The 46901-nt window shown below is 71.2% G+C and carries 42 protein-coding genes, 1 tRNA gene and 1 pseudogene; 21 read left to right on the plus strand and 23 right to left on the minus strand.

Annotated elements, in window-relative coordinates; genetic code table 11:
* The 3 genes from ACXYMW_RS13265 to ACXYMW_RS13275 all read left to right on the plus strand — a co-directional run.
* Positions 1–697, plus strand: a 697-nt coding sequence (locus ACXYMW_RS13265) for an efflux RND transporter periplasmic adaptor subunit (protein WP_459035806.1), incomplete at its 5' end; no start/stop codon positions are given.
* Positions 694–4530, plus strand: a complete 3837-nt coding sequence (locus tag ACXYMW_RS13270; protein ID WP_459035807.1) for an efflux RND transporter permease subunit — start codon at positions 694–696, stop codon at positions 4528–4530. The genes ACXYMW_RS13265 and ACXYMW_RS13270, both read left to right, overlap by 4 nt.
* Positions 4531–4659: 129 nt before the next feature.
* Positions 4660–4902 carry a hypothetical protein gene (locus tag ACXYMW_RS13275; RefSeq protein WP_459035808.1) on the plus strand — a complete coding sequence of 81 codons (243 nt, stop codon included), beginning with the start codon at positions 4660–4662 and terminating at the stop codon, positions 4900–4902.
* 19 nt (positions 4903–4921) lie between these two features.
* Here the strand turns inward: ACXYMW_RS13275 and ACXYMW_RS13280 are convergent, their stop codons facing one another.
* Genes ACXYMW_RS13280 through ACXYMW_RS13290 form a run of 3 tightly spaced genes read right to left on the minus strand, consistent with a single transcriptional unit; the run spans position 4922 to position 7520 of the window.
* Positions 4922–5260, minus strand: a complete 339-nt coding sequence (locus tag ACXYMW_RS13280) for a hypothetical protein (RefSeq protein WP_459035809.1) — start codon at positions 5258–5260, stop codon at positions 4922–4924.
* On the minus strand, positions 5260–7113 hold the full coding sequence (locus ACXYMW_RS13285) for an ABCB family ABC transporter ATP-binding protein/permease (protein ID WP_459035810.1): 1854 nt from the start codon (positions 7111–7113) through the stop codon (positions 5260–5262). The genes ACXYMW_RS13280 and ACXYMW_RS13285 overlap by 1 nt, the downstream gene beginning before the upstream one ends.
* Complete coding sequence (locus tag ACXYMW_RS13290) at positions 7110–7520, minus strand: SufE family protein (protein WP_459035811.1); 411 nt, start codon at positions 7518–7520, stop codon at positions 7110–7112. Before ACXYMW_RS13290 ends, ACXYMW_RS13285 begins: the two co-directional genes overlap by 4 nt.
* Before the next feature lie 135 nt (positions 7521–7655).
* On the opposite strand from ACXYMW_RS13290, the gene ACXYMW_RS13295 reads away from it, so the two are divergent.
* Entirely contained in the window at positions 7656–8171 is a 516-nt protein-coding gene (locus ACXYMW_RS13295) for a hypothetical protein (RefSeq protein WP_459035812.1), read from the plus strand.
* A gap of 51 nt (positions 8172–8222) precedes the next feature.
* On the opposite strand, the gene rnd is transcribed toward ACXYMW_RS13295, so the two are convergent.
* Positions 8223–9383, minus strand: coding sequence for a ribonuclease D (gene rnd, locus ACXYMW_RS13300; protein WP_459035813.1), 1161 nt, complete (start codon positions 9381–9383; stop codon positions 8223–8225).
* A gap of 196 nt (positions 9384–9579) precedes the next feature.
* On the opposite strand from rnd, the gene ACXYMW_RS13305 reads away from it, so the two are divergent.
* Positions 9580–9774, plus strand: a complete 195-nt coding sequence (locus ACXYMW_RS13305) for a hypothetical protein (protein WP_459035814.1) — start codon at positions 9580–9582, stop codon at positions 9772–9774.
* On the opposite strand, the gene purN is transcribed toward ACXYMW_RS13305, so the two are convergent.
* Positions 9771–10364: a phosphoribosylglycinamide formyltransferase gene (gene purN, locus ACXYMW_RS13310; protein WP_459035815.1), complete on the minus strand. Its 594-nt coding sequence runs from the start codon at positions 10362–10364 to the stop codon at positions 9771–9773. The genes ACXYMW_RS13305 and purN overlap by 4 nt on opposite strands.
* Positions 10365–11408 (minus strand): phosphoribosylformylglycinamidine cyclo-ligase, encoded by a 1044-nt coding sequence (purM, locus tag ACXYMW_RS13315; protein ID WP_459035816.1) that lies wholly within the window; start codon positions 11406–11408, stop codon positions 10365–10367.
* A gap of 115 nt (positions 11409–11523) precedes the next feature.
* On the opposite strand from purM, the gene ACXYMW_RS13320 reads away from it, so the two are divergent.
* Positions 11524–11597 (plus strand) — tRNA-Ile (locus ACXYMW_RS13320).
* A 495-nt stretch (positions 11598–12092) separates the two neighbouring features.
* On the opposite strand, the gene ACXYMW_RS13325 is transcribed toward ACXYMW_RS13320, so the two are convergent.
* A complete protein-coding gene (locus ACXYMW_RS13325) occupies positions 12093–12329 on the minus strand; it encodes a hypothetical protein (RefSeq protein WP_459035817.1) in 237 nt (78 codons plus the stop codon).
* A 119-nt stretch (positions 12330–12448) separates the two neighbouring features.
* Here ACXYMW_RS13325 and ACXYMW_RS13330 point away from each other — a divergent pair, with 119 nt between their 5' ends.
* Positions 12449–12673 carry a hypothetical protein gene (locus tag ACXYMW_RS13330; RefSeq protein ID WP_459035818.1) on the plus strand — a complete coding sequence of 75 codons (225 nt, stop codon included), beginning with the start codon at positions 12449–12451 and terminating at the stop codon, positions 12671–12673.
* Positions 12674–12687: 14 nt separating this feature from the next.
* Here the strand turns inward: ACXYMW_RS13330 and ACXYMW_RS13335 are convergent, their stop codons facing one another.
* The 6 genes from ACXYMW_RS13335 to ACXYMW_RS13360 form a co-directional block, all read right to left on the minus strand.
* Complete coding sequence (locus ACXYMW_RS13335; RefSeq protein ID WP_459035819.1) at positions 12688–12912, minus strand: hypothetical protein; 225 nt, start codon at positions 12910–12912, stop codon at positions 12688–12690.
* A 279-nt stretch (positions 12913–13191) separates the two neighbouring features.
* On the minus strand, positions 13192–13872 hold the full coding sequence (locus tag ACXYMW_RS13340; RefSeq protein WP_459035820.1) for a fumarylacetoacetate hydrolase family protein: 681 nt from the start codon (positions 13870–13872) through the stop codon (positions 13192–13194).
* Positions 13873–14027: 155 nt separating this feature from the next.
* Positions 14028–14819 (minus strand): FAD binding domain-containing protein, encoded by a 792-nt coding sequence (locus ACXYMW_RS13345; protein WP_459035821.1) that lies wholly within the window; start codon positions 14817–14819, stop codon positions 14028–14030.
* A gap of 97 nt (positions 14820–14916) precedes the next feature.
* Complete coding sequence (locus ACXYMW_RS13350; RefSeq protein ID WP_459035822.1) at positions 14917–17286, minus strand: xanthine dehydrogenase family protein molybdopterin-binding subunit; 2370 nt, start codon at positions 17284–17286, stop codon at positions 14917–14919.
* Positions 17287–17399: 113 nt separating this feature from the next.
* Positions 17400–17885, minus strand: a complete 486-nt coding sequence (locus ACXYMW_RS13355; protein WP_459035823.1) for a (2Fe-2S)-binding protein — start codon at positions 17883–17885, stop codon at positions 17400–17402.
* A 94-nt stretch (positions 17886–17979) separates the two neighbouring features.
* Entirely contained in the window at positions 17980–18504 is a 525-nt protein-coding gene (locus ACXYMW_RS13360) for a CoxG family protein (RefSeq protein ID WP_459035824.1), read from the minus strand.
* Positions 18505–18678: 174 nt separating this feature from the next.
* On the opposite strand from ACXYMW_RS13360, the gene ACXYMW_RS13365 reads away from it, so the two are divergent.
* Entirely contained in the window at positions 18679–19401 is a 723-nt protein-coding gene (locus tag ACXYMW_RS13365) for an ABC transporter ATP-binding protein (protein ID WP_459035825.1), read from the plus strand.
* Positions 19398–20189 carry an ABC transporter permease gene (locus ACXYMW_RS13370; RefSeq protein WP_459035826.1) on the plus strand — a complete coding sequence of 264 codons (792 nt, stop codon included), beginning with the start codon at positions 19398–19400 and terminating at the stop codon, positions 20187–20189. The genes ACXYMW_RS13365 and ACXYMW_RS13370 overlap by 4 nt, the downstream gene beginning before the upstream one ends.
* A gap of 147 nt (positions 20190–20336) precedes the next feature.
* On the opposite strand, the gene ACXYMW_RS13375 is transcribed toward ACXYMW_RS13370, so the two are convergent.
* The 3 genes from ACXYMW_RS13375 to ACXYMW_RS13385 all read right to left on the minus strand — a co-directional run bounded on the left by ACXYMW_RS13375 (position 20337) and on the right by ACXYMW_RS13385 (position 23024).
* Positions 20337–21461, minus strand: coding sequence for an aminotransferase class V-fold PLP-dependent enzyme (locus ACXYMW_RS13375; RefSeq protein ID WP_459035827.1), 1125 nt, complete (start codon positions 21459–21461; stop codon positions 20337–20339).
* 86 nt (positions 21462–21547) lie between these two features.
* On the minus strand, positions 21548–22003 hold the full coding sequence (locus ACXYMW_RS13380; protein WP_459035828.1) for an Lrp/AsnC family transcriptional regulator: 456 nt from the start codon (positions 22001–22003) through the stop codon (positions 21548–21550).
* Positions 22004–22568: 565 nt separating this feature from the next.
* A complete protein-coding gene (locus ACXYMW_RS13385) occupies positions 22569–23024 on the minus strand; it encodes an Lrp/AsnC family transcriptional regulator (protein WP_459035829.1) in 456 nt (151 codons plus the stop codon).
* A 96-nt stretch (positions 23025–23120) separates the two neighbouring features.
* Between ACXYMW_RS13385 and ilvC the strand changes: the two genes are divergently transcribed.
* Complete coding sequence (ilvC, locus tag ACXYMW_RS13390; RefSeq protein ID WP_459035830.1) at positions 23121–24191, plus strand: ketol-acid reductoisomerase; 1071 nt, start codon at positions 23121–23123, stop codon at positions 24189–24191.
* A 109-nt stretch (positions 24192–24300) separates the two neighbouring features.
* On the opposite strand, the gene ACXYMW_RS13395 is transcribed toward ilvC, so the two are convergent.
* The gene (locus tag ACXYMW_RS13395; RefSeq protein ID WP_459035831.1) at positions 24301–26088 is read right to left on the minus strand and encodes a trypsin-like peptidase domain-containing protein; all 1788 of its coding nucleotides are present in this window, start codon (positions 26086–26088) and stop codon (positions 24301–24303) included.
* 181 nt (positions 26089–26269) lie between these two features.
* On the opposite strand from ACXYMW_RS13395, the gene ACXYMW_RS13400 reads away from it, so the two are divergent.
* The 10 genes from ACXYMW_RS13400 (at position 26270) to glmM (ending at position 38628) form a co-directional block, all read left to right on the plus strand.
* Positions 26270–27211, plus strand: a complete 942-nt coding sequence (locus tag ACXYMW_RS13400) for a glycine--tRNA ligase subunit alpha (protein ID WP_459035832.1) — start codon at positions 26270–26272, stop codon at positions 27209–27211.
* Positions 27211–27906: an FkbM family methyltransferase gene (locus ACXYMW_RS13405; RefSeq protein WP_459035833.1), complete on the plus strand. Its 696-nt coding sequence runs from the start codon at positions 27211–27213 to the stop codon at positions 27904–27906. The genes ACXYMW_RS13400 and ACXYMW_RS13405 overlap by 1 nt, the downstream gene beginning before the upstream one ends.
* A complete protein-coding gene (locus ACXYMW_RS13410) occupies positions 27903–28421 on the plus strand; it encodes a DUF6446 family protein (RefSeq protein WP_459035834.1) in 519 nt (172 codons plus the stop codon). Before ACXYMW_RS13405 ends, ACXYMW_RS13410 begins: the two co-directional genes overlap by 4 nt.
* Positions 28422–28524: 103 nt before the next feature.
* Entirely contained in the window at positions 28525–29385 is an 861-nt protein-coding gene (locus ACXYMW_RS13415; protein ID WP_459035835.1) for a DUF1206 domain-containing protein, read from the plus strand.
* Between the two features lie 201 nt (positions 29386–29586).
* A complete protein-coding gene (gene glyS, locus ACXYMW_RS13420; RefSeq protein ID WP_459035847.1) occupies positions 29587–31650 on the plus strand; it encodes a glycine--tRNA ligase subunit beta in 2064 nt (687 codons plus the stop codon).
* A 67-nt stretch (positions 31651–31717) separates the two neighbouring features.
* A complete protein-coding gene (locus ACXYMW_RS13425; protein ID WP_459035836.1) occupies positions 31718–34291 on the plus strand; it encodes a putative PEP-binding protein in 2574 nt (857 codons plus the stop codon).
* A 190-nt stretch (positions 34292–34481) separates the two neighbouring features.
* Complete coding sequence (locus tag ACXYMW_RS13430) at positions 34482–35108, plus strand: cell wall hydrolase (RefSeq protein ID WP_459035837.1); 627 nt, start codon at positions 34482–34484, stop codon at positions 35106–35108.
* Positions 35109–35263: 155 nt separating this feature from the next.
* The gene (locus tag ACXYMW_RS13435) at positions 35264–36196 is read left to right on the plus strand and encodes a dihydroneopterin aldolase (RefSeq protein WP_459035838.1); all 933 of its coding nucleotides are present in this window, start codon (positions 35264–35266) and stop codon (positions 36194–36196) included.
* 82 nt (positions 36197–36278) lie between these two features.
* A complete protein-coding gene (gene folP, locus ACXYMW_RS13440; protein WP_459035839.1) occupies positions 36279–37295 on the plus strand; it encodes a dihydropteroate synthase in 1017 nt (338 codons plus the stop codon).
* On the plus strand, positions 37285–38628 hold the full coding sequence (gene glmM / locus ACXYMW_RS13445) for a phosphoglucosamine mutase (protein ID WP_459035840.1): 1344 nt from the start codon (positions 37285–37287) through the stop codon (positions 38626–38628). Before folP ends, glmM begins: the two co-directional genes overlap by 11 nt.
* A gap of 23 nt (positions 38629–38651) precedes the next feature.
* On the opposite strand, the gene ACXYMW_RS13450 is transcribed toward glmM, so the two are convergent.
* The 4 genes from ACXYMW_RS13450 to ACXYMW_RS13465 form a co-directional block, all read right to left on the minus strand.
* Positions 38652–39380 (minus strand): peptidase, encoded by a 729-nt coding sequence (locus tag ACXYMW_RS13450; RefSeq protein WP_459035841.1) that lies wholly within the window; start codon positions 39378–39380, stop codon positions 38652–38654.
* Positions 39381–39504: 124 nt separating this feature from the next.
* Positions 39505–40368, minus strand: a complete 864-nt coding sequence (locus ACXYMW_RS13455; RefSeq protein ID WP_459035842.1) for a transglutaminase family protein — start codon at positions 40366–40368, stop codon at positions 39505–39507.
* Positions 40365–41318 carry an alpha-E domain-containing protein gene (locus ACXYMW_RS13460; RefSeq protein WP_459035843.1) on the minus strand — a complete coding sequence of 318 codons (954 nt, stop codon included), beginning with the start codon at positions 41316–41318 and terminating at the stop codon, positions 40365–40367. The genes ACXYMW_RS13455 and ACXYMW_RS13460 overlap by 4 nt, the downstream gene beginning before the upstream one ends.
* Before the next feature lie 7 nt (positions 41319–41325).
* Positions 41326–42738, minus strand: coding sequence for a circularly permuted type 2 ATP-grasp protein (locus ACXYMW_RS13465; RefSeq protein WP_459035844.1), 1413 nt, complete (start codon positions 42736–42738; stop codon positions 41326–41328).
* Positions 42739–42933: 195 nt separating this feature from the next.
* Between ACXYMW_RS13465 and selD the strand changes: the two genes are divergently transcribed.
* Complete coding sequence (gene selD / locus ACXYMW_RS13470) at positions 42934–45084, plus strand: selenide, water dikinase SelD (RefSeq protein ID WP_459035845.1); 2151 nt, start codon at positions 42934–42936, stop codon at positions 45082–45084.
* On the opposite strand, the gene mnmH is transcribed toward selD, so the two are convergent.
* Together mnmH and ACXYMW_RS13480 are read right to left on the minus strand one after the other, a co-directional pair.
* A complete protein-coding gene (gene mnmH, locus ACXYMW_RS13475) occupies positions 45066–46124 on the minus strand; it encodes a tRNA 2-selenouridine(34) synthase MnmH (RefSeq protein ID WP_459035846.1) in 1059 nt (352 codons plus the stop codon). The genes selD and mnmH overlap by 19 nt on opposite strands.
* Positions 46125–46217: 93 nt before the next feature.
* A pseudogene (locus ACXYMW_RS13480) lies at positions 46218–46901 on the minus strand (hypothetical protein); the annotation flags it as partial.

Consider the following 46901-nt stretch of genomic DNA (forward strand, 5'->3'; position numbering starts at 1 on the left):
TCCCCCCCCCCCCCCCCCCCCCCCCCCCCGCGCCGGCATCCAGGGCATCGAGGCGCGGATCAGCTCGGCCGAGGCCGCGGTGGCGCGGGCCCGCGACGAGATCGAGAAGCTGACCCTGCGGGCGCCCTTCGCCGGGGTGCTGGAAAGCGACACCGCCGAGCTCGGCACGCTGATGCAGTCGGGCGGCATGGGCGGCGCCGCCTGCGCCACGATCCTGGCGCTCGACCCGATCCGGCTGGTGGGTTTCGTGCCCGAGACCATGCTGCACCGCGTGGCGACCGGCGCCGAGGCGCGCGCCGAACTGGCCGAGGGCGGCGAGGTCGCGGGCCAGGTGGTCTTCGTCTCGCGGCGCGCCGATACGGTCACCCGCACCTTCCGGGTCGAGATCGAGGCGCCCAACCCCGATCTTGCGATCCGCGCCGGCCAGACCGCCGAGATCTCCATCGCCGCGCCCGGCGCGCTGGCGCATCTGCTGCCGCAATCGACGCTGACGCTCGACGATGCCGGGCGGCTCGGCCTGCGCGCCGTGGCCGAGGATGGCAGCGCCCGCTTCCACGCCGTGGAGATCCTCCGCGACACCGTCGACGGGGTCTGGCTGACCGGATTGCCCGAAACGCTCGACGTGATCACCGTCGGCCAGGAATACGTCACCGACGGCGTCAGCGTGGAGCCGGTCTTCGAGCCGGTGCTGCCATGACCGGGCTGGTCGACTGGGCCGCCGAACGCGCCCGCATGGTGGTCGCCTTCATCGTGCTGTCGCTGATCATCGGCACCGTGGCCTATGTCGCCCTGCCCAAGGAGGGCGAGCCCGACATCGAAATCCCGGCGCTCTTCGTCTCGGTGCCCTTCCCGGGCATCTCGGCGGAGGATTCCGAGACCCTGCTGGTCAAGCCGATGGAGACCGAACTTTCCGAGCTCGACGGGCTCAAGACGCTCGGAGCGACCGCGGCAGAGGGCTATGCCGGGGTGTCGATGGAGTTCGAATTCGGCTGGGACAAGACCAAGATCATGGCCGATGTGCGCGACGCCATGACCCGCGCCCAGGCCAAGTTCCCCGAAGGGGCAGAGCAATATTCCATCAACGAGATCAACTTCTCGGAATTCCCCATCGTCATCGTCAACCTGACCGGCCCGGTGCCGGAACGCACCATGGCGCGGCTGGCCAAGGAATTGCAGGACCGGGTGGAGGGGCTCGAGGCGGTGCTAGAGGCCGGCATCGCCGGCAACCGCGACGAGATGCTCGAGGTGGTGATCGACCCGCTGCGGCTGGAGAGCTACAACGTCACCGCGGGCGAGCTGATCGACGTGGTGCGCAACAACAACCAGCTGATCGCCGCCGGCGAGGTGGAGACCGCCACCGGCGCCTTCTCGGTCAAGATTCCCTCGTCCTTCGACGAGGCGCGCGACGTCTACGACCTGCCGGTGAAGGTCAACGGCGACCGCGTGGTGACCCTGGGCGATCTCGCCCGCATCTCGCTGACCTTCGAGGACCGCGAGGGCACGTCGCGCTTCAACGGCGATGCCAGCGTCGCCCTGCAGGTGGTCAAGCGCAAGGGCTTCAACCTGATCGACACCGTCGCCGAGGTCGAGCGCACGGTCGAGGCGGCGCGCGCCGACTGGCCGCCGGAGCTGCGCGCGGTGGTCAATATCGGCACCTCGAACGACCAGTCGCGTCAGGTCGAGAGCATGGTGCGCCAGCTCGAGGGGTCGGTGCTGACCGCCATCGCGCTGGTCATGCTGGTGACGCTGGCGGCGCTCGGGCTGCGCCCGGCGCTGCTGGTGGGCTTCGCCATCCCGACCTCGTTCCTACTCTGCTTCGCGCTGCTCGCGGTGATGGGGGTGTCGATCTCCAACATCGTGATGTTCGGCCTGATCCTCGCCGTCGGCATGCTGGTCGACGGCGCCATCGTGGTGGTGGAATACGCCGACAAGCGCATCGCCGAGGGCACCGGCCCGATGCACGCCTATGTCGAGGCCGCCAAGCGCATGTTCTGGCCGGTGGTCTCGTCCACCGCCACCACGCTCTGCGCCTTCCTGCCGATGCTGTTCTGGCCCGGCGTGCCGGGCGAGTTCATGGGCATGCTGCCGGTGACGCTGATCTTCGTGCTGTCGGCGAGCCTCGTCGTGGCGCTGGTCTACCTGCCGGTGATGGGCGGCGTGGTCGGCCGGGTGGAGCGCAACCTGCGTCACAAGACCGACGGCATCGCGGGGCTGCCGGTCTGGGCGCATCTGGCGCTGCTGCCGGCGGCGGTGCTGGTCATCGGGGTCGCGGTCACCGTGGTTCCGCTCGGCGCGGGGCTCGCCGGCAGTCTCTTCGGCGGCATGGAGACCGGCGACATCGTCGGATCGGTGGTGCCGGTGCTGCTGGCGCTCTTCGGGCTGGCACTGGCCGGGGCCGCGCTGCTGGCGCTCGCCGCGGTGGCCGCGGGGGCGCTGGTGCTGGGGCTTGCCGCGCTCTTTGCCCGCAGCGGGCGCGGCCTGCGCGGCCTCGTCGACCGCCTGCGCGGCGGCGGCCGCGCGCCGCGGGTGACCAGCGGCTACCGGCGCAGCCTGTTCGGGCATTTCATCGCCCTGATCGCCACCAACCCGATCGGTCCGCTGGTGGCGATCGGCGCGGTCTTCGTCTTCGTCGGCTCGACCTTCTTCTATTACGGCGAGAACCAGAACGGCGTGGAGTTCTTCGTCGAGAGCGAGCCGGAATTCGCCCTGGTCTATGTCCGCGCCCGCGGCAATCTCAGCCTCGCCGAGAAGGACGCGCTGGTGCAGCGCGCCGAGGCCATCGTGCTGGCCCATCCCGGCATCAAGTCGGCCTTCGCCTTCGCCGGCGATGGCGGGCTGTCGAACAATACCGGCGGCGCCGAGGCGCCCAAGGACACGATCGGCCAGGTGCAGTTCGAGACCATCCCCTGGGAGGACCGCGCCGACCGCCCCGAGCTCGACGGCGACCGGGTGATCGAGGAGCTGACCGCCGAGCTCGAACGCCTGCCGGGGATCGAGACCGAGATCCTCAACCTCGCCGCCGGTCCGGCCTCCGCCAAGCCGGTGCATCTGCGCCTGAAGGGCGACGATTGGGACGCGCTGCTCGCCGCCACCGCCGCCGCCCGCGCCCGCTTCGAGGCGCTGCCCGGGCTGCGGCTGATCGAGGATACCCGGCCGCTTCCCGGCATCGACTGGGAGATCGACGTCGATGTCGAGAAGGCCGGGCGCTACGGCGCCGACGTGGCCACCGTGGGCGCCATGGTGCAGCTCGTCACCCGCGGCCTGCTGCTCGACACCATGCGGGTCGAGAGCTCCGACGAGGAAATCGACATCCGCGTCCGCCTGCCCGAGGCCGACCGGGTCTTCTCGACCCTCGATTCGCTCAAGGTGCGGACCGCCGACGGGCTGGTGCCGCTGGCCAATTTCGTGACCCGCCGCCCGGTCGAGAAGCTGGCCGAGATCACCCGGGTCGACCAGAAGCGCTATTTCGACGTCAAGGCCGACGTGGCGCCGAACCTCGCCAAGCTCGCCCCCGGGCCCGAGGCCCCCGCCCAGGCGATCGTGCGGGTTCTGGGCGACGGCGTGGTGGCCGGCGGCGGCCGTGTGCTGGAGGCCCCGGATGCGCGCTACGAGCTGCTGTCGCTGGAGGAGGCGGGCTCCGCCGACGCCGTCGCGACGGCGCTGGCGGCGGGCGATCTGCAGGCCGTGCCGGTCACCCCGACCGAGCGCATCGGCGCGCTGACGGGCTGGCTCGAGACCGCCGAGCTGCCGGCCGGAGTGAGCTGGGAATGGACCGGCGACCAGGAGGACCAGGCGGAAAGCCAGGCCTTCCTCGGTCAGGCCTTCGGGGCGGCGCTGGGGCTGATGTTCATCATCCTGCTGGCGCAGTTCAACTCGGTCTACAACGCCGTGCTGGTGCTGCTCGCGGTGGTGCTCTCGACCACCGGCGTGCTGATCGGGATGCTGGTGATGGACCAGACCTTCTCGATCATCATGACCGGCACCGGCATCGTGGCGCTGGCCGGCATCGTGGTGAACAACAACATCGTGCTGATCGACACCTACCAGGATTATGCCCGCTACATGCCGCGCCGCGAGGCCATCGTGCGCACCGCCGAGCACCGCATCCGGCCGGTGCTGCTGACCACGGTGACCACCATGGCGGGCCTCGCGCCGATGATGTTCGGGCTCAGCCTCGACTTCTGGAACGGCGGCTATTCCATCGACAGCCCCACCGCGCTCTGGTGGAAGCAGCTGGCCACCGCGGTGGTGTTCGGGCTGGGCATCGCCACCGGCCTGACGCTGATCTTCACCCCGGCGATGCTGTCGCTGCGGGTCTGGGCCTCGCTCTACGCCGCCTGGCTGGCACAGGCGCTGGCGGCGCTGTCGCTGGGCCGCGCCAGCCGTGCCGCGCGCGACTGGTCGGTGGCCCGGGCGGCGGGCCGCGTGCGGTCGCCCACCATCCTCTGGGAGGAGCTGCCCGAGGCGGTTCCGGCGGTGCCGGCGGAGACCGGCAAACAGGGGGAATTGCCGCTGCGCGCGGCAGAGTGAGCCGAGTGATGCAGCAAACGCACAGCGCGCGGGCATATCGACCCCGGGCAGGGTTGGCACCCCCTGCGGGCTTCGCTAACCCTGATGCGGGAAAGTGCGGGAGCCCCGATGAAACTGTCGTCGCCGAAAATGACCTCTGCCCTCCTGATCATCGGAGGCCTCGCGGTCTCGACGGCGGCCCTGCCCGGGCGCTCCATGGCCGCGAGCGGCCTTGACGACCTGGCCGCGGCGCTGCGCGGCGATGCCGACCTGCAGACCGCCTTGGCCGGCATCCTGGTCCGGATCGACACCGCCACCGGCCTGTTGGCGCTGGCCGCGGCGGCCGCGGCGCTGCTGCTGATCTGGGAAGCCCGGCGCCAGAATCACCTCTGACCGGCCCGGCGCCGGAGGCTCAGCCTCCAGCCTGCCGCTGGCTCTCGGAAAGCTCCGCCCACCATTGCGCGTAGGACGTGTTGCGCGGCGCCTTGCCGCCCTCGTCCGGAGCGCCGTCCTGCCACCAGACCGGACCGCGCTCGCCGAGCGCCCGTTTGGCCGCATCCACGGCGTCCCGCGCCGCCCGTTCGGCATCGGCGTCCGTCGCTTGACCGACCGCGCGGCGGGCCTGCATCAGCGCCTTCACCGCGGCCCGGCGGGCGCTGTCCGTGAGCCGCGGATCGGTCTTGCGCCAGAGCCGCCCCTTGGCCACGAAATAGCGCCCGTCCGGCGTTTCCGGATACTCCTTGCGCGGCATCAGGCGGCGCTTTCGCGCTCGGCGGCCTGGCGCGCCCAGAGCGCCGCGTAGCGCCCGTTCCGCGCCAGCAGGTCGCGGTGGGTGCCCTCCTCGACCACCTGGCCGGCCTCCAGCACCACGATCCGGTCGGCATCCGCGATGGTCGAGAGCCGGTGCGCGATGGTCAGCACGCTGCGGCCCTCGGCCGCGCGGGCCAGCGCCTCCTGGATGCCCTGCTCGGTCTCGGTGTCGAGGGCGCTGGTGGCCTCGTCGAGCAGCAGGATCGGCGGGTCCTTGACCAGCGTGCGGGCGATCCCCACGCGCTGCTTCTCGCCGCCCGAGAGCTTCAGCCCGCGCTCGCCCACCTGGGTGTCGTAGCCCTCGGGCAGGCTCTCGATGAAGTCGTGGATCTGCGCCGCCCGGGCCGCCGCGATGATGTCGTCCTGACTGGCATCGGCGCGGCCATAGGCGATGTTATAGCGGATCGTGTCGTTGAACAGCACGGTGTCCTGCGGCACCACGCCGATGGCGGCATGCAGGCTGGCCTGGGTCACGTCGCGGATGTCCTGGCCGTCGATCCGGATCGCCCCGCCGGCGACATCGTAGAAGCGGAACAGCAGCCGGCCGATGGTCGACTTGCCCGACCCCGAGGGCCCGACCAGCGCCACGCTCTCGCCCGCCGCCACCTTAAGGGAGATGCCGCGCAGGATCGGCCGGTCGCGTTCGTAGCCGAAGCGCACGTCGTCGAAGGCGACCTCGCCCTGCCGCACCGCCAGCGGCGGCGCCCCGGGGCGGTCGGAGACCTCGGCGGGCTGCTCCAGCAGGTCGAACATCTCGCCCATATCGGTCAGGCTCTGGCGGATCTCGCGGTAGACCGTGCCGAGGAAGTTCAGCGGCATGGTGATCTGGATCATGTAGGCGTTGACCATGACGAAATCGCCCACCGTCAGCGCCCCGGACTGGACCCCGCGCGCCGCCATCACCATCACCGCCACCAGCCCCGCGGTGATCAGGAAGGCCTGGCCGAAATTCAGGAAGGCGAGCGAGGTCTGGGTCTTCACCGCGGCGCGCTCATAGCCCTGCATGGCCGCGTCGTAGCGCGCCGCCTCGCGGCCCTCGGCGCCGAAATACTTCACCGTCTCGAAGTTGAGCAGCGAATCGATGGCCTTCTGGTTGGCGTCGGTGTCCTGCTCGTTCATCTGCCGGCGCAGCTTCACCCGCCATTCGGTGACCCGGAAGGTGAACCAGACATAGGCCACGATGGTCGCCGCCACGACGGCCATGTACCAGACGTCGAACAGCACCAGCAGCACGCCGAGGACCAGCAGCAACTCGAGGATCAGCGGCCCGATTGAGAACAGCAGGAAGCGCAGCAGGAAATCGACGCCCTTCACGCCGCGCTCGATGATCCGGCTCAGCCCCCCGGTGCGCCGCGTCAGGTGGTAGCGCAGCGACAGGTGGTGGATGTGGCGGAAGGTCTCGAGCGCGAGGGTGCGCAGGGCGCGCTGGCCGACCCGCACGAAGACCGCGTCGCGGAGCTGCTGGAAGCCGCTGTTCATCAGCCGGGCCATGCCGTAGGCCACGGTGAGCCCGATGGCGCCGGCGCCCAGCATCCAAGCCGGGTTGACGCCCTCGCCCGACAGCGTGTCCACCGCCGCCTTGTAGAAGAGCGGCGTGGTCACCGCGACGATCTTGGCCAGCACCAGGAGCGCCAGCGCGCCGGCGACGCGGCGCTTCACCCAGGCCTGGCCGGCGGGCCAGAGATAGGGGGCGACGCGACGGATCGTGCGCAGGCCGGATTGCCGCTCGGCGCGGGCGACCTCGCGGGCGCTGTCGGCCGGCGCGGCGGCGGCCTGTCCCCGGGCTGGGCTCATGCCGCCTCGGAGGCGAGGCTCCGGATGCGCCCGATCATCGCGCGCAGCCCGTTCGAGCGCTGCGCCGACAGGTTCTCCTCGAGCCCCAGCCGGCCGAGCTCGGCGCGGGCGTCGACCTTCGGCACCTCGGCCACCGGCAATCCGTCATAGAGCCGGTGCAGCACGGCGATCAGGCCGCGCACGATCATCGCGTCGCTGTCGCCCTCGAAATGGAAATGTCCGCCCTCGAAGCGGGGATGCAGCCAGACCTGGCTGGCGCAGCCCTCGACCTTGGTGGCGGGCACCTTCAGCGCCTCGGGCAACGGCTCCATCGCCTTGCCCATCTCGATCACCATGCGGTAGCGGTCTTCCCAATCCTCGAGGAACTCGAAATCCTCGACCACCGCCTCGAATGCCGCCTGTGCCATTGGTTGCAAGCCCCCTGTCGCGTGTCATGCGACCTATGCAGAACGGGCGCCGAGATCCAGCCCGGCGGACGCTTTTCAAGCCTTAAGCTTTCGGATAACCCGAACAGACAGGGACAGGATCGGGCGAGATCGGCGATGAAACGAGTGACGGCAGCGGTGTTGGCCGCGACGCTTGCGACCACGGGCTGTGCGACCATCCGCAACTCCGCGGTCAATCCGCTGAACTGGTTCGGGCCGGGCCAGCCCTCGGCGTCGGTCCCGGCCGAGGGCGCCGCCGGCAACCCGCTGCTGCCGCGCCGCAGCCCGGCGGCCTCGCTGTTCCGGCAGAATCGGCCCGCCGCCTATGCCGGCCAGCCGGTGGCGCAGATCTCCGAGCTGCTGATCGAACGGCGCCCCGGCGGCGCGATCATCCGTGCCACCGCCATCGCCGACCGCATCGGACCGTTCGAGGCGCGCCTGGTGCGCGACGAAAGCGCCCCCGCGGGCAGCCTCGCCTACACCTTCCGGGCGCTGCAGCGGCCCGGGCCGCGCAATGCCGGCCCAGATGCCCGCAAGGTCACCGCGGCGACCTACCTGTCCGACAACGAGCTGGCCGGGATCGCCAGCATCGCCGTGCGCGGCCGCGACAACGCGCTGGTCAGCCAGCGCTGATCCCGCCCGCCCCGCGCGCCCCGCCCGGCCGGCTGGGCTCAGCGGCAGGGCTCAGAGGTCGATCAGGCGCACCGCCTTGCCCTTGACGGCGAGCCCAACCTGCCCCTCGCAGAGCCGCAGCGCGTCGGCGCCGAAGACCTCGTTCCGCCAGCCCTTGAGCGCCGGCACGTCCCGGTCGCCCGAGGCCAGCGCGTCGAGATCGGCGGCCGAGGCGATGAGCTTGGGCGCCACGCCGGTGCTTTCGGTCTTGGCCTTCAGCAGCACCCGCAAAAGGTCGGCCAGCGCCGGGTTGACCTGCGACCGGTCGCGGTCCGCCTCGGGCTCGGGCAGCGCCTCCTTTGGCGCCTCCATCCCGCGCTGAACGGCGGCCAGGATGCCCTCGGCGATGTCGCCCTTGCGGGCCTCGCGCAGAAGCAGGCGCGAGCGGCTCAGATCCTGCATGTTCTGCGGCTTGGTGGAGGCCAGCTCGCTCAGCGCGTCGTCCTTGAAGACGCGGTTGCGGGGAATGTTGCGGGCCTGCGCGTAGGTCTCGCGGAAGGTGGCAAGCTCGCGCACCAGCGCCAGGAAGCGCGGGCTCGAGGAGCGCGTCTTGATCCGCTTCCAGGCATCCTCGGGGTGGAAGGTGTAGGTCGCCGGGTCGGTCAGCGTCGAGATCTCCTCGCCCACCCAGCGGTGGCGGCCGCTGTCGCGCAGGCGCTTGTCGAGATATTCGTAGATCACCCGCAGATGCGTGACGTCGGCCAGCGCGTAGGTCTTCTGCGCCTCGGTCAGCGGCCGCCGCGACCAGTCGGTGAAGCGCGACGACTTGTCGAGCGACGCCTTGGCGATGCGCTTGACCAGGGTTTCGTAGCCCGCCTGTTCGCCGAAGCCGCAGACCATCGCCGCCACCTGGGTGTCGAAAAGCGGGTCGGGGATCACGCCGTGATCGATGTGGAAGATCTCAAGGTCCTGCCGCGCGGCGTGGAAGACCTTGACCACCGCGGTGTCGCGGAAGAGCTCGACCAGCGGCTCCAGCGACATCTCGGCGCCCTCGATCGGATCGACCAGCACCGCCTCGCCGTCCTCCTTGGGCGGCAGCGCCAGCTGGATCAGGCAAAGCTTTGAATAATACGTCCGTTCCCGGAGGAATTCGGTGTCGACGGTGACGTAGGGGTGGCGTCTCGCCCGCGCGCAGAAGGCGGCGAGCTCTTCGGTCGTGGTGATGGTCTGCATCGAGGCCTTCGAGGCTGCGCCAGGCGTGGCGGGGTTCCGGTGGCGGCAACCTAGCGGATTGCCGGGGCGGGTGCAAAGCACCAGCGGCCGGCGGAAAATCCATTCCGTCCGGTGATGGGGGTACCCACAAACATGCGTTTCCGGAATTCGTCCCGGGGGTCTAATCTGGGCCCACTTCCCCAGCGGAGTCGCCCCCATGACCCTGACAGATCACAGCTTTTCCCGCGCCCCGAAGCGCCGGACCGGGATGCCGGACAGCGCCCCCTCGATGGTGGCCGCGACCTTCCTGCTGCTCGGCACGCTGGCGCTGGCATGGTCCGCGCCGGAGCCGCCGCGGGCCTCCGAGCTCGACTGGCACGGCAACTCGGCCAGCCGTCACCGCGCGCCCTAGGGCAGCCAGACCGGGCGGCGGTCGCCGGAGGCGAAGCGCCGCAGCACCGCCGGGTAGAGCCGGTGCTCCTGCTCCAGCACCCGCGCGGCCAGCGCCTCGGGCGTGTCGCCCGGGGCCACCGGCACCCGCGCCTGGCCGAGGATCGGCCCGTCATCGAGCGCCGGCGTGACCTCGTGGACGGTGCAGCCATGTTCCGTCTCGCCCGCCTCGAGCGCCCGGGCATGGGTGTGGAGGCCGCGGTACTTGGGCAAAAGCGAGGGATGGATGTTGAGCATCCTTCCCTGCCAGCGCGCCACGAAGCCCTCGGTCAGGACCCGCATGAAGCCGGCCAGGCAGACGATGTCGGGCGCCGCCCGGTCCAGCCGCTCGGAAAGCGCCGCCTCGAAGGCCGGGCGGTCGCCGCGGAACGGGCGGTGGTCGATCGCCGCGGTCTCGACGCCGCGCGCCGCGGCCTTGGCCAGCCCGCCCGCCTCCGGGTCGTTGGCCAGCACCAGCACCGGCCGCGCCGGATGGTCGCCGGTCATCGACTCGAGCAGCGACACCATGTTGGAGCCGCCGCCGGAGATCAGGATCGCGACGCGTCCGGGCACTCAGAGCGTCCCGGAATAGCGCATCCCCGCGCCGTCCCGCACCCGGCCCAGCCGGGTCACGGTCTCGCCCGCCTCGGCGAGGAGCGCGGCCAGCGCCTCGGCCCGGTCCTCCGCCACCACCAGCACCATGCCGATGCCGCAATTGAAGGTCTTGAGCATCTCGGCGGCCTCCATGCCGCCCTGCTCGCGCAGCCAGGCGAAGACCGGCGGCAGGTCCCAGGCGTCGAGGTCGATCTCCGCCCCCAGCCCCTCGGGCAGGACCCGCGGCAGGTTCTCGGTCAGGCCGCCGCCGGTGATGTGGGCCAGCGCGTGCACGCCGCCCGCCTGCACCGCGGCGAGCGCCGGCTTGACGTAGAGCCGGGTCGGCGCCAGCAGCGCCGCGCCGAGGCTGCCGGCACCCCAGGGGCAGGCATCGTCCCAGCTCTTGCCCGACATCTCGACGACGCGGCGGACCAGCGAATAGCCGTTGGAATGCACGCCGTCCGAGGCGAGGCCCAGAAGCACGTCGCCCGCGGCCACGCCGTCGGGCAGCGCCGCGCCGCGCTCCATGGCGCCCACGGCAAAGCCCGCGAGGTCGAAATCGCCGGCCGGATACATGCCCGGCATCTCCGCCGTCTCGCCGCCGATCAGGGCGCAGCCCGAGGCTGCGCAGCCCGCCGCGATGCCCTCGATGACCCGCGCCGCGCTGTCGGTGTCGAGCTTTCCGGTGGCGAAATAGTCGAGGAAGAACAGCGGCTCGGCGCCCTGGCAGACGAGGTCGTTGACGCACATGGCGACGAGGTCGATGCCGACGCCGTCGACCTCGCCGGTGTCGATGGCGATGCGCAGCTTGGTGCCCACCCCGTCGGTGGCGGCGACGAGGATCGGGTCGTCATAGCCCGCGGCCTTCAGGTCGAAGAGCGCGCCGAAGCCGCCCAGCCCCGACATCGTGCCGGGCCGGTCGGTGCGCTTGGCGGCGGGCTTGATGCGCTCCACCAGCGCGTTGCCCGCGTCGATGTCGACCCCCGCCTCGGCATAGGTGACGCCCTGTCCGGCCTTGCTCATCCGCTCGTCTCCGCTGGTTTCGCGCGCGGCATAGCGCAGGTGCCCCGGCCTGTCCATGCGCCGCGCCGGACGCGGGCTTGACCGCGCCGGCGGGCTTGCTATGCAAGCAGACGGCGGGCCTGTAGCTCAATTGGTTAGAGCAGAGCGCTCATAACGCTTTGGTTGCGGGTTCAAGTCCTGCCGGGCCTACCGCCAATTCCGCAAAATCAATCGCTTGCCCCGCAAAAGTGTCCACCGAATACGTCGGATGGGGCCACTGCGGATCAATGGGTTACAGCGAAGGTGTCCACTACTTTCGGAACCGCTGGCCGCTTCCTCATGAACGAAGCGCCGCCCGGCCAAGCCGCTGGCGCCTCGCCCACAACCCGCTTTTTAAGGGGCGCGGATTCCGCGTCTCGCCAAGGAAACCCGGTTCCCGCGGGTTCGCGGAACCGCAATGCACTTCGTAGAATGGGGGGAGACGATGCCTGTGCGCTCCGGAGACCCTATGTCCTGGTGGGATAAAGACCTTACGCCGATGAAGCTGGGAACGGTCCCGGCTACGGTGCTGATCCACGGCACCGACAAGCGGTGATTGTACCGCGGCCCGGGGTGACCGCCCCGCGCCCCTGCCGCGCGCAGCGGCAATTTGGCGTCTTTCCAACGAATTACCCGGCAATGTGTGTCCGCGGGCGCCCGCGCCGGTCAGGAATATTTGCGGCTGCCGACGGGGCGCAATTCGGTGACCGGGGCGTCCCGCAGCACGTGTTCGGTGGGAATGACCCCCGCCATTTCCAGCCAATCCCTGATCTTGTCCCAGACATCGTGCTGGCTGCAATCGGCATGGCTGAGCGCATCCAGCAGCCGCAGCTCCAGATGGCGCGGCAACCTGTCCGGCCAGCCGCAACCGGCTTGCGGAAACTCGACGACCCGGCTTGCCATGACGGTCCCCTTCCAGACTTCCTCGTCCGATAGATAGCGCAACCCCGTCATTGGTCAACCCTAGGTTGATTTTGCCGAATGGTCCGGTATGGTTGGCGTCATTCGGGAGGAATTCCGCAATGGCGATACTCTATCTGTTGGCGGCATTGGCGGGCGGGCTGATCGGAGCCCTCACCATCTTCATTCTGGGGATGCCGCTCTGGATGATGTTTCTGGCCTATATCGGCGCGGGCAGCCTGGCGCTTCTCCTGGCGGTGCTCGCCCTTCTCATTCTCGACGCCCGAAAGGGCTGGTCCGGCGGCGCGGCCCTGCCGGAGGATCTGACCTCGATCGAGCAGATCTAGACAGCGCCCGCCGCTCACGCCTTCCCGGAGGCCTCGCCGATGAGCAGCGCCAGGGAGCGAGCCTGAGCGCGGCGCGCCTGCAGGAGCAGCCGGCGGACCTTTCTGGCCTGATTGCCGCGGACCCTGGTTTCGCCGGTCTCATCGCCGTCGGTGAGGGTGAGGATTTCCGCCTCCGCCGTGTCGAGGGCGTGCAGCGTTTCGGCGGTCAGGGACAGAAGCTGTGCAGACTTGGTTGGCATGGCCGGGCCCTTCTTTTCGCCAGTAAAAGGTATGACGTGGCGTCACCTTTAAACACCCTAAGGGGGTTAACACTCTGTTTCTCGCTGCCTCAAGTTGATTCGTGCACATATTCATATGTTTGGCGGGAAGTTGGGTCCGCATTTTTGCAGCGTGACGGGCGCGCACGGGCGCGGACACGCGGTACGGCCGCGCGTCAAATCTGCCGCAGCGCCGCCCGCAAGACGCCCCGCCGCCCGTCGTGAAGTGCCCCGCCGGGCCCTCGCGCCCGGCCGGCAGGTTCACCCCGCCGCGATCTGCAATTCCACCGGGGCCAGGCCGTCGATGCGTCCGTCGAGCCGGTCGCCGCGCGCCACCGGACCGACGCCGGAGGGCGTCCCCGTCATCACCAGGTCGCCGGGCGCCAGGTGGTAGAGCGTCGAGAGATGGGCCAGAAGCTCGGGCACCGACCAGATCATCTCGTCCAGCCGGCCCCGCTGCCGCACCTCCCCGTTCACCGCCAGCGCGATCTCGCCCTCGGGCACCGGGCCGCGGGTCAGCGGGCCGATCACCGCCGAGCCCTCCGCGTCCTTGGCCGCGTCCCACGGATAGCGCCGCTCCTTGGCGCGGGCCTGCAGGTCGCGCCGGGTCATGTCGAGCCCGGCAGCGCAGCCGAAGATGGACGCCTCCGCCTGTTCCGGCCCGGCCTCGTGCAGCTCCGCCCCGAGCGCCACCACCAGCTCGACCTCGTGGTGGTAGTCCTTGGTGCCCGGCGGATAGGGCAGGACGGCGCCGCTCTGGACAAGGTGGTGCGGCGTCTTGGTGAAGAAGAACGGCGCCTCGCGGTCCACCGCGTTGCCCATCTCGGCGGCATGGGCGGCGTAGTTGCGGCCGATGCAGAAGAGGCGGCCGACCGGGTAGGACAGGTCCTCTCCGAGGATCGGCAGGACGGGTTGGGGGCGGGGGGCAAAGATCGTGTTCATGGCGCGCAGAGTACCGCCGCGCCCGGCAAAGGAAAGCCCCCGGCGCGCAGGCCGGGGGCCGATCCGTGCAGGGGCGCCGCGGGCCGGGACGCCCGGGGCCAGGGCGCCGCGGGCCGGGGCACCGGCATCGGCAGTCCCGGTCCGAAGCCCGCCGGTCAGTGCGCCTTGGCGACCGCCCGCTTGGTCATCACCTTGACGAGATGCGCGCGATACGCGCCGGTGCCGTGCATGTCGGAGATCATGTTCGACCCGTCCGGCACCGCCAGCGCCTCGACCGCCTCGGCGGAGAAGTTGCCCGACAGCGCCTCCTCGGCCTCGGTCCAGCGGAACACGCCGTCATTCGACGCGCCGGTGACGCCGACGCCGACTCGGTCGGCGAACTTCGCCACGAAGACGCCGCAGAGCGGGAAGCGCGAGGCCGGCTGCTCGAACTTCATGTAGCAGGACGCCTCGGGGATCGGGAAGCGCACCGCGGTGATGATCTCGCCCTCCTCCAGCGCCGTGGTGAACATGCCCTGGAAGAAGTCGTCGGCGGCGATCTCGCGGGTATTGGTCACCACGGTGCCGCCGGTGGCCATGATCGCCGAAGGGTAGCAGGCCGAGGGGTCGTTGTTGGCCACCGAGCCGCCGATCGTGCCGCGGTTGCGCACCGACGGGTCGCCGATCAGACCGGCCAGCTCGGCCAGGCCGGGGAAGTCGTCCCTGGCCTGCTTCGACACCGTGCCGTGGGTGGTGCCGCCGCCGATCTTCAGCGCGTCGCCCTCGCGGGTGACGTATTTCAGCTCCTGGATGCCGGCCAGGCAGACCAGCTTGGACGGCATGGCGAGCCGCTGCTTCAGCGTGGGAATCAGCGTCTGGCCGCCGCCCAGCGCCTGCGCCTCCTCGGTGCCCAGCGCCTTCACGGCGTCGTCGAGGGTGGTCGGGCGCTCGATCTCGAACGAATACATTCTCGTCTCTCCTCCGAATGTCGGAGACGGGGCGCGTGTCACCTGCCCCGCCCGTTCAGACTGCTTCGGGGCGCGGCCGCGCCGCGCCCCGCCCGTCTCAGCCGTGGATCGCCTGCCAGACCTTCGAGGGCGTGGCCGGCATGTCGATATGGGTCACATGGGTGTGGCCGCCCGATTGCAGCGCGTCGACGATGGCGTTGATGATCGTCGGCGGCGACCCGATCGCCCCGGCCTCGCCGCAGCCCTTCACCCCGAGCGGGTTGTGGGTGCAGGGCGTCTGGCAGGAATGGTTGACCATGTAGAACGGCACGTCCGCGGCCCGCGGCATGGCGTAGTCCATGTAGGTCGCCGACAGCAGCTGCCCGGTCTCCTGGTCGTAGACGCAGCCTTCGAGCAGCGCCTGGCCGATGCCCTGGGCGAGCCCGCCATGGACCTGGCCCTCGACGATCATCGGGTTGATGACGTTGCCGAAATCGTCGGCCGCGGCGAACCGCTCCACCGTCACCTGCCCGGTCTCGGGGTCGACCTCGACCTCGCAGGCATAGGCGCCCGAGGGATAGGTGAAGTTCGACGGGTCGTAGAACGCGGTCTCCTCGAGCCCCGGCTCGATATCCTCGAGCGGGTAATTGTGCGGCACGTAGGCGGCGAGGCAGACATCGCCCCAGGCCACCGCCTTGTCGGTGCCCGCGACCGAGAACTTGCCGTCCTTGAGCTCGATATCGGCCTCCGCGGCCTCCATCAGGTGGGCGGCGATCTTCTTGGCCTTGTTGATGATCTTCTCGGTCGCCCGGACCATCGCCGAGCCGCCCACCGCGATCGAGCGCGAGCCGTAGGTGCCCATGCCCATCGGGGTGTTGGCGGTGTCGCCATGAACGATGTCGATCTGGTCCTCGGGGATGCCCAGCATCTCGGCCACCACCTGCGGGAAGGCCGTCTCGTGGCCCTGGCCGTGGCTGTGGCTGCCGGTCATCACCGAGATCGAGCCGGTGGCGTTGACCCGCACGGTGGCCGATTCATAGAGGCCGGCGCGGGCGCCGAGCTGCCCCACCAGGTTCGACGGCGCGATGCCGCAGGCCTCGATGTAGGAGTTCACCCCGAAGCCGCGCAGCTTGCCCTTGGCCTCGCTCTCCTTGCGGCGCGCGGCAAAGCCGTCGCGGTCCATCAGCGAGATCAGCTTGTCCATCGTCGCGTGGTAGTCGCCGGTGTCGTATTCCACCGCCACCGGGGTGGCATAGGGAAACTCGGTGACGAAGTTCTTGCGGCGCAGCTCCACCGGGTCGATGCCGCGCTCCCGCGCCGCCTTGTCGATGACGCGCTCGAGCTGGTAGGTCGCCTCGGGCCGGCCAGCGCCGCGATAGGCATCCACCGGCACGGTGTTGGTGAACACCGCCTTCACGTTCACGTAGATCAGCGGCGTCTTGTAATTGCCCGCCATCAGCGTGCCGTGCAGCCAGGTCGGCACCGAGGGCGCGAAGGTCGACAGATACGCCCCCATATTGGCGTAGGTCTCGGTGCGGATCGCGGTGAAGTTGTTGTCGGCGTCGAGCGCCAGCTCGATCTTGGTGACATGGTCGCGGCCATGGGCGTCCGACATGAAGGCCTCGGACCGGGTCGAGGTCCATTTCACCGGGCGCCGCAGCTGGCGCGCCGCGAAGGTGCAGAACGCCTCCTCGGCATAGTGGAAGATCTTCGAGCCGAAGCCGCCGCCCACATCGGGCGCCACCACCCGCAGCTTGTGCTCCGGGATGCCGAGCACGAAGGCGCCCATCAGCAGCCGGATCACATGCGGGTTCTGGCTGGTCGTGTAGAGCGTCGATTCGTCGTTGGCGGCGTTGTATTCGCCGACCGCGACGCGCGGCTCCATCGGGTTGGCGACCAGCCGGTTGTTGACCAGCTCCAGCGTGGTGACGTGGTCGGCCTCGCGGATCGCCTTGTCCACGGCCTCGCGGTTGTCCTCGACGAAGCCCCAGTCGTAGCAGAGGTTGGTGCCGATATCGTCATGCACCAGCGTGCCGCTCCCGGCGACCGCCTTCTTCATGTCGATGACCGCCGGCAGCTCCTCGATGTCGACGACGATGGCCTCGGCGGCGTCGCGCGCCTCGCTCAGGCTCTCGGCGACGACGGCGGCGATCGGATCGCCGACATGGCGCACCTTGCCCTGGGCCAGGACCGGGTGGCCCGGCTCCTTCATCGGGTTGCCCTCGCGGTCGGTCACCTGCCAGCCGCAGGGCAGCCCGCCCACGCCCTCGAAATCCTTGCCGGTGAAGATCCGCACGACGCCCGGCATGGCCTCGGCCTGCGCGGTGTCGATGCCGGTGATCTTGCCATGCGCCACGTCGGAGCGCAGGAAATGCACGTAGAGCTGTCCGTAGACGTTGATGTCGTCGGTGTAGCGGCCGGTGCCGGTCAGAAAGCGCACGTCCTCGCGGCGCTTGGTGCTGGCGCCTATGCCATGATCCTTCGGCATGTCGTTCCTCCCTCGGGTGGCAGGGCCCTGCCCCGCCGGATGTAGCTTGAATCGGCGGGAGCCCCGCCGGCTGGCCTCCGGCGCCGCGGGCGGCGCCGCCTCCTCCTACGCCGTCACTCCGCCGCCACGGCGTCGACGTCCTGGCCCGACGCCGCCATGATCGCCTTGACGATGTTGTGGTAGCCGGTGCAGCGGCAGATATTGCCCTGCAGCCAGTGCCGGATCTCCTGTTCGCTGGGCTTCGGGTTCTCCTTCAGGAGCGCCGTGCCGGCCATCACCATGCCCGGGGTGCAATAGCCGCATTGCAGGCCGTGATGATCCTGGAAGGCCTGCTGCATGGTGCTGAGCGAGCCGTCGGCATTGGCGATGCCCTCGATCGTGGTGATCTCGCAGCCCTCCGCCTCGGCCGCGAAGACCGAGCAGGATTTCACCACCTCGCCGTTCAGATGCACGCAGCAGGCGCCGCATTGCGTGGTGTCGCAGCCCACATGGGTGCCGGTCAGGCGCAGCTGTTCGCGCAGGAACTCCACCAGCAGCTCGTTGCCCCGGACCTCGCGGCTCACGGACTTGCCGTTCACCGTCATCGTCACCTTCGTCATTTCCGTCCTCCCGTGAATTCTCTGATCCCTGCCCCGCATCGGGCCCGTCCGACCCGGCCGCTGTCAAGCGGCGGGGCCGGCCGCGCCGCGCCGCTCACGAGGTCAGGCGCTTGAACCAGCCCTTCTTCTCCGCCCCGGGCGTGGCCTCGGCGGGCTCGGCCTCGGCCGGGTCGGCCGGGCCCTCCACCGCCTCCTGCAGGCGGGTGAAGAACTGGTCCGCCATCTTCTTGGCGAAGCCGTCGATGATCCGGCTGCCGAGCTGCGCCAGCTTGCCGCCGACATTGGCCTCGACGTCGTAGCTGAGCTTGGTGACGCCCGGCCCGACCTCCTCGAGATGCACCACCGCGCCGCCCTTGGCGAAGCCCGCGGCGCCGCCCTTGCCCTCGCCAGAGAGCCGGACGCGCTCCGGCTCCTGCATCTCCGAGACCGTCACCTGGCCCTTGAAGGTCGCCTTCACCGGGCCGACCTTCTGCACCACCGTGGCTTCGAACCCCTCCTCCGGCGAGCCGGTCATCTCCTGGCAGCCGGGCACGCATTGCTTCAGCACGTCGGGGTTCAGGATCGCGGCCCAGACGGTCTCCCTGTCGGCCTGGACCTCGCGGGAATCGCTCATCTGCATCGCTGCTGTCCCTCCATCTTTCGCGGTGACGTTACGGAGAAGGCCCGGACCGCGATATAGGACCATTCTCCTAGCCCGGATGCCGGGCCTCCCCCTCCGATGGTGGCATTTGCCGGAACCCTCCGCCACCGCTAAGGTCCCGCTCGACAGGGCGAAACCGCCGCGGGAGGGGGCATGGACGAAGGGCTGGACGTCGCGGGCGTGACCTTCCGCTACGGGGCGCGCACGGCGCTCGACGATGTGGGCTTCCGGGTGGCGCCGGGGCGCTTCGCGGCGCTGCTCGGGCCCAACGGCGCCGGCAAGTCGACGCTCTTCGCGCTGCTCACCCGGCTCTTCACCACGCCCCGGGGGCGGATCTCGGTCGCGGGCCACGACCTCGCCCGGGCGCCGCGCCGGGCGCTGGCGCGGATGGGCGTGGTGTTCCAGTCCCAGACCCTCGATCTCGACCTGACGATTCGCCAGAACCTGGTCTATTTCGCCGCCCTGCACGGGCTCTCGGGCGCCGCCGCGGCGCGCCGCATCGACGCCGCGCTGGAGCGGCTGGCGATCGCCGAACGGGCCGGCGAGCGCGCCCGCGACCTCAATGGCGGCCACCGCCGCCGCACCGAAATCGCCCGGGCCCTGATCCACGCGCCGCAGGTGCTGCTCCTCGACGAGCCGACCGTGGGCCTCGACGCCGCGGCGCGCCAGGCGATCACCGACCACGTCCACCGGCTCTGCGCCGAGGACGGGCTGACGGTGCTCTGGGCCACCCACCTGACCGACGAGGTGCGCGACGGCGACCGGCTGGTGGTGCTGCACCGGGGCCGGGTCCTGGCCGACGGCGAATGCGGCGCGCTGCGCGGCGGCATGCCACTCAACGACTACTTCCTGCAGCGCACCGGAGAGCCCGCGTGAGGCCCCACCTCGTCGCCCTGCGCGCCATCGTCCTGCGCGAGGCGCTGCGCTTCGTGCATCAGCGCGAACGCTTCCTCGCCGCGCTGGTCCGCCCGCTGGTCTGGCTGGTGGTCTTCGCCGCCGGCTTCCGCGCCGCGCTCGGCCTGTCGATCATCCCGCCCTACCAGACCTACATCACCTACGAGACCTACATCGTGCCCGGGCTGTGCGGCATGATCCTGCTGTTCAATGGCATGCAGAGCTCGCTGAGCCTGGTCTACGACCGCGAGACCGGCTCGATGCGGCTGCTGCTGACCGCGCCGCTGCCGCGCGGCTGGCTGCTGTTCTGCAAGCTTCTGGGCGCAACGCTGATCGGCGTGCTGCAATGCTACGCCTTCCTCGCCATCGCCGCCCTGTTCGGCATCGACATGGCGCCCCTGGGCTATCTCGCAGCGCTGCCGGCGCTGCTTCTGGCCGGGCTGATGCTGGGCGCGCTCGGCCTCGCGATCTCGTCCTTCATCCGCCAGCTCGAGAACTTCGCCGGGGTGATGAACTTCGTGATCTTCCCGATGTTCTTCCTCTCGACCGCGCTCTACCCGCTGTGGAAGATGGCCGAGAGCTCGGCGCTCCTGCGCGACATCTGCGCCGCCAACCCCTTCACCCACGCCGTTGAGCTGATCCGCTTCGCGCTCTACCTGCAATGGAACGGCTGGGCGCTGCTCTGGACCGCGCTGGCGCTGCTCGCTTTCCTGGCGCTGGCGCTCTGGGGCTACGATCCGGCGCGCGGCCTGGTGCGGCGCAAGCGCTGACCCCCTGGCGGCGGCGCCCGGCCCCGGACGGGGATGCCTCCGGCGGGGATACTTTCGCTCAGAAGAAGCCCAAGCGCCTCCGCTCCTTCTTCTGAGCGGAAATATCCTCGGGGGGTGCGGGGGGCAGACAGCCCCCCGCAGCGAGCCTCAGAGAACGCGGTCCAGGACCCGGCGCAGCCGCGCCACCGTGCCGTCCACGTCATAGAGCTTGTCGAGCCCGAAGAGCCCGAGCCGGAAGGTCGAGAACCCCGCCCCCTCGTCGCATTGCAGCGCCACCCCGGCGGCGATCTGCATGCCCGCCTTGGCGAAGGCCCGGCCGGACTGGATCTCGGGATCGTCGGTATAGCTCACCACCACGCCGGGCGCGCCGAAGCCTTCGGCGGCGACCGACCGCACGCCGCGCTCGGCCAGCAGCGCGCGCACCTGCTCGCCCAGCGCGAACTGCGCGTCGCGCAGCGCGCCGAAGCCGTGGTCCTGGGTCTCGCGCATGGTGTCGCGGAAGGCGCGCAGCCCGTCCGTCGGCATGGTAGCGTGGTAGGCGTGCCCGCCGCCCTCGTAGGCTGCCATGATCGCCCGCCACTTCTTCAGGTCGGCCGCGAAGCTGTCCGAGGTGCTGCTCTCGAGCTTCGCCGCGGCGCGCTCCGACAGCATCACCAGCCCCGCCGAGGGGGTCGAGGACCAGCCCTTCTGCGGCGCCGAGATCAGCACGTCGACGCCGGTCGCGCCCATGTCGACCCAGGCGGCGCCGGAGGCGATGCAGTCGAGCACCATCAGCGCGCCGACCTCGTGCGCCGCCGCCGCCAGCCGGGTGACGTAATCGTCGGGCAGGATGATGCCGGCCGAGGTCTCCACATGCGGCGCGAAGACGAGGGCCGGCCGGGCCTCGCGGATCTTCGCCTCGACCTCCTCGATCGGCGCCGGCGCGAAGGGGGCCTGAGCGTCGTTGCCGGTCCGCCGCGCCTTCATCACGTGGGTCGCGCCGCCGAAACCGCCGGCCTCGAAGATCTGCGACCACCGGAACGAGAACCAGCCGTTGCGCACCACCACCGCATCGGCGCCCTGCCCGAACTGCCGCGCCACCGCCTCCATCGCGAAGGTGCCGCCGCCCGGCACCAGCGCCACCGCATGGGCGTTGTAGACCTCGCGCAGCATCCCGGAAATGTCGCGCATGACCTCCTGGAAGGCCTGGCTCATGTGGTTCAGCGAGCGGTCGGTGAAGACCACCGAGAATTCCTCGAGCCCCTCGGGATCGACGGTGTCGAGCAGTGCCATGTCTCGTCTCCTGTGCCTTTGGCCGGCATGGCTAGCGCGGATCGCCGTCGCGCCCAAGCGCTTTCCCGCGGGCGGATCGCCGCGCCTCAGAGCGGCCCGGGCCGGCGCTCCTCCGAGAGCAGCACGTTGGCGTCGAGGCTGCCGACCCCGGGCAGGGTCATGATCCGCCGCCGCAGCACGCGTTCGAAATCGGCGATGTCGCGGGCCACCACGCGCAGGCGGTAATCGTAGGCGCCGAGGATGTGCTCCACGGTCTGGACCTCCGGGATCGCCTGCACCGCACGCTCGAAATCGCCCAGGCTGGCGCGGCCCTTGCCGGCGAGCTTGACGCCGAGGAACACGGTGACGCCGAAGCCCAGCGCCTCGCGGTCGAGGTCGAGCCGCTGGCCGCGGAACACCCCGGCCTCGCGCAGGCGCTTCACCCGGCGCCAGGCGGCGGGCTGGCTGAGCCCGAGACGCCGGCCGAGCTCCCCGGCCGAGAGCGTGGCATCCTCGGCCAGCGCCCGGATCAGCGCGCGGTCGGTGGCGTCGAGGTCGATCATCGCGGCGCGTCTCCGAGGCGTCCCGGACGGGCGCCGAGGGCGGATGGCCGCGCCCGAGCCTGGGAGGGCGCGTGCGCCGCGCCGGTGGCGGGCGCTTTATCGCAGAAGCCCCGGACGACGGCATCGCGGCGCGCGGCATCGCCAAAGCGCCCTCCAGGGGGGAGGGTCGGGCGCGGCCCGGGCGGGTCGCCCGGGCCCGTCGGATGGCCAACAGGAAGCGCCTGCCTTCGGGGCAGGAACGGCTTCCGTGGGATCGGGGCATGCGGCGAAGCTACCGTGTCACCCAGCGCCGAGGGTCGCGCCCGTCCCTGGGAGGGTGCAGGCGCCGCGCTGGAGCGGGGCGGTTTATCCCGAAAGCCCAAAACGACGGCATCGCGGTGCGCGGCATCGTCAAGGCGCCCTCCCGGGGGGAGGGTCGGGCGCGGTCCGGGGCTGGACGCCCCGCGCCCGTAAGTGCCCAATCGCAGCGCCCTCTCCTGCTGCCTCCGGCACGCGTGACGCGTAGAGGAAAGCGTCAGCCCGCCACCACGGTCCAAGCCCGCCAGAGTGCGTCGCGCGGCACCGGTCACAGCGGCAGGGTCTCCTCGCCCTTCAGCCGGGCCACGTGCATCAGCGCCTCGAGGTCGGTCATGTGCGGCAGCGCCAGCAGCTGGTCGCGGTAGAGCGTCTGGTAATGCCCGAGATCCCGGGCGATCACCGAGAGCCGCACGTCGACCTGGCCCAGGAAGGTCTGGATCTCCAGCACCTCGGGCACGGCCCGGGCCGCTGCCAGGAAATCCTCGAAGGCGCGCGGCACGCTCTTGTCGAGCGTCACCCGCAGCGAGACCTCGACGGCATAGCCCAGCGCCGCCCAGTCGATCACCCCGCGCACCCCGCGCAGCACCCCGGCGGCGCGCATGCGCTCCAGCCGTCGGCCCAGCGTGGTGGCGGTCACGCCGGCGCGCTCTGCCAGATCCTGCAGCGGCAGGTCGGGCGCGGCCTGGTACTGGCGCAGGATGCGGCGGTCGGTGTCGTCGAGCATGATCCCTGCATATCACCCGGGTTCTGGGAATGGAAATCCCATGCGTGAGGCAAAACCCGCGAAGAATGCAGGCTGTCGTTCCGCCCTGCCCCTATTATGCCGGTCATCGAGACATACCGACACACCGAAGAGGGACGGCAAAACATGCGCGTGTATTACGACCGCGACTGCGACATCAACCTGATCAAGGACAAGAAGGTCGCCATCCTCGGCTACGGCTCCCAGGGCCATGCCCACGCGCTGAACCTGCGCGACAGCGGCGCCAAGAACGTCGTCGTGGCCCTGCGCGAGGGCTCGCCCTCGGCGAAGAAGGCCGAAGGCGAGGGCCTGCAGGTCATGGGCATCGCCGAGGCCGCCGCCTGGTGCGACCTGATCATGTTCACCATGCCCGACGAATTGCAGGCCGAGACCTACAAGAAATACGTCCACGACAACCTGAAGGACGGCGCCGCCATCGCCTTCGCGCACGGCCTCAACGTGCATTTCGGCCTGATCGAGCCGAAGCCCGGCGTCGACGTCATCATGATGGCGCCCAAGGGCCCGGGCCACACCGTGCGCGGCGAGTACAGCAAGGGCGGCGGCGTGCCCTGCCTCGTGGCGGTGCACCAGGACGCCACCGGCCGGGCGCTGGAGCTGGGCCTCAGCTACTGCTCGGCGATCGGCGGTGGCCGCTCGGGCATCATCGAGACCAACTTCCGGCAGGAATGCGAGACCGACCTCTTCGGCGAGCAGGCAGTGCTCTGCGGCGGCCTGGTCGAGCTCATCCGGATGGGCTTCGAGACCCTGGTCGAGGCCGGCTACGAGCCCGAGATGGCCTATTTCGAGTGCCTGCACGAGGTGAAGCTGATCGTCGACCTGATCTACGAGGGCGGCATCGCGAACATGAACTACTCGATCTCCAACACCGCCGAATACGGCGAATATGTCAGCGGCCCGCGCATCCTGCCCTATGACGAGACCAAGGCCCGGATGAAGGCGGTGCTGCGCGACATCCAGACCGGCAAGTTCGTGCGCGACTTCATGCAGGAGAACGCCGTCGGCCAGCCGATGTTCAAGGCCACCCGCCGGCTCAACGACGAGCACCAGATCGAGCAGGTCGGCGAAAAGCTGCGCGGCATGATGCCGTGGATCTCGGCCGGCCGCATGGTCGACAAGGACAAGAACTGATCACGGGGCCCGGGTCGGGCGGCGTCTAATCGCGCCCGGCCCCGGCCTCAGCGCGCGCCCGGCCGGTCCGGGCGCGTTTGCGTTTCAGGCAGTGGCGCGGCCCGCCGCGTCATTCCCAGCAGCTCACCAGCACCGTCATCTCGGTCGCCGCGCGGGCCAGGTCCTCGGGCGCCAGCGGCGTGCCGCCCTCGGCCCCCGCGACGTCGATCCCGGCCCGGTCGAGCATCGCGGCCAGCGCTTCGGCATCGAGCGCGAAGCTCACGCCCTCGGGCAGTTGCCGGTTGCCCTCGGCGCGCGGCAGCAGCATGCCCGAGACGCCGCCGGCGGCGTCGAGCACCGGGCCGCCGGCATCGCCCGCCCGGGTCGCCAGCGCCAGGCGGTGGACATGCGCCTCGCCGTCGAGCCCGCTGAGATCGGCGACGCTGCCATAAGTCAGGGTGGGCGCGTTCAGCAGACCGCCGAAGGAGAAGCCCGCGACCGCCACCTCGGCGTCGCGCGACGGTGCGCTGCGGCGCAGGCCGGCGACCCGGCGCGGCGCCAGGTCGGCCTCGCTGCGCAGCAGGGCCGCGCCAAGCTCGGCATCGCGTTCGGCCACGCGGGCCTCGTGGGTCTCGTCCAGCGTGATGCGCCCGCATTCGGCGACGTTGCCGGCGGCCGTCGCCACGGTGCCGCTGCGATCGACATAGAAGCCCGTCGCGGTGACCAGCGGCCGGCGGATCTGCAGGCCCGCCACGAGATCGATCTGCGGCCCGGCATCGCTGAGCGGCGCCGCCTCCAGCACGGTGCCCGGCAGCGGCGCGAAGCTCTCCTGCATGCGCGCCAGCACCCGCTCGCGCCGCTTCTCGTCGCCGGCCGGCCAGACCAGCGTGAAGCCCTTGATGGCGCCGTCGACGAGCCGCGCCTCGGTGTGGCTGACGATACGGTCATTGGCGCCGGTCAGGGTGAAGCCGTCGCCGCGGCGGGCGCGCTCGCCCTCGGGCGGGACGATCTCCAGCGTCTGCATGATCTCGTAGAGCGCCGCCAGCGCGCCGCGGTCGCCGGGCTGGCTGATCAGCAGCACCCGGGCGCCCAGGGCCTCGCCCTCGGCGCCCTCCGGCTCGTAGCGCACGAAGGGCGCCTCGGCCGCCTCGAAGCCCACCACGCCCCGCGGCAGGTCGATGCGGATGCCGGCGCGGTCGTCGGTGACCGTCTCGAGCCCCAGCCCCTCCAGCGGCGCGTTGTACTGGCGGATCAGCTCGGCGCGCTGGCGGGTGGTCAGCACGCCGGTGGGCTCCACGTTGTTGGCGGATTGCCAGGATTGCATGGCGCCGCGGGTGCCGGCGCCGAAGGCGGCGTCGATGGGCCCGTCGTAATGCCCCGCCCAGGCCAGCGCGACCTGCAGCTCGGCGCGCTCCTCACGGCTGAGGCGGGATTCGCTGGCGCGCGCCTCGGCGGGGCTTTCCTGCGCCAGGTCCTCGGGCCGTGCCTCGGGATCCTCGCGCGGCCGGGCCGGCGCCTCGCTCGACGCCCCGTCGGTCGCCGCCTCGGCGGTCTCGACGGGCTCCGGCGCGGGCGCAGGCGCGGCCTCCTGAGTGCCGTCGGGATAGATGCGCTGGCGGTAGCGCCCCTCCTCCTCGAGGTAGGAATCGCGCGGGATCTGCCCTTCGGCGCGCAGCTGCCGCAGCCGGGCCTCGGCGGCGCGGCGGTCCGAGAACGGCCCCAGCGCGATGCCGTACCAGCCGCCGCCCAGCGCGAAGCCGTTCACGTTCTCGAGGTAGCTGTCGTAATCGCGCACCCGGTCCTCGGCGCGCGATAGAGAGGGCTGCGCCTCGATCTGGATATAGGTGGCGTCCTGCGCCCATGCCGCCTGCGCGGTGATGCAAGCCGTGATGCCGATTCCGATCAGGGACGCTCTCATGCCTGGGGGGCCCTCGCTGCCGTTGTTGGGATTGTCAGGTCCGAATCTCTCTAACAAAGCCCGCTTCGGGCGCACGTCAAATTGTGGCGAGCCGGTCGATTGACCCGGCCCGGGTGTCCCCTTAATCCAACACCCATCTTGGCGCGCCTGCGGGCGCGTCCGAATGCAGGGGGCATGCCGCATGGCCGGAACCGACACGCCGCGATCCTTCCAGGAGATCATTCTCAGGCTGCAAAGCTACTGGGCGGCCAAGGGCTGCGCGGTGCTGCAGCCCTACGACATGGAGGTCGGCGCCGGCACCTTTCACCCGGCCACCACCCTGCGGGCGCTGGGCTCGAAGCCCTGGGCCGCGGCCTATGTGCAGCCCTCGCGCCGCCCGACCGACGGGCGCTACGGCGAGAACCCGAACCGGCTGCAGCACTATTACCAGTTCCAGGTGCTGATCAAACCGTCGCCGCCGGACCTGCAGGCGCTCTATCTGGGATCGCTCGAGGCCATCGGCATCGACATGGACCTGCACGACGTGCGCTTCGTCGAGGACGATTGGGAAAGCCCGACGCTGGGCGCCTGGGGCCTGGGCTGGGAGGTCTGGTGCGACGGCATGGAAGTGTCGCAGTTCACCTATTTCCAGCAGGTCGGCGGGCATGACTGCCACCCGGTCTCGGGCGAGCTGACCTACGGGCTGGAACGGCTGGCGATGTACGTACTCGGCATCGACCACGTCATGGACATGCCGTTCAACGCTCCCGACGCGCCCCAGCCGCTGACCTATGGCGACGTGTTCCGCCAGACCGAGCGGGAATATTCCCGCTGGAACTTCGACGTGGCCGACACCGACACGCTGCTGCGCCATTTCGAGGATGCCGAGGCCGAGTGCCGGCGCATCCTCGACGCGCCCGCCACCGATCCCAAGACCGGGCAGGACATCGTCATGGCGCATCCGGCCTACGACCAGGCGATCAAGGCGTCGCACCTGTTCAACCTGCTCGATGCCCGCGGGGTGATCTCGGTCACCGAGCGGCAGGCCTATATCGGCCGGGTCCGCACGCTCGCCAAGGCCTGCGCCGATGCCTTCGTGACCACCGAGGCGGGCGGCGGCACGGGCGGGCAGGCAGCGGCCTGATGGCCCGCCGTCCCTCCGCCCTGCGGCGGACCAAATATGCCCTCTTCGCCCGCCTGCCGGGGGCGTTCGGCCTGCGCTACCAGCGCAAACTGCGCAAGCTCGGCGCGCCGGCGGCCGAGGCTGCCTTCCGCGCCGCGCTGGAGCGCGCTGCCGGCGCGGTCTGCATCGATCTCGGCGCCAATCTCGGCCAACACACTCGCACCATGGCGGCCCGGGCCGGGCGGGTCTACGCCTTCGAGCCCGACCCCTGGACCGCGGAGCGGCTGCGCGCCGGGACCGGCGATCTGGCGAATGTCGAGGTGATCGAGGCCGCCGCCGGCACCGCCGAGGGCCGCCTCACGCTCTACCGCGCCGCCGATTTCGACAGCGACCCCGACACGCTGTCGCAATCCTCGTCGCTGGTGGCCGAGAAGCGCAACATCGACACGACCAGCGGGATCGAGGTGCGGGTGGTCGACTTCCCGGCCTTTCTCGAGCGGATCGAGGGCGAGATCGCGGTCATCAAGATGGACATCGAGGGCGCCGAGGTGGACCTGCTCGAATCCCTGCTCGACCATCCGGTGGCGCGCCGCATCGGCCACATCTTCGTCGAAACGCACGAATCGCGCATCCCCGAACTGGCGCCCCGCACCGAGGCGCTGCGCCGCCGCTGCGCCGGGCTGGACGCGCCCGTGGTGAACATGGACTGGAAATGACCGGACGGCTCCTTGTCATCGTGATCGGCGTGGCGGCGCTGCTGGCGGCCGCGGGGATGTATTACCTGCAGGTCTACGCCTATTATCGCGAGATCCCCGCCGCCGCGCCCGAAAACGTGGCGCTGATGCCGCGCGAGGGCGCGGCGCCCCGGCCCCTGCCCTTCGCCGAGTTCCGCGGCATCGACGCCGACAGCTCGCCGATCCGCTACCGGGCGTGCTTCACCACCGAGGTGCCGCTGGCCGAGCTCGCCGGGACCTACCGGCCCTATCCCGACGCCGCGCCGCGCGTCGCCCCGGGCTGGTTCGACTGCTTCGACGCCGAGGCGCTGGGCGCCGAGATCGCCGCCGGCCGGGCCGAGGTGTTTCTCGCCGCGCGCAACATCGAATACGGCATCGACCGGGTGATCGCGGTCACCGAGGCGGGCCGCGGCTATATCTGGCACGAGGTCAACGATTGCGGCGACAAGGCCTATGACGGCTCGCCGCTCGACCCGGACTGCCCGCCCCGTCCCTGACCGCCCCCGACCTTACCGCACCGTCCCTGACCGCAGCCCGGGTGGAACCCGCGGCGGCGCTTGCGCGCTGAGCCTGTGACGGCGGAACAGGGAGATCCCGGATATGTCACAGCAGCACGCACCGGCCTGGGTGGTGCCGGTCATGCAGGCGGGCTACGGCGCCCGCGCCATCGTCTATGCCGTGGTGGGCTTCCTGGCCCTGATGGCCGCGATCCGCGGCGGCCGGGCCGAGGGCACGACCAACGCCCTGGCGCAGCTGCGCGACAATACCGGCGGGGTGATCCTGCTCTGGGTCATCGCCATCGGCCTGGTCTGCTACGCGGTCTGGCGCCTGATTGCCGCCTGGATGGATCTGGAGCGTCGCGGCGATGACGGCTCGGGGCTGTTCGCCCGCGGCGGCCTGGTGGTGACCGGGCTGATCCATGCCGCGCTGGGCGTGTCGGTGGCGACCATCGCCATGGGCGGCGGCGGCGGCGGAGACGGCAAGGCGCAGGACTGGACGGCGCGGCTCATGCAGATGCCGGGCGGGCGCTGGATCGTCGGCGCCATCGGGCTCGGCATCCTCGGCGCCGGCGCCTACTACATCTGGAAGGGCTACGCGCGGAAGTACAAGGAGCATCTCCAGGTCACCCCGACCACCGAGAAGCTCGACCCGGCGCTGCGCGCGGGCTTCATCGCCCAGGGCACGCTGGTGGCGATCATCGGCGCGCTCGTGGTCTATGCCGCGCTGACCGCCGATCCGAGCCAGGCCGGCGGTCTGGGCGCCGCCCTCGACCAGGTCCGCTCGGCCGCGTTCGGACGGATCCTTCTGGCCGCCATCGCGCTGGGCGTGCTGGGCTTCGCGCTCGAGAACGCCGTCGAGGCGCGCTACCGCATCGTGCCGGCCCGCGCCGGGTCGGATGTCGAGACCTTGGCGATGCGGGCCAAGAACCGCGCCGAACGCGAGGCGCGCCGCGCCACCTGACCCGGTCCGCGCGCGCCGGCCGCCGCGCCCCTGGCCCAGGCGGGCGCGCGGCCCGGCCGCTCGGCGGACGTGGCACCCGGCCCTATCGGCTGGACGCCGCCGGCCCGCCCCGGTATCCCCGCCGCGACACGCAAATCCGGCACGGGGTGGGACATGCCCGACCTTCTCATCGAACTCTTTTCCGAGGAAATTCCCGCGCGGATGCAGGCCCGCGCCGCCGAGGATCTGAAGACGCGGGTGACCAACGGCTTGGTCGAGGCCGGGCTGACCTACGCCCATGCGGCGGCCTTTGCCACGCCGCGCCGGCTGGCGCTGGCGCTGGAGGGACTGACCGACCGCTCGCCGACCCTGCGCGAGGAACGCCGCGGCCCCCGCACCGATGCGCCCGAGAAAGCCGTCGAGGGCTTCCTGCGCGGCGCCGGGCTGAGCCGCGACCAGCTCGAGGAGCGCGAGGAGAAGAAGGGCCGGTTCTTCTTCGCCACCATCGAGACGCCGGGCCGCGCCGCGGCCGAGATCGTGGCCGAGGTGCTGGAGGGCGTGATCCGCACCTTCCCCTGGCCGAAATCCATGCGCTGGGGCGCGGGCACGCTGCGCTGGGTGCGGCCGCTGCACCGCATCCTCTGCATCCTGAACGACGAGACCGGGCATGCCGTGGTGCCGCTCGACATCGACGGCATCCGCTCGGGCGACGTCACCGAGGGCCACCGCTTCATGGCGCCCGCGCCCTTCGCGGTCACCGGGTTCGAGGATTACGCCGCCAAGCTGAAGCGCGCCCACGTCATCCTCGACCCGGCCGAGCGCGCCGGGATCATCGAGAACGACGCCCGCCAGGCGGCCTTTGCCAACGGGCTCGAACTGGTGGAGGACAAGGGGCTCCTCGCCGAGGTCGCGGGTCTGGTGGAATGGCCCGTCGTGCTTATGGGCGAGATCGGCGCCGAATTCCTCGACCTGCCGCCCGAGGTGCTGATGACCTCGATGAAGGAGCATCAGAAGTTCTTCTCGGTGCGCAATCCCAAGACCGGGCGCATCGAACGCTTCGTCACCGTGGCCAACCGCGCCACCGCCGATCACGGCGCCACCATCCTCGCCGGCAACCGCAAGGTGCTGGGCGCGCGGCTCTCCGACGCCAAGTTCTTCTGGGAGAACGATCTGCGGGTGGCGAAGGAGACCAAGCTCGCCGCCTGGACCGATCACCTGGCCAGCGTGACCTTCCACAACAAGCTGGGGAGCCAGAAGGACCGGGTGGAGCGCATCGCCGCGCTGGCCCGCGACCTGGCCCCCGCGGTGGGAGCCGATCCCGAGCTTGCCGAGCAGGCGGCGCGCGTCGCCAAGGCCGACCTGTCCTCGGAGATGGTCTACGAATTCCCCGAGCTGCAGGGCCTGATGGGGCGCTACTATGCCGAAGCCGCGGGCCTCGCCCCCGAGGTCGCCGCGGCCTGCGAAGAGCATTACCGCCCGCTCGGCCCCTCCGACGACGTGCCCACCGCCCCGGTCTCGGTCGCGGTGGCTTTGGCCGACAAGATCGACACCCTGACCGGGTTCTGGGCCATCGACGAGAAGCCCACCGGGTCCAAGGACCCCTTCGCCCTGCGCCGCGCCGCACTGGGGGTCATCCGGCTGGTGCTGGCCAATAATATCCGGATGATAATGTGGGCCCCTATGCGGGCGGGATTTACTTCAAACGGGCTGGGTTCGCCAAACCCGACCGATAGCGACGATTTTGCCGGCATGGCCGAACCTATGAATCTCCTCGCCTTCTTCCACGACCGCCTGAAGGTCCACCTGAAGGACGAGGGCGTGCGGCACGACGTCATCGATGCCTGCCTCGCCATGCCGCAGGCCGACGACCTGACGCTGCTGGTCAAGCGGGCGCGGGCGCTGCAGGCGGTGATGGAAACCGAGAATGGCGAGAGCCTGGTGCAGGGCTTCAAGCGCGCCAACAACATCCTCGCCCAGGCCGAGGAGAAGGACGGCGTCGAATACAGCTTCGGCCCGGATCCGAAATTCGCCGAGGCCGACGAGGAAAAGGCGCTCTTCGCCGCGCTGGATGCCGCCGAGGCGGAGATCCGCCCCGCCATGGCCGAGGAGGACTTTGCCCGCGCCATGGCCGCGATGGCGGCGCTGCGTCTCGCCGTCGATGCCTTCTTCGAGGCCGTGCAGGTCAATGCAGAGAACCAGGTGCTGCGCCGCAACCGGCTGAACTTGCTGGGCCGGATCCGCAATGTCTGCCTGCAGGTGGCGGACCTGACCCGGCTCGAGGGCTGAGCCGGCAGGGCCCGGCCGCCGCGGCGCCGCTTGTCAGGGGGGCGGAAAGGCGTATCTTGCCCCCATCATGATCCATGCTGCGCCGCAGAAAACAGAGGCGGGCGAGGATCGGCACATCACGCCGATCACCCCCACCGCGCCGATCCAGCCCCCGACCCATGGCGGCCGGGCTAAATGCCTGCAGCGACTGGTGCGGCTCAGCCTGCCGGTTCCGCGCACCGTCGCGCTATCGTTCAAGACGGTGCACGACATCGCCGCGGGGGTGATGCCGGACATCCCGGCTCTTCTGGACATGTTCACCCCGGGCGCCCTGCTCTGCGTGCGGCCCTCCTCGGAGGACCCGGACTGGGGCGGGCCCGGCGCGGTGCTCAATGTCGGCATGAACGACGCCGCCTATGTGGAGCTCTCCGACCGCATCGGCGCCGAGGCCGCGGCCGGGCTCTACATGCGTTTCATCGAGGGCTACGCGGTGCATGTCGCGCGGCTCGACCCGGACGTCTTCGAGGAGATCGCCAGCGAGGGCCAGCAGGGCCTGTCCGAGGTGCTGGCAGCCTACGAGTACGAGGCAGAGGAGCCGTTTCCGCAGGATCCCGCGCGCCAGCTCGCCGACGTGCTGCGCTCCATGGCGCTGGCCTGGGAGGGCACCACGGCGCGGCTTCTGCGCCAGGCCAAGGGCGCGCCCGCCGATGCCGGGCTCGGCCTCGTGGTGCAGGAGATGGCGCTGGGTCTCGGCCGCGGCGAATGCGGCTCGGGCGTCCTCCAGCTCGTCGATCCGGCCACCGGACTGCCGCAGATCACCGGCCGCTACCTGAGCCAGAGCCAGGGCCGCGAGGCGCTGCAGAAGGGCGCGGGTTCGCTCTATCTCGAACGCGACCGGCGCGGCCCGTCGCTCGAGGAGCAGGCGCCGGCGGCCTTCGCGCAGCTGGTGAGCCACGCCCGCACCATGCGGCGGCGGCTGCGCGCCGAGATGCAGATCGAGTTCACCATCGACAATGGCCGGCTGCACATCCTCGACGGCGTGGTGGTGAAATGCCCGGCCCGCGGGCTGGTGCGCTCCACCGTGCGGCTGGCCGAGGACCGCATCATCACCCCGCAGGAGGCGCTGATGCGGGTCGAGCCGCGGGCGCTCAGCGAATTGCTGCACCGCCAGGTGGCGCCCGATGCCCGCCGCGACGCGATCGGCCGCGGCATCGCCGCGAGTCCCGGCGCCGCCACCGGCCGCATCGTGTTCTCGGCCGCCGAGGCCCAGGCCTCGGCCGCCCGCGACGAGCCCTGCATCCTGGTGCGGCGCGAGACCTCGCCCGAGGACGTGCGCGGCATGCACGCCGCCGCCGCGGTGCTGACCGAGCGCGGCGGCATGACCAGCCACGCCGCGGTGATCGGCCGCGGGCTCGGCCTGCCCTGCGTGGTCGGCGCCGGGCGCATGGGGTTCCGCCTGCGCCAGGGCCGGCTGATCGCCGAGGACGGCCGAGAGTTCCAGACCGGCGACGTGATCACCGTGGACGGCACGACCGGGGCGGTGCTGGCCGGCGCGCCGCAGATGGTCGAGCCGATGCTCGACGAATCGTTCCGGACGCTGCTCGCCTGGGCCGATGCCGAGCGCGACATCGGCATCCGCACCAATGCCGACACCCCGGCCGACGCCCAGACCGCGCGCAATTTCGCCGCCGGCGGCATCGGGCTGTGCCGCACCGAGCACATGTTCTTCGATCCCGGCCGGCTGATCGTCATGCGCGAGATGATCTTTGCCGAAAGCCCGGAGGACCGGCGCGAGGCGCTGGGCCAGCTCCTGCCGATGCAGCGCGCCGACTTCATCGAGCTGTTCCGCATCATGCACGGCCTGCCGGTCTGCATCCGGCTCTTCGACCCGCCGCTGCACGAATTCCTGCCCACCGACCGCGCCGGGCTGCGCGATCTCGCCGACGCGCTCGACCTGCCGGTGTCGGACGTGACGCGGCGGGTGCAGGCGATGGGCGAGTACAACCCCATGCTGGGCCTGCGCGGCGTGCGCCTCGGCGTCACCGTGCCCGAGATCTACGACATGCAGGCCCGGGCGATCTTCGAGGCCACGCTCGAGGCCTCCCGCGAGGGCGACCCGGTGGTGCCCGAGGTGATGATCCCGCTCGTCTCCTCGCCCCGCGAGGTGGAGATCGTGAAGGCCCGGATCGACGCCGTGGCGGCCGCCGTGCGCACCGAGCGCGGGCGCGACTTCACCTACCGCCTCGGCGTGATGGTGGAGACCCCGCGGGCTTGCCTGCTGGCCGACCAGATCGCCCTGCACGCCGATTTTCTGAGCTTCGGCACCAACGACCTGACGCAGATGACCTATGGGCTGTCGCGCGACGATGCCGGGCGCTTCATGTCCGACTACGTGACCCAGAAGGTGTTCGACGAGGACCCGTTCCACGTTCTCGACGCCGAGGGCGTGGGCGAGCTTCTGAAGATCGGCGCCGCCCGCAGCCGCCATTCCGGCCGGCCCCTGACCCTGTCGATCTGCGGCGAGCATGGCGGCAATGCCGATTCCATCGCGTTCTGCCGGGCGACCGGATTCGACTATGTGAGCTGCTCGCCGTTTCGCGTTCCGGTAGCACGGCTGGCGGCCGCACAAGCTGCGATAAGGGCCAAGATAGAGCGGGGCTGACCCGGCGTTTCCCCAAGATGTTCCGTCAATTTGCGCAAATCGGCGGTCTATTGCCGACATGAAATGTCGCAAACTGGACACTACCCGCGAAGTTCCATACGACGCTCGCTTGACAGGCGCGCTCGACGCCCGTCCGGGGAGCGGCTTCGGCCGCTCTCTCGCTGCCAAGAGAACGTCGAAAGGTTTGCCAATGTTCCGTGTTCTGGTTTCGGCTGCGGCCGCTATCGTCGCAGCTTCGTCCGCCCAGGCAAATGGCGGCGCCGAACGCAACAATCTGGGAACGCTGCTCGCTCAAGAGACCCGCGTCCTTGCCTCCGCCAGCGCGTCGCATCTGCAGCGCCTCGTCACTCCGGAAACGACCGGCGTCGCGACCGACATCCGCTACGACACGTCCTGGCTGTCGCGCCAGCCCGCGGCCAAGGAAGGCGGCGCGGAATGGACCTGCCTGACCGAAGCGCTCTATTTCGAGGCGCGCGGCGAAGGCCTGAAGGGCCAGCTTGCGGTGGCCGAGGTGATCCTGAACCGCGTCGACAGCCCGCGCTACCCCGACACCGTCTGCGGCGTCGTCAACCAGGGCTGCCAGTTTTCCTATACCTGCGACGGCATCCCCGAGACGATGCGCGAAAAGCGCGCCGCGCGGCAGGTCGGCAAGGTCGCCGGCATCATGCTGAACGGCGCCCCGCGCGACCTGACCGACGGCGCCACGCATTACCACACCACCGCGGTCAACCCGCGCTGGGCCAGCGCCTTTCCGATGACCACGCAGATCGGCGTGCATCGCTTCTACCGCCAGCCGCTGCAGATCTCGATGAACTGATCGCGGGCTCCCCGGCCCGGCGCCACGCGCGCCGGCCGGCGGTGCAGGCCGGGTCGGCGACCGGCTGTCGCACACAGACCAAAGTCTGTCGCCCCCGGGTGGATGCCCACCCCGGGGCACGCTAGGGTGGCGCGATTGCAATGGAGGGCCCTGCCATGGCCTCGGAAATCCGCCTCGCCTTCGCGCATCCCAACGAACGCAGCCTCGCGATGCAGAGCGATGCCGAGGCGCCCCGCGACCGCATCTCCCTGCGCGACCATATCCGCGAGGTCGAGATCGGCGCCTTCCAGACCGAACGCGGCACCACCCAGCGGGTCTGCTTCAACATCGTCGTCGAGGTGCGCCCGCGCTCGGGCCCGGTGGACGACGATGTCGACCGCATCCTGTCCTACGACCGTGTCACCGAGGCGATCGCCGTCGAGCTCGCGGCGGAGCGCCTGAACCTGCTCGAGACGCTGGCCGAACGCATCGCCGAGCGCATTCTCGCCGAACCGCAGGCGCTGCGGGTCTTTGTGCGCATCGAGAAGCTCGACCGCGGCCCCGGCGCCCTCGGCGTGGAGATCGTGCGGTCGCGCCAGGAGCTCGGCTCGCGGCTCGACGAGCGGGTGCAGGAGCGGCCGCATCCCCGCGTGGTCTACCTTGCCAACGCCGCGATCGACGATCCGCGCCTGTCGGCCTGGCTCGACGAGCTGGTGGCGCGCGCGGCGCCGGTGATCCTCTGCGTCGGCGCCCCGGAAACCCCGCCGCCGAGCGCCGATCACCCGATGGTGCAGCGCCGCATCGACCTGCTGGCGATCGAGCAGAACGCCTGGCGGCTGGCGGCGCGCGATCACCGCGCCAAGGTGGTCGCGACCCGCACCGAACTCGACTGGGCGATGAAGAACGGCCAGATCAGCGTCTGGGCGCCGTCCAAGATCGTGCTCGACGCAACCGCCGGCCCGGCCGCCGCCTCGCGCGACGCGGTGGCGCTGGCGGCGTGGTTCGCGGGCCAGGTGGCGGCGCAGGAGCTGCTGCTCGTCGAGGCCGAGGCCCCGGCCGGCGCGCCGGTGCCGCTGCGCAGCCTCGCCCGGGCCGACCGGCTGCTCTAGCCCGCCGGCTCTGGCCCGGCTGCTCTGCCACGCTGAGGCGCGGCCCCTTGCCAAGCCGCGCGCGCTGGCGCATCCCCGGCCCATGGATGCCTATTACCGCCCGCTGATCTGCCCCGATCCGAGCCCCCTGCCCGGCGCCCTGCCGCTGGCCGGCGGTCCGCTGAGCTTTGCCTTCGTCGAGCGTCTGGCGCGCGGCGCGGCGCCCCGGGTCCTGCCCGCCGCGAAGCTGCCGCCGGACTGGCGCGCGGCGCTGACCGCGCCCCGGGCGCCGGTCGCGGGCATGGCGCTCGATGCGCCGCGGCTGATGGGCATTCTCAACGTCACCCCCGACAGCTTCTCCGACGGCGGCCGCTTCGCCGCCGCCGGCAGCGCCGTGGCGCATGGCCGGGCGCTCATCGCCGGCGGCGCCGACATCCTCGACGTGGGCGGCGAATCGACCCGGCCGGGCGCTGCCGAGATGCCGGCCGAGGAGGAAGCGGCGCGCGTCCTGCCGGTGATCCGGGCGCTGTCCGACGCCGCCTGCCCGATCTCCATCGACACCCGCAAGCGCGCCGTGGCCGAGGCCGCGGTGGCGGCCGGTGCGGCGCTCGTCAACGACGTCTCCGGGCTGACCCACGACCCCGGTCTCGCGGGCTATTGCGCGAAGGCCGAGCTGCCGGTCTGCGTCATGCATATCCGCGGCCGGCCCGAGGACATGCAGCGCGACCCGCGTTACGACGACGTGCTGCTCGACGTCTACGACTGGCTGGCCGACCGGGTTGCGGCGCTGGAGACAACCGGCATCCCGCGCGGGCGCATCCTCGTCGATCCCGGCATCGGCTTCGGCAAGACCGTGGATCACAACCTCGCCCTGCTGCGCGGCGTGGCGCTGTTCCACGGGCTCGGCTGTCCGGTTCTCGTCGGCGCCTCGCGCAAAGGTTTCATCGGCGTGATCTCGGGCGAGCAGGAAGCCGCCCGCCGGATGCCCGGATCGGTGGCGGTGGCGCTTGCCGCCGCGGCGCAGGGCGTGCAGGTTCTGCGCATACACGACGTGGCCGAAACGCGCGCCGCGCTATCTCTCTGGCAGGCAGTGAGGCAGGGACAGCAGAATGGGACGTAGTCTTTTCGGCACCGACGGCGTGCGCGGCACCGCCAACACCCATCCGATGACGGCGGAGAAGGCCCTGGCCATCGGCGCCGCCGCCGGGCGCTACTTCCGGCGCGAGGCCGGCGGCGTGCACCGCGTGGTGATCGGCAAGGACACGCGGCGCTCGGGCTACATGTTCGAGAATGCGCTGACCGCGGGGCTGACCTCGACCGGCATGAACGTGCTGCTGCTGGGCCCGGTGCCGACGCCCGCGGTGGGGCTGATGACGCCGTCGATGCGGGCCGATCTGGGGATCATGATCTCGGCCTCGCACAACCCGGCCGAGGACAACGGCATCAAGTTCTTCGGCCCCGACGGCTTCAAGCTCTCGGACGAGGCCGAGGCGGCGATCGAGGCACTGATCGAGCGCGGCGTGGAGGCCGCCCCGGCGGCCGAGATCGGCCGCGCCAAGCGCATCGACGACGGCCGGTTCCGCTACCAGGAACGGGTCAAGTCGAGCTTTCCCACCGGCATGCGGCTCGACGGCATCAAGGTGGTGATCGACTGCGCCAACGGCGCCGCCTACCGCACCGCGCCCGAGGTCCTGTGGGAGCTCGGCGCCGACGTCGTGCCGGTCGGCGTGGCGCCGAACGGCGACAACATCAACGGCGAATGCGGCTCCACCAAGCCGCGCGTCGCGGCCGAGACGGTGGTCGCCCACGGCGCCGATCTGGGCATCTGCCTCGACGGCGATGCCGACCGGGTGATCCTGATCGACGAGACCGGGCAAGTGGCCGACGGCGACCAGCTGATGGCGCTGATGGCGACCCGCTGGGCGTCCGAGAACCGGCTGCACGGCGGCACGCTGGTGGCCACGGTGATGTCCAATCTCGGGCTCGAGAAGCACCTCGAGGCGCAGGGCCTCAGGCTCGAGCGGACCGGCGTCGGCGACCGCTACGTGGTCGAGGCGATGCGCCGCGGCGGCTGGAATCTCGGCGGCGAGCAGTCCGGCCACATCGTGATGACCGATTACGCCACCACCGGCGACGGCCTGATGGCGGGGCTGCAATTCCTCGCCGAGATGGTGCGCACCGGCCAGCCCGCCTCGACGCTGGCGCGCAATTTCGAGCCGGTGCCGCAGATGCTCAAGAACGTCCGCTACACGCCGGGCGCAGCGCCGCTCGAGACGGAGACGGTGCGCGAGGTGATCCGCGCCGCCGAGGCCGAGATGGGCAGCCGCGGCCGGGTGCTGATCCGCAAGTCGGGCACCGAGCCGCTGATCCGGGTGATGGCGGAATGCGAGGACGAGGGGCTGCTGTCGCGCCTCGTCGACGGCATCGTGGCCGAGGTCGAGCGCGCCGCCTGACGGCGCGCGACCGCGGCGGCGGCTCAGACCGGGTCGATGCGCTGGAAGGCGCCGCGCAGCGCGTCGGACCAGTCGCGGCTCATCCGCGCGAAGCCCTCGTCATCGGGCTCGATGCGGCGGCTGCGGCCGACCCGGTAGCTGTCGGCGTCGATCACCGCGAGGTCGAGCGGCATGCCGACGCTGAGATTGGAGCGCAGCGTCGAATCCATCGACAAAAGCACCGCCTTCTCGGCCTCCTCGAGCCCGGTCTCGGCGGTGATCACCCGGTCGAGGATCGGCTTGCCGTATTTGTGCTCGCCGATCTGCAGATACGGCGTGTCCTCGGTGGCCTCGATGAAGTTGCCCTCGGGATAGACCAGGAACATCCGCATCGGCCCGCCCTTGCGCTGGCCGGCGACGATCAGCGTGGCCGAGGCCGCCTGCTTCATCCGGTCCATCTTGTCGGCGACCTCGCCGCGCACGCTCGACAGGGTGGCGCCGACCAGTTCGGCGACCTTGAGCATCGACGGCGCCTTGAGGATCGAGCGCGACTCGTCGGCATCGGGATCCTCGGCGGCATCGGTCAGGCGCGCCAGCGTGGTCTGGGTCACCGACAGCGACCCGGCGGTCATGATCGCCACCACGCGCTCGCCCGGCACCTCGAAGGTGAACATCTTGCGGTAGGTCGCGATGTTGTCGAGCCCGGCATTGGTGCGGGTGTCCGACAGCAACACGATCCCGGCCTTGAGCAGCAATCCGACGCAATAGGTCATGGGGTCCGTCCTCGCCTCAGCCCCGCCGAGATAGGCGTCGCGCGGCCCGGGTGCAATCGCCCGTGCGCGCTTCCGCGACGGCGCGCCGCACGGCGTGACCGGAACGCCGCCCGGCACGCCCGTTCTATTGCTGGCGCTGGGACGATGCGTCGCCGTCCTGGGTCTGGGACTGGCCGGCCGCCTCGGTGACCGAGACGGTGACGTCGAGACGCTCCTGCGCCTGGCCCTCGACCATGCCGCGGATCGGCGCCCCGTCGCGGGCGTCGAAGCCCGAGCAGAGGCGCACGTAGCGGTCGTCCGGGCAGCAGCGGTTGGTGGCGTCGAAGCCGACCCAGCCGAGGTCACCGACATGCAGCTCGGCCCAGGCATGGCTGGCGCCGGCGCCGCGCTCGGTGCCGGTGGCGAAGAGGTGCCCGGCGACGTAGCGCGCCGGGATGCCGGAGGCCCGGGCCAGCGCGATCAACAGATGCGTCTGGTCCTGGCAGACGCCGCGCCCGCCGGCCAGCGCCTCCGCGGCGGTGGTTTCGGTGCCGGTCTCGCCGGGGGCATAGGCGACGGTGTCGGTGACCGCGTGACACAGGCGGTGCGCATGGCCCAGCGTTTCCTCGCCGTCATGCCCGGCCAGGGTCTCGGCCGCCAGATCCCGGATCTCGGCGGTGACATGGGTGGCGCGGGTGTTCACCAGATAGGCCGAGGGCGGCACCTTCTCGCGGTGGCCGCGCAGCACGCCGGCCAGGTCCTCGGTCTCGACCACGCCCTCGACCACGACCTCGACCTCCTCCACCGGGCCGCGCAGCGCCGCCGTCCGGGTCCAGTCGCCGGCGCCGTCGCGGAAGCCCGCGCCCATCACCGCGCCCTCCATCTCGACGTTCCAGTCGCCGACCCGCTGGCCGGCGAATTCCGAGGGCCAGAGGCGGTGCGACTGGATCAGGCGCCGGACCGGGGCGTCGAAGGCGTAGCGGGTGACGTGGCGGATCTCGAGCCTCATGCCGGAACCCCCTGCAGGTAGGTGCTGTGGACGATCTCGGCGATCTCGCCGTTCTGCCGCATGAAGCGGCGCAGGAATTCGTGCATCCCCTCGTCGAAGATGTCCTCGACCCGCGCCTCGGCGAGTTCCGACACCAGCGCCCGCGCGGCGCCCTGGGCGCGGCTGACATGGCCGTAGCCGCGGCCGAGATGGTCGAGATGGTCCGAGGATTCCTCCACCGCGGTCAGCAGCGAGCGCGGGAAGCGCCGGTTGAGGATCAGGAAATGCGCGATGCGCGACGCGGTGATGCCGCCGCGATAGGTCCAGTTATAGGCCTTGTGCGCCGACATGGACTGCAACAGCGTCACCCATTGCGTCTGGTCGAGCCCCGAGCCGACATAGGACAGCGACGGCAGCAGCACGTAGTATTTCACGTCGAGAAGCCGCGCCGTGTTGTCGGCGCGCTCGAGCGAGAAGCCGAGCCCCATGAAGTGGTAGCCGTCGTTCCTGAGCTGGGTGCCGTCGATGCAGCCGCGCACCAGCGCGCAGACCTGCAGCGTCCAGTCGGTCAGATCCGAGAGCTGCAGCTTGGAGCGCTCGGTGCGGTGGAAGGCCTGCAGATCCTGGTAGGCGCTGTTGATCGCGTCCCAGCTCTGCGAGGTCAGGCCGGTGCGGACGACCCGGGCATTCTCGCGCGCATTGGCAAGGCAGGAGGCCACCGAGGACGGGTTCTCGGTGTCGAAGAACAGCCAGGTCTCGATGTTGCGCGGCACCGTCTCGCGGTATTTCTCGCGGAACCGCGGCAGCGATCCGGCGGCCTTCAGGATGGCCTCCCAGTCGTTGCGGAAGCCGCCGCCGATATCGGGCAGCAGCGCGTTGCGGGCGCCAACCTGCAGCAGGCGCGCGGTGGTCTCGGCGCGCTCGACGTAGCGGGCCATCCAGTAGAGGTGCGAGGCGGTGCGGCTCAGCATGTCACGATCACTCCGCCAGAACCCAGGTATCCTTGACCCCGCCGCCCTGCGACGAGTTCACCACCAGCGAGCCCTCGGTCAGCGCCACGCGGGTCAGCCCGCCCGGCACCAGCTCGATCTGCTCGCCGACGAGGCAATAGGGCCGGAGATCGACATGCCGCGGCGCGATGCCCTCCTCGACGAAGGTCGGGCAGGTCGACAGCGCCAGCGTCGGCTGGGCGATGTAATTGTCGGGCCGCTCCTCGATCTTGGCGCGGAACGCCTCGATCTGGCTCTTGTCGGATTTCGGTCCGACCAGCATGCCGTAGCCGCCCGAGCCGTGCACCTCCTTGACCACCAGCTCGGCCAGGTTCTCGAGCACGTATTTGCACTCGTCGGGCTTGGCGCATTGCCAGGTCGGGACGTTCTCGAGGATCGGCGCCTCGCCGAGATAGAAGCGGATCATCTCGGGCACGAAGGTGTAGATCGCCTTGTCGTCGGCGACGCCCGCCCCCGGCGCCGAGCAGATCGTCACCCCGCCGGAGCGGTAGACGTTCATCAGCCCCGGCACGCCGAGCATCGAATCCGGCCGGAAGCACAGCGGGTCGATGAAGGCGTCGTCGATGCGGCGGTAGATCACGTCGACCTTCTGCGGCCCCTCGGTGGTCTTCATCCAGACGAAATCGCCCTCGACGAAGAGGTCCTGGCCCTCGACCAGCTCGACCCCCATCAGGTCGGCGAGGAAGGAATGCTCGTAATAGGCCGAGTTGAACTGGCCCGGCGTCAGGATCACCACGTTGGGCTCGCCGTCGCATTTCTCGGGCGCCACCGAGGCCAGGGTACGGCGCAGCGCGGTGGCGTAGCCGTCCACCGGGGCGATGCGGTTCTCCACGAAGAGCTGCGGGAACATGCGCATCATGATCTCGCGGTTCTGCAGCATGTAGGAGACGCCCGACGGCGTGCGGCAATTGTCCTCGAGCACGTAGAACTGATCGCGCCCGGTGCGCACCAGGTCGATGCCGACGATGTGGCTCCAGACGTTGCGCGGCGGCCGCATCCCCACCATGGCCTTCTCGAAGGCGGCGTTGCGGGTGACGATCTCCTCGGGGATGCGGCCGGCGCGGATGATCTCGCGCCGGTCGTAGACATCGGCCAGGAAGGCGTTGAGCGCCGCGGCGCGCTGGCGGATGCCGCGGTCGAGCTTGCGCCATTCGCCGGCGGTGAAGACCCGCGGGAACATGTCGAACGGGATCAGGCGCTCGGGATCGCCGCCCTCGCCATAGACCGCGAAGGTGATGCCGATGCGGCGAAACAGCGCCTCGGCCTCGTTCTGTTTCAGCGAGCGAAGATCGGTCGGCATCTCCTTGTGCCAGCGCTCCAGGCTGGCATAGGCCTCCCGGACATCGGGCCCGCTGAGCATCTCGTTGAAAATCTCGGTCATGCTGTCCCTTTTTCCGGCAGAGGAGCATCGCCGCATCGAAGCGGCAATGCGGCGGCGCTCCACCACCCCCGCTCCGGGCAAACCTAGCGCGCAAATGCCCAAATCGTAAACACTTCGCGCTTCGCCATGTCGCGGCCCGGCTTGAGATGGCGCCGCCGGAGGCGTATCCGCGGGGCACAGCCCGACGGAGACGACATGCGCCACGCCCCCCTGCCCCTGAGCCGCGACCTGGTGCTGATCGGCGGCGGTCACGCCCATGCGCTGCTGCTGCGGCGCTGGGCCATGGACCCGCTGCCCGGCGCCCGGCTGACGCTGATCGACCCCGGCCCGACCACCGCCTATTCCGGCATGCTGCCGGGCTTCGTCGCCGGGCATTACGATCGCGACGCGCTCGACATCGACCTGGTGCGGCTGGCCCGTGCCGCCGGCGCCCGGCTGATCCTCGACGCGGCGACCGGCATCGATCTCAAGGCGCGCGAGATCCGGCTGGCCGGGCGGCGCCCGGTGGGCTTCGACGTGGCGGCGCTCGATGTCGGGGTGACCAGCTCCATGCCGGACCTGCCGGGCTTTGCCGAGCACGCGGTTCCGGCCAAGCCGCTCGGCCCCTTCGCGCGGAGGTGGGCGGCGTTCGTGGCGCGCGGCCGCGGCGATGCCGCGGTGATCGGCGCCGGGGTGGCCGGGGCGGAGCTTGCCATGGCCATGGCGCACCGGCTGGGCGAGACCGACGCGCGGGTCCACCTGCTCGATACCGGGCCGGTCCTGTCGGAGGTCTCGCCGGGCGCCGAACGGCGTCTGCGCGCCGCGCTGGAGCGGCTCGGCGTGGTGGTGCACGAGGGCGTGGAGATCGCCGAGGTCACGCCGCGCGGCCTGCGGCTGGCCGACGGCGCGACGCTCGCGGCCGGGTTCGTGGCAGGGGCCGCCGGGGCGCGCCCGCATGGCTGGCTGGCCGAGACCGGGCTCGACCTGCATGCGGGTTTCGTGGCGGTGGACGGCCACCTCGCCAGCTCCGACCCGGCGATCTTCGCCAGCGGCGATTGCGCCCATCTGAGCCATGCGCCGCGGCCCAAGGCCGGGGTCTTCGCGGTGCGCGCGGCGCCAGTGCTCTACGACAACCTGCGGGCGGCGCTGTCGGGCGGCGCGCGGCGGCGCTTCAAGCCGCAGCGCGACTACCTGAAGCTGGTCTCGCTGGGCGCCAAGCGCGCTCTCGCCGACCGCTCCGGCCTCGCGGTCTCGGGCGCCTTGATGTGGCGCTGGAAGGACCGCATCGACCGCCGCTTCATGGACAGGCTGGGCGATCTGCCCCAGATGGCGGCGCCGGCCCTGCCCGAGCCGCACGCGCTGGGCCTGGCCGAGGCGCTGGGGCCGAAGCCACTCTGCGGCGGTTGCGGCGCCAAGGTCGGCGCCGGCACGCTCGAGGCCGCGCTGGCGCGCCGGGCGCCGCCCGCCCGGCCCGACGTCACGCCGCTGCCCGGCGACGACGCCGCGCTGCTGGCCACCGGCGGCGCCCGCCAGGTGCTGACCACCGACCATCTGCGGGCGCTCTGGGCCGACCCCGAAATGATGACGCGGATCGCCGTGACCCACGCCCTGGGCGACATCTGGGCGATGGGCGCGGCGCCACAGGCGGCGGTGCTGACGGTGATCCTGCCGCGGCTCTCCGAGCGGTTGGCGGCGCGCAGCCTCGACGAGATCCTCGCAGCCGCGGAAGACGTCCTGCGCGCCGCCGGCGCCGACCTCGTGGGCGGCCATACCACGCTGGGCGACGAGCTCTCGATCGGGCTCTCGGCGACGGGGCTCTGCGCCGCCGAGCCGATCGGGCTGGCCGGCGGCCGGCCCGGCGACCTCTTGGTGCTGACCAAGCCGCTGGGCTCGGGCACGGTGATGGCGGCCGAGATGGCCGGCGCCGCCCGCGGCGCCGAGGTCGCCGCGGCGCTGGCGGCGATGCAGCAGCCGCAGGGCGCCGCGGCGGCGCTGCTCGGCGCGGCGCGGGCGATGACCGACGTCACCGGCTTCGGGCTGATGGGCCATGCCGCCAACATCGCCCGGGCTTCCGGAACCGGCGTGGAGGTCCGGGCCGCGGCGGTGCCGCTGCTCGAGGGCACGGCGCGGCTCGCCCGGGCCGGCATCCGCTCCTCGATCTATGGCCAGAATCTCGGCCGCCTGCCCGGCTGGCCCGACCTGCCCGAGACCGCGCCGCTCTTCGATCCGCAGACCGCCGGCGGGCTGCTCGCGGCGCTGCCGGAAGACCGCGCCGCGGAGCGGGTGGCAGCGCTGCGCGCGGCGGGCTTTGATGCCGCCATGGTCGGCCGCCTGACCGAGTTGCCGGGTCAGGTGGCGATCGTCTGAAGCGCCGCCGCGATGCGCCCGGCGGCAGCATCGAGCGCGGCCGCGTCGAGCGCCGGCATCTCCACCCGCGCCGCCACGCGCGGCGTCTGGGCGCGCTGCGCCCGGGCATAGGCCGGGTCGTAATGCTCGGCGGCCAGCGCCGCGCAAAGCGCGCGTTTCTCGTCCGCATCGATCAGCCCGAACCAGGCATCGACCATGGCATGGCCGCGATGGCGGCGCAGCGGCGCGAGCCTTTCCTTCAGCTGCTCGGCATCGGCGAGGATGTCGGCATAGGCCTCGGCGAGGTAGCCGGCCCGCGCCTCGAGCGGCGCCGCCACCGCGATCCAGGGCGCCGCCTTCATCGCGCCCCAGAGCGCCGGCGGCAGGTTGAGCTGGCCGATCTTCGAGGATTCCGCCTCCACCAGAACCGGGCGCGCCGGGTCGAGGCGGTGGAACGCCACGGCCAGCGCCGTCTCGAAGGCCTTCTGCGGCGGCTGCCCGCCGGGCATGCCGCCCAGCAGGGAGCCGCGGTGGCAGGCCAGCGCCTCGAGGTCGACGACCTGCACGCCGCGCGCCGCCAGCCGGGCCAAGAGGTCGGTCTTGGCGGTCCCCGTGGGCCCGCCGAGCTGCACCAGGCGGTGCGGCAGGGCGGCGTCGTAGAGCGCCTCGGTCACCAGCCGCCGGAAGGTGCGGTAGCCGCCGGCGATGGACTCGGCGCGCCAGCCGATCTCGGACAGCATCCAGCGGAACGAGCCCGAGCGCTGGCCGCCGCGCCAGCAATAGACCAGCGGCCGCCAGCCGCCGTCGTGATGCGCCAGCGGCCCCTCGATGTGGCCGGCGGCGTTGCGGAACACCAGCGCGGCGCCGAGCTTGCGCGCGAGGAACGGGGATTGCTGCTTGTAGATCGTGCCGACGCGGGCGCGTTCCTCGTCGTCGAGCACCGGCAGGTTGATCGCGCCGGGGACGTGATCCTCGGCGTATTCCGACGGCGAGCGGACGTCGATCACGGTGTCGAAGCCGTGGTCGAGAAGGTCGGAGAGCGCGGTGACGGTCAGGGCCATGCCGGCCGCTCTACCCGGTCTCGGCGGGGCGCGAAAGACCCGGCCGCGCCGCCGGGGCGCCCCGGCGGCGCGGGGCGTCCCCCGGTCGCCGGGTCAGGAGGAGCGGAAGAAGCTGCGGCGCGGCGGGCCGTCGCCGCCGCGGCCCGGCTTGCCGTCCTTGCCGCCCGGCCCCTTGCGGTCCGCGCCGCCGCCCGGCTTGCCGAACCCGCCGGGCTTGCCGCCGAACTTCGCCGCCGGCTTGCCAGGCTTGCCGGCCTTGCCGGGCTTTGCCGGCTTGCCGCCGCCCTCCGAGGGGGTCGCAGCGCCGCCGCGCGGACCCCGGGGGCCTTCGCCGCCCGCGCCGGGGCGGCCGGGCTTGCCGGCGCCGAAGGGCTTGCCCGCCGGCTTGCCGAAGCGCGCGGGCTTGCCGCCCGGCCCGGACGGCCGCTCGCCGCGCTCGCCGCGGTCCTGCGGCTTGGCCGGACGCGGGGCGCGGGGACGGTCCCCGTCCGCGTCGCGCGGCGCCCGCTTCGGCGCGGGGCCGCCCTCCGCATCGCGCCGCACCGGCCCGGCCTCCCGGCGTTCGGGGCGTTCGGGACGCCCGGCCCGCTCCGACCCGGCCTCGCGGCCGAACCCGGCGCGGCGCTCGCGCGGCGCACCCTCAGATGGCCCCGGCTCGCCCGCGCGGCCCGGCAGCGCCGTCGCGGCCGCGTCGGCGGCGCGGTCCGCGGGCGTCGACGGACGCCGCTCGCGCGGGCCATCGCCGCCGGGGTGCTCGCCGCTGGGCCTGTCGCCGCG

This window comes from Roseivivax sp. CAU 1761 (genome assembly GCF_054482755.1).

Coding starts and splice junctions, on each gene's coding strand:
- ACXYMW_RS13410 (WP_459035834.1), top strand. CDS start 27,903: ATGACCGGACGGCTCCTTGTCATCGTGATCGGCGTGGCGGCGCTGCTG.
- ACXYMW_RS13330 (WP_459035818.1), top strand. CDS start 12,449: ATGGCGATACTCTATCTGTTGGCGGCATTGGCGGGCGGGCTGATCGGA.
- ACXYMW_RS13415 (WP_459035835.1), top strand. CDS start 28,525: ATGTCACAGCAGCACGCACCGGCCTGGGTGGTGCCGGTCATGCAGGCG.
- ACXYMW_RS13425 (WP_459035836.1), top strand. CDS start 31,718: ATGATCCATGCTGCGCCGCAGAAAACAGAGGCGGGCGAGGATCGGCAC.
- rnd (WP_459035813.1), bottom strand. CDS start 9,383: ATGCAGACCATCACCACGACCGAAGAGCTCGCCGCCTTCTGCGCGCGG.
- ACXYMW_RS13275 (WP_459035808.1), top strand. CDS start 4,660: ATGACCTCTGCCCTCCTGATCATCGGAGGCCTCGCGGTCTCGACGGCG.
- glyS (WP_459035847.1), top strand. CDS start 29,587: ATGCAGGCCCGCGCCGCCGAGGATCTGAAGACGCGGGTGACCAACGGC.
- mnmH (WP_459035846.1), bottom strand. CDS start 46,124: ATGGCCCTGACCGTCACCGCGCTCTCCGACCTTCTCGACCACGGCTTC.
- ACXYMW_RS13430 (WP_459035837.1), top strand. CDS start 34,482: ATGTTCCGTGTTCTGGTTTCGGCTGCGGCCGCTATCGTCGCAGCTTCG.
- ACXYMW_RS13345 (WP_459035821.1), bottom strand. CDS start 14,819: ATGTATTCGTTCGAGATCGAGCGCCCGACCACCCTCGACGACGCCGTG.
- glmM (WP_459035840.1), top strand. CDS start 37,285: ATGGGACGTAGTCTTTTCGGCACCGACGGCGTGCGCGGCACCGCCAAC.
- ACXYMW_RS13270 (WP_459035807.1), top strand. CDS start 694: ATGACCGGGCTGGTCGACTGGGCCGCCGAACGCGCCCGCATGGTGGTC.
- ACXYMW_RS13285 (WP_459035810.1), bottom strand. CDS start 7,113: ATGAGCCCAGCCCGGGGACAGGCCGCCGCCGCGCCGGCCGACAGCGCC.
- ACXYMW_RS13395 (WP_459035831.1), bottom strand. CDS start 26,088: ATGAGAGCGTCCCTGATCGGAATCGGCATCACGGCTTGCATCACCGCG.
- ACXYMW_RS13460 (WP_459035843.1), bottom strand. CDS start 41,318: ATGCTGAGCCGCACCGCCTCGCACCTCTACTGGATGGCCCGCTACGTC.
- ACXYMW_RS13350 (WP_459035822.1), bottom strand. CDS start 17,286: ATGCCGAAGGATCATGGCATAGGCGCCAGCACCAAGCGCCGCGAGGAC.
- ACXYMW_RS13400 (WP_459035832.1), top strand. CDS start 26,270: ATGGCCGGAACCGACACGCCGCGATCCTTCCAGGAGATCATTCTCAGG.
- purM (WP_459035816.1), bottom strand. CDS start 11,408: ATGAGCAAGGCCGGACAGGGCGTCACCTATGCCGAGGCGGGGGTCGAC.
- ACXYMW_RS13335 (WP_459035819.1), bottom strand. CDS start 12,912: ATGCCAACCAAGTCTGCACAGCTTCTGTCCCTGACCGCCGAAACGCTG.
- ACXYMW_RS13405 (WP_459035833.1), top strand. CDS start 27,211: ATGGCCCGCCGTCCCTCCGCCCTGCGGCGGACCAAATATGCCCTCTTC.
- ACXYMW_RS13375 (WP_459035827.1), bottom strand. CDS start 21,461: ATGGCACTGCTCGACACCGTCGATCCCGAGGGGCTCGAGGAATTCTCG.
- ilvC (WP_459035830.1), top strand. CDS start 23,121: ATGCCGGTCATCGAGACATACCGACACACCGAAGAGGGACGGCAAAAC.
- ACXYMW_RS13465 (WP_459035844.1), bottom strand. CDS start 42,738: ATGACCGAGATTTTCAACGAGATGCTCAGCGGGCCCGATGTCCGGGAG.
- ACXYMW_RS13360 (WP_459035824.1), bottom strand. CDS start 18,504: ATGCAGATGAGCGATTCCCGCGAGGTCCAGGCCGACAGGGAGACCGTC.
- ACXYMW_RS13290 (WP_459035811.1), bottom strand. CDS start 7,520: ATGGCACAGGCGGCATTCGAGGCGGTGGTCGAGGATTTCGAGTTCCTC.
- ACXYMW_RS13340 (WP_459035820.1), bottom strand. CDS start 13,872: ATGAACACGATCTTTGCCCCCCGCCCCCAACCCGTCCTGCCGATCCTC.
- ACXYMW_RS13450 (WP_459035841.1), bottom strand. CDS start 39,380: ATGACCTATTGCGTCGGATTGCTGCTCAAGGCCGGGATCGTGTTGCTG.
- ACXYMW_RS13455 (WP_459035842.1), bottom strand. CDS start 40,368: ATGAGGCTCGAGATCCGCCACGTCACCCGCTACGCCTTCGACGCCCCG.
- ACXYMW_RS13295 (WP_459035812.1), top strand. CDS start 7,656: ATGAAACGAGTGACGGCAGCGGTGTTGGCCGCGACGCTTGCGACCACG.
- ACXYMW_RS13380 (WP_459035828.1), bottom strand. CDS start 22,003: ATGATCGACCTCGACGCCACCGACCGCGCGCTGATCCGGGCGCTGGCC.
- folP (WP_459035839.1), top strand. CDS start 36,279: ATGGATGCCTATTACCGCCCGCTGATCTGCCCCGATCCGAGCCCCCTG.
- ACXYMW_RS13385 (WP_459035829.1), bottom strand. CDS start 23,024: ATGCTCGACGACACCGACCGCCGCATCCTGCGCCAGTACCAGGCCGCG.
- ACXYMW_RS13355 (WP_459035823.1), bottom strand. CDS start 17,885: ATGACGAAGGTGACGATGACGGTGAACGGCAAGTCCGTGAGCCGCGAG.
- ACXYMW_RS13305 (WP_459035814.1), top strand. CDS start 9,580: ATGACCCTGACAGATCACAGCTTTTCCCGCGCCCCGAAGCGCCGGACC.
- ACXYMW_RS13325 (WP_459035817.1), bottom strand. CDS start 12,329: ATGGCAAGCCGGGTCGTCGAGTTTCCGCAAGCCGGTTGCGGCTGGCCG.
- ACXYMW_RS13435 (WP_459035838.1), top strand. CDS start 35,264: ATGGCCTCGGAAATCCGCCTCGCCTTCGCGCATCCCAACGAACGCAGC.
- ACXYMW_RS13365 (WP_459035825.1), top strand. CDS start 18,679: ATGGACGAAGGGCTGGACGTCGCGGGCGTGACCTTCCGCTACGGGGCG.
- selD (WP_459035845.1), top strand. CDS start 42,934: ATGCGCCACGCCCCCCTGCCCCTGAGCCGCGACCTGGTGCTGATCGGC.
- ACXYMW_RS13280 (WP_459035809.1), bottom strand. CDS start 5,260: ATGCCGCGCAAGGAGTATCCGGAAACGCCGGACGGGCGCTATTTCGTG.